The sequence below is a fragment of the Acidovorax sp. GW821-FHT10E04 genome, from assembly GCF_059415185.1.
Genome location: NZ_JBWKMT010000004.1, coordinates 565,900 through 623,239, shown reverse-complemented (window position 1 = coordinate 623,239; position 57,340 = coordinate 565,900). Strand labels below are relative to the sequence as shown.

The 57,340-nt window shown below is 69.5% G+C and carries 48 protein-coding genes (2 of these 48 running past the window's edge); 16 read left to right on the top strand and 32 right to left on the bottom strand.

Features of this window, described 5'->3' with window-relative positions; all coding sequences use genetic code 11:
• The 12 genes from hisS to surE form a co-directional block, all read right to left on the bottom strand.
• Positions 1-73: the start of a histidine--tRNA ligase gene (gene hisS / locus AC07OC_RS16210; RefSeq protein WP_218340303.1), read on the bottom strand. Its footprint begins 1,193 nt before the window's first position; only the first 73 of its 1,266 coding nucleotides appear in the window; its start codon is at positions 71-73; its stop codon lies off the left edge, out of view.
• 153 nt (positions 74-226) lie between these two features.
• Complete coding sequence (ispG, locus tag AC07OC_RS16205; protein ID WP_218340302.1) at positions 227-1,486, bottom strand: flavodoxin-dependent (E)-4-hydroxy-3-methylbut-2-enyl-diphosphate synthase; 1,260 nt, start codon at positions 1,484-1,486, stop codon at positions 227-229.
• A gap of 20 nt (positions 1,487-1,506) precedes the next feature.
• Complete coding sequence (locus AC07OC_RS16200) at positions 1,507-2,391, bottom strand: helix-turn-helix domain-containing protein (protein WP_255593097.1); 885 nt, start codon at positions 2,389-2,391, stop codon at positions 1,507-1,509.
• Positions 2,392-2,410: 19 nt separating this feature from the next.
• Positions 2,411-3,244, bottom strand: coding sequence for a type IV pilus biogenesis/stability protein PilW (gene pilW, locus AC07OC_RS16195; RefSeq protein WP_218295357.1), 834 nt, complete (start codon positions 3,242-3,244; stop codon positions 2,411-2,413).
• A 36-nt stretch (positions 3,245-3,280) separates the two neighbouring features.
• Positions 3,281-4,405, bottom strand: coding sequence for a dual-specificity RNA methyltransferase RlmN (gene rlmN, locus AC07OC_RS16190; protein WP_218340260.1), 1,125 nt, complete (start codon positions 4,403-4,405; stop codon positions 3,281-3,283).
• Between the two features lie 87 nt (positions 4,406-4,492).
• Positions 4,493-4,918, bottom strand: a complete 426-nt coding sequence (gene ndk / locus AC07OC_RS16185) for a nucleoside-diphosphate kinase (protein WP_008905954.1) — start codon at positions 4,916-4,918, stop codon at positions 4,493-4,495.
• Positions 4,919-5,010: 92 nt separating this feature from the next.
• Positions 5,011-6,612, bottom strand: coding sequence for a pseudouridine synthase (locus AC07OC_RS16180; RefSeq protein ID WP_218340259.1), 1,602 nt, complete (start codon positions 6,610-6,612; stop codon positions 5,011-5,013).
• Positions 6,612-7,364 (bottom strand): SMC-Scp complex subunit ScpB, encoded by a 753-nt coding sequence (gene scpB, locus AC07OC_RS16175; protein ID WP_218295360.1) that lies wholly within the window; start codon positions 7,362-7,364, stop codon positions 6,612-6,614. The genes AC07OC_RS16180 and scpB overlap by 1 nt, the downstream gene beginning before the upstream one ends.
• A gap of 147 nt (positions 7,365-7,511) precedes the next feature.
• Entirely contained in the window at positions 7,512-8,519 is a 1,008-nt protein-coding gene (locus AC07OC_RS16170) for an RluA family pseudouridine synthase (protein WP_255591159.1), read from the bottom strand.
• A 38-nt stretch (positions 8,520-8,557) separates the two neighbouring features.
• The gene (locus AC07OC_RS16165; protein ID WP_218295361.1) at positions 8,558-9,478 is read right to left on the bottom strand and encodes a peptidoglycan DD-metalloendopeptidase family protein; all 921 of its coding nucleotides are present in this window, start codon (positions 9,476-9,478) and stop codon (positions 8,558-8,560) included.
• Positions 9,479-9,490: 12 nt separating this feature from the next.
• Positions 9,491-10,258: a protein-L-isoaspartate(D-aspartate) O-methyltransferase gene (locus AC07OC_RS16160; RefSeq protein WP_218340258.1), complete on the bottom strand. Its 768-nt coding sequence runs from the start codon at positions 10,256-10,258 to the stop codon at positions 9,491-9,493.
• Positions 10,258-11,046, bottom strand: coding sequence for a 5'/3'-nucleotidase SurE (gene surE / locus AC07OC_RS16155; RefSeq protein WP_218295363.1), 789 nt, complete (start codon positions 11,044-11,046; stop codon positions 10,258-10,260). Before surE ends, AC07OC_RS16160 begins: the two co-directional genes overlap by 1 nt.
• A 146-nt stretch (positions 11,047-11,192) precedes the next feature.
• Here surE and AC07OC_RS16150 point away from each other — a divergent pair, with 146 nt between their 5' ends.
• The 4 genes from AC07OC_RS16150 to AC07OC_RS16135 all read left to right on the top strand — a co-directional run bounded on the left by AC07OC_RS16150 (position 11,193) and on the right by AC07OC_RS16135 (position 17,554).
• Complete coding sequence (locus tag AC07OC_RS16150; protein WP_218295364.1) at positions 11,193-12,167, top strand: NADPH:quinone oxidoreductase family protein; 975 nt, start codon at positions 11,193-11,195, stop codon at positions 12,165-12,167.
• A gap of 106 nt (positions 12,168-12,273) precedes the next feature.
• The gene (locus tag AC07OC_RS16145) at positions 12,274-13,821 is read left to right on the top strand and encodes a GGDEF domain-containing protein (RefSeq protein WP_218295365.1); all 1,548 of its coding nucleotides are present in this window, start codon (positions 12,274-12,276) and stop codon (positions 13,819-13,821) included.
• 204 nt (positions 13,822-14,025) lie between these two features.
• Entirely contained in the window at positions 14,026-15,558 is a 1,533-nt protein-coding gene (locus tag AC07OC_RS16140) for an alkaline phosphatase D family protein (RefSeq protein WP_218295366.1), read from the top strand.
• Between the two features lie 157 nt (positions 15,559-15,715).
• Complete coding sequence (locus AC07OC_RS16135; RefSeq protein ID WP_218295367.1) at positions 15,716-17,554, top strand: gamma-glutamyltransferase family protein; 1,839 nt, start codon at positions 15,716-15,718, stop codon at positions 17,552-17,554.
• A gap of 9 nt (positions 17,555-17,563) precedes the next feature.
• On the opposite strand, the gene AC07OC_RS16130 is transcribed toward AC07OC_RS16135, so the two are convergent.
• The 8 genes from AC07OC_RS16130 to AC07OC_RS16095 all read right to left on the bottom strand — a co-directional run bounded on the left by AC07OC_RS16130 (position 17,564) and on the right by AC07OC_RS16095 (position 30,344).
• Positions 17,564-21,616, bottom strand: coding sequence for an IPTL-CTERM sorting domain-containing protein (locus tag AC07OC_RS16130; protein WP_218295368.1), 4,053 nt, complete (start codon positions 21,614-21,616; stop codon positions 17,564-17,566).
• Positions 21,617-21,887: 271 nt separating this feature from the next.
• Positions 21,888-22,457: an Ig domain-containing protein gene (locus AC07OC_RS16125; protein ID WP_218295369.1), complete on the bottom strand. Its 570-nt coding sequence runs from the start codon at positions 22,455-22,457 to the stop codon at positions 21,888-21,890.
• Positions 22,458-22,474: 17 nt separating this feature from the next.
• Positions 22,475-23,089, bottom strand: coding sequence for a phage tail protein (locus AC07OC_RS16120; protein WP_494601732.1), 615 nt, complete (start codon positions 23,087-23,089; stop codon positions 22,475-22,477).
• An 8-nt stretch (positions 23,090-23,097) separates the two neighbouring features.
• Entirely contained in the window at positions 23,098-23,700 is a 603-nt protein-coding gene (locus AC07OC_RS16115) for a phage tail protein (RefSeq protein ID WP_255591122.1), read from the bottom strand.
• Positions 23,701-23,722: 22 nt separating this feature from the next.
• Positions 23,723-24,847, bottom strand: a complete 1,125-nt coding sequence (locus AC07OC_RS16110) for a DUF8740 domain-containing protein (protein ID WP_494601731.1) — start codon at positions 24,845-24,847, stop codon at positions 23,723-23,725.
• Between the two features lie 154 nt (positions 24,848-25,001).
• Positions 25,002-28,847: an ATP-binding protein gene (locus AC07OC_RS16105; RefSeq protein ID WP_494601729.1), complete on the bottom strand. Its 3,846-nt coding sequence runs from the start codon at positions 28,845-28,847 to the stop codon at positions 25,002-25,004.
• 142 nt (positions 28,848-28,989) lie between these two features.
• The gene (locus tag AC07OC_RS16100; RefSeq protein WP_255591121.1) at positions 28,990-29,427 is read right to left on the bottom strand and encodes a cupin domain-containing protein; all 438 of its coding nucleotides are present in this window, start codon (positions 29,425-29,427) and stop codon (positions 28,990-28,992) included.
• Positions 29,428-29,588: 161 nt separating this feature from the next.
• Positions 29,589-30,344 (bottom strand): sulfite exporter TauE/SafE family protein, encoded by a 756-nt coding sequence (locus AC07OC_RS16095; RefSeq protein ID WP_494601727.1) that lies wholly within the window; start codon positions 30,342-30,344, stop codon positions 29,589-29,591.
• 184 nt (positions 30,345-30,528) lie between these two features.
• On the opposite strand from AC07OC_RS16095, the gene AC07OC_RS16090 reads away from it, so the two are divergent.
• Positions 30,529-31,506 carry a LysR substrate-binding domain-containing protein gene (locus AC07OC_RS16090; protein WP_494601725.1) on the top strand — a complete coding sequence of 326 codons (978 nt, stop codon included), beginning with the start codon at positions 30,529-30,531 and terminating at the stop codon, positions 31,504-31,506.
• A gap of 27 nt (positions 31,507-31,533) precedes the next feature.
• Here AC07OC_RS16090 and AC07OC_RS16085 read toward each other — a convergent pair whose 3' ends face one another.
• A complete protein-coding gene (locus AC07OC_RS16085) occupies positions 31,534-32,175 on the bottom strand; it encodes a pyridoxamine 5'-phosphate oxidase family protein (protein WP_218295375.1) in 642 nt (213 codons plus the stop codon).
• A gap of 92 nt (positions 32,176-32,267) precedes the next feature.
• Between AC07OC_RS16085 and AC07OC_RS16080 the strand changes: the two genes are divergently transcribed.
• Positions 32,268-33,197, top strand: coding sequence for a LysR substrate-binding domain-containing protein (locus tag AC07OC_RS16080; protein ID WP_494601723.1), 930 nt, complete (start codon positions 32,268-32,270; stop codon positions 33,195-33,197).
• Between the two features lie 21 nt (positions 33,198-33,218).
• On the opposite strand, the gene AC07OC_RS16075 is transcribed toward AC07OC_RS16080, so the two are convergent.
• The gene (locus AC07OC_RS16075) at positions 33,219-33,785 is read right to left on the bottom strand and encodes a carboxymuconolactone decarboxylase family protein (RefSeq protein WP_494595165.1); all 567 of its coding nucleotides are present in this window, start codon (positions 33,783-33,785) and stop codon (positions 33,219-33,221) included.
• A gap of 150 nt (positions 33,786-33,935) precedes the next feature.
• On the opposite strand from AC07OC_RS16075, the gene AC07OC_RS16070 reads away from it, so the two are divergent.
• The 3 genes from AC07OC_RS16070 to AC07OC_RS16060 all read left to right on the top strand — a co-directional run bounded on the left by AC07OC_RS16070 (position 33,936) and on the right by AC07OC_RS16060 (position 35,793).
• Positions 33,936-34,823, top strand: a complete 888-nt coding sequence (locus tag AC07OC_RS16070; protein ID WP_494595167.1) for a helix-turn-helix transcriptional regulator — start codon at positions 33,936-33,938, stop codon at positions 34,821-34,823.
• A gap of 212 nt (positions 34,824-35,035) precedes the next feature.
• Complete coding sequence (locus AC07OC_RS16065) at positions 35,036-35,533, top strand: hypothetical protein (RefSeq protein WP_494601722.1); 498 nt, start codon at positions 35,036-35,038, stop codon at positions 35,531-35,533.
• Positions 35,530-35,793, top strand: a complete 264-nt coding sequence (locus tag AC07OC_RS16060) for a hypothetical protein (protein WP_218295380.1) — start codon at positions 35,530-35,532, stop codon at positions 35,791-35,793. The genes AC07OC_RS16065 and AC07OC_RS16060 overlap by 4 nt, the downstream gene beginning before the upstream one ends.
• A gap of 9 nt (positions 35,794-35,802) precedes the next feature.
• Here the strand turns inward: AC07OC_RS16060 and AC07OC_RS16055 are convergent, their stop codons facing one another.
• Genes AC07OC_RS16055 through AC07OC_RS16045 form a run of 3 tightly spaced genes read right to left on the bottom strand, consistent with a single transcriptional unit; the run spans position 35,803 to position 40,261 of the window.
• Positions 35,803-37,461, bottom strand: coding sequence for an acyl-CoA synthetase (locus AC07OC_RS16055; RefSeq protein WP_494601720.1), 1,659 nt, complete (start codon positions 37,459-37,461; stop codon positions 35,803-35,805).
• A 49-nt stretch (positions 37,462-37,510) separates the two neighbouring features.
• A complete protein-coding gene (locus AC07OC_RS16050; RefSeq protein ID WP_255591120.1) occupies positions 37,511-39,181 on the bottom strand; it encodes a diguanylate cyclase domain-containing protein in 1,671 nt (556 codons plus the stop codon).
• A 3-nt stretch (positions 39,182-39,184) separates the two neighbouring features.
• Complete coding sequence (locus AC07OC_RS16045) at positions 39,185-40,261, bottom strand: ABC transporter substrate-binding protein (RefSeq protein WP_255591119.1); 1,077 nt, start codon at positions 40,259-40,261, stop codon at positions 39,185-39,187.
• An 87-nt stretch (positions 40,262-40,348) separates the two neighbouring features.
• Here AC07OC_RS16045 and dnaG point away from each other — a divergent pair, with 87 nt between their 5' ends.
• The 4 genes from dnaG to AC07OC_RS16025 all read left to right on the top strand — a co-directional run bounded on the left by dnaG (position 40,349) and on the right by AC07OC_RS16025 (position 48,152).
• Entirely contained in the window at positions 40,349-42,418 is a 2,070-nt protein-coding gene (gene dnaG / locus AC07OC_RS16040) for a DNA primase (RefSeq protein WP_494601717.1), read from the top strand.
• 259 nt (positions 42,419-42,677) lie between these two features.
• The gene (gene rpoD, locus AC07OC_RS16035) at positions 42,678-45,047 is read left to right on the top strand and encodes an RNA polymerase sigma factor RpoD (protein WP_218295384.1); all 2,370 of its coding nucleotides are present in this window, start codon (positions 42,678-42,680) and stop codon (positions 45,045-45,047) included.
• A 260-nt stretch (positions 45,048-45,307) separates the two neighbouring features.
• Entirely contained in the window at positions 45,308-46,345 is a 1,038-nt protein-coding gene (locus tag AC07OC_RS16030; protein ID WP_218295385.1) for a Bug family tripartite tricarboxylate transporter substrate binding protein, read from the top strand.
• A 226-nt stretch (positions 46,346-46,571) separates the two neighbouring features.
• Positions 46,572-48,152, top strand: a complete 1,581-nt coding sequence (locus AC07OC_RS16025) for a methyl-accepting chemotaxis protein (RefSeq protein ID WP_218340242.1) — start codon at positions 46,572-46,574, stop codon at positions 48,150-48,152.
• A gap of 207 nt (positions 48,153-48,359) precedes the next feature.
• On the opposite strand, the gene AC07OC_RS16020 is transcribed toward AC07OC_RS16025, so the two are convergent.
• The 3 genes from AC07OC_RS16020 to AC07OC_RS16010 form a co-directional block, all read right to left on the bottom strand.
• Positions 48,360-49,376, bottom strand: coding sequence for a tripartite tricarboxylate transporter substrate binding protein (locus tag AC07OC_RS16020; protein ID WP_218340241.1), 1,017 nt, complete (start codon positions 49,374-49,376; stop codon positions 48,360-48,362).
• Positions 49,377-49,427: 51 nt separating this feature from the next.
• Positions 49,428-50,672, bottom strand: a complete 1,245-nt coding sequence (locus AC07OC_RS16015; RefSeq protein WP_218340240.1) for a CaiB/BaiF CoA transferase family protein — start codon at positions 50,670-50,672, stop codon at positions 49,428-49,430.
• 62 nt (positions 50,673-50,734) lie between these two features.
• Complete coding sequence (locus tag AC07OC_RS16010) at positions 50,735-51,676, bottom strand: hydroxymethylglutaryl-CoA lyase (RefSeq protein WP_218340300.1); 942 nt, start codon at positions 51,674-51,676, stop codon at positions 50,735-50,737.
• A 174-nt stretch (positions 51,677-51,850) separates the two neighbouring features.
• On the opposite strand from AC07OC_RS16010, the gene AC07OC_RS16005 reads away from it, so the two are divergent.
• The 3 genes from AC07OC_RS16005 (at position 51,851) to AC07OC_RS15995 (ending at position 53,759) form a co-directional block, all read left to right on the top strand.
• Positions 51,851-52,756, top strand: a complete 906-nt coding sequence (locus AC07OC_RS16005) for a LysR family transcriptional regulator (protein WP_218340239.1) — start codon at positions 51,851-51,853, stop codon at positions 52,754-52,756.
• Between the two features lie 202 nt (positions 52,757-52,958).
• Positions 52,959-53,267 carry a winged helix-turn-helix transcriptional regulator gene (locus AC07OC_RS16000; protein ID WP_218295389.1) on the top strand — a complete coding sequence of 103 codons (309 nt, stop codon included), beginning with the start codon at positions 52,959-52,961 and terminating at the stop codon, positions 53,265-53,267.
• 132 nt (positions 53,268-53,399) lie between these two features.
• The gene (locus tag AC07OC_RS15995) at positions 53,400-53,759 is read left to right on the top strand and encodes an FKBP-type peptidyl-prolyl cis-trans isomerase (protein ID WP_218295390.1); all 360 of its coding nucleotides are present in this window, start codon (positions 53,400-53,402) and stop codon (positions 53,757-53,759) included.
• 166 nt (positions 53,760-53,925) lie between these two features.
• On the opposite strand, the gene AC07OC_RS15990 is transcribed toward AC07OC_RS15995, so the two are convergent.
• From AC07OC_RS15990 to ppsA, 4 genes are all read right to left on the bottom strand, one after another.
• Entirely contained in the window at positions 53,926-54,435 is a 510-nt protein-coding gene (locus tag AC07OC_RS15990; protein ID WP_218295391.1) for a hypothetical protein, read from the bottom strand.
• 189 nt (positions 54,436-54,624) lie between these two features.
• Positions 54,625-56,715 carry a VC_2705 family sodium/solute symporter gene (locus AC07OC_RS15985; RefSeq protein WP_218295392.1) on the bottom strand — a complete coding sequence of 697 codons (2,091 nt, stop codon included), beginning with the start codon at positions 56,713-56,715 and terminating at the stop codon, positions 54,625-54,627.
• A 2-nt stretch (positions 56,716-56,717) separates the two neighbouring features.
• Positions 56,718-57,041, bottom strand: coding sequence for a DUF4212 domain-containing protein (locus AC07OC_RS15980; RefSeq protein ID WP_218340299.1), 324 nt, complete (start codon positions 57,039-57,041; stop codon positions 56,718-56,720).
• Between the two features lie 195 nt (positions 57,042-57,236).
• On the bottom strand, positions 57,237-57,340 hold the end of the coding sequence (gene ppsA / locus AC07OC_RS15975; RefSeq protein WP_218340238.1) for a phosphoenolpyruvate synthase. The gene runs 2,287 nt beyond the window's last position; the window shows 104 of its 2,391 coding nt (coding positions 2,288-2,391); the start codon falls outside the window, past its right edge — the gene reads right to left on this strand; the stop codon is at positions 57,237-57,239.

Genomic DNA, 57,340 nt, shown 5'->3' with positions numbered 1-57,340 from the left:
GCGCCATCAGGCCCCGGACCTTGGCCTCCAGCCACTCCCAGCGGGCAGATTCCGGAGGCAGGATGTCATTCATGCCTTTCACGGCCACCAGCTTTTCCGGCTTGGGCGAGGTGGCGCTTTTTTCGTTACTCACAGCTGTTCTTTTCTTATCCAATTATTTTGAGAGAGCTTCCTTGCGGCCCCACTGCGGAGGCCAAGCAAGGGCTGTCGGCGCGGATGCAGCGGGTCAGGCGGCGGGAACCGCGGCACCGAAACGCTTTTCAATGTACTGCTCGACGATCTGATGGAACTCATTGGCAATGTTCTCGCCGCGCAGAGTCAGGGCCTTTTCGCCATCAATGAACACAGGGGCCGCAGGCGCCTCACCCGTACCGGGCAGGCTGATGCCGATGTCTGCGTGCTTGCTTTCGCCAGGACCGTTGACGATGCACCCCATCACGGCGACGCGCAGATTCTCGACGCCGGGATAACGAACCCGCCATACGGGCATCTGGGCACGCAGAAAATCGTCGATCTGCTTGGCCAGGTCCTGAAAGGTCGTGCTTGTGGTGCGGCCACAGCCCGGGCATGCCGTGACGCTGGGGACAAACATACGCAGACCCAACGCCTGCAATATCTCGGAGGCGACCACCACCTCCTGCGTGCGCGCCTCCCCGGGCTGGGGCGTCAGGGACACGCGAATGGTATCGCCGATGCCTTCTTGCAGCAGAACCGACAGCGCGGCTGCCGACGCCACCGTGCCCTTGGTTCCCATGCCCGCCTCCGTCAGCCCCAGATGCAGCGCATAGTCGCAGCGGCGTGCGAGCTCACGATAGACGGAAATCAGATCCTGCACTCCACTGACCTTGCACGACAGGATGATCTGATTGCCATCCAGCCCCATCTGCTCGGCCCGGCGGGCGGACTCGATGGCCGACGTGATGAGCGCCTCATACATGACCTGGCGCGCCTCCCAGGGCGAGGCCCGGCGGCTGTTGGCGTCCATCAGGTCCACCAGCAGATCCTGATCGAGACTGCCCCAATTCACCCCGATGCGCACCGCCTTGTTCCACCGCATGGCGGCATCGATCATCTGGCCAAACTGCCGGTCCCTCTTGTCACCCTTGCCGACATTGCCCGGATTGATGCGGTACTTGGACAGCGCCTGTGCGCAATCGGGAAAATCCGTGAGCAGCCGGTGCCCGTTGTAGTGAAAGTCCCCCACGAGCGGCACACTTTCCCCCATCCGGTCCAGCTGTTCCCGGATATAGGGCACCGCCGCCGCGGCCTCGGGGGTATTCACGGTAATCCGCACGAACTCCGAACCCGCCTGCGCCAGCTCCTTGACCTGTATGGCCGTGCCGATGGCATCCACCGTATCGGTATTTGTCATGGATTGCACGCGCACGGGCGCATCGCCGCCCACCGTCACGACACGGGATCCCCACACGATCCTGGCTTGGCGTGAGCGCCGAGGCAAAGGGGATGCAATCGCAATGGGCCCCATATCACCAGATACCTGTTCCACTATTTCACCTCGAAGCGAGCAACGTTTTCACGCGACACAGTCGTCAGGTCGAAAGGCTTTCCGCGCACGAAGACCTCCGTCACGTCCGCGCGTCCGATGACAACCGCCAAAGGCATCGACCCGGCGACCGACACCGACTCGCCCGCGACCAGATTGCGCTGCAGCGCTACCGCGCCTGCGGAGTCCCGCACCTGCACCCAGGATTCACTGCGCGCGCGCAGCACCAGCGCACCTGCGGGGGGTGCGGCTGCGCTGGCGGCCGCCACCGGGGCCGATGCAACACCATTGGCAGCCGCGGGCGCGGCTGCATCGGGGCGCCCCGCCGCAACTGGCGCGGGGCTCTCCGGCTTGCGCTCGGCAACGCCGGTCGGGGCACTCGATACTTCTGTGGGTGCGGGGCTGGCCTGAGGTTCCGCGATGACCGAAGGAGCGGCCGTCACCGGGGCAGGTGCCTGCGCTGTGCCCGTCGTGCTCGTCGCCCCGTCCTGCTGGCGGGGAAAGAAAACAAGGACGAGAGCTCCCACCAGCAGCGCCAGCACCACCAAGGTGACGGACCGCGAAGTGGATCCCGAAAAGGACCCCGAGGACGAAGACGACTTGCCAGAACCGCCCTTCACGGGAGCATTGAGACCGGCGCTGTCCGTGGCCAGACGCGGACTCTTGCTTTGCGGCAACAGCGACAGGACGGGCGCAGGATCGAGCTTGAGTGTCCTGCAGATGCTGGATGCCAGCGCCCGCACAAACACCGTATCAGGCAGCGCCTCGTAGTTGTCGGCCTCCAGCGCCTCCAGCTTGCTGACCGGCACCTTCAGCGCCACGGCCAAGGCGGCAATATGCATGCCGGATGCCTGCCGCGCTTCCCTGAGCAATCCACCCGCCGTCATTCCACCACTCTCCAGAACCTCACTCATTGAAAGCCCCACGCTCGTATGCCCCCAGTTCCCGCGAATCCGGGAAACGCTTGCGCAACTGTTCCGCCAGCTGCTTCATGGCCACGGAGTCACCCAGGCCACGCTCCACCTTGATTCCGAGCCACAGCGACTCGGAGTTGGCAAACTGGCTGTTGTTCAGCCGCCGGATATAGAACTGGGCGCGGGTCAGCTCGTTGCGCCGCAACAAAAGCGCAGCCAGGTGGTAGCCCACCACGGGGTTGGCGGCATCCAGTTCATAGGCCTTGAGCAGTGACTGCTCGGCTTCGGCGAACTGACCGGCCCCCGACTGGCAAAGCCCGCGTGCCATGAGTGTCTTGCTGCGCGCGGTGTAGGAAGGATTGGCCAGCGCCCGCCCGAATTGCTGGTCCGCTTCTGCGTACTTTTGCTGCTGGCAGAGCAACCAGCCGTAGTTGTGCAACAGGTTGGGATCGTTCCCCCTGAGCGCCAGCGCCCTGCGAAAACTGTCGTCCGCCTGCGCAAAATCGTTCAGCCGCATGTAGATGAGGCCGCGCAGGTTGAAGGCGTCGGAATACGTGGGATCGGCCGCCAGCGCCTGCTTGACTTCATCAAGCGCCACGGCGGTCTGGCCGTTCTCGAAATAGTTGGATGCAAGCTCCAGGCGGATGCGGGCACGGCGCCGCGTTTCAGGCTCATCGGACGGAGTGACCAATCCCGCATTGGTATCCACGGTGGACATGCTGTTGTTGGTCGCACACCCCTGCAGTACGGACATGCATGCGAGCACGCCACATGCCGTGAGTGTCCAGCGGCCAAGTTGCTGCCAGCTTCCAACCAATCCCACCATGTAGAGCCTCCTTGAAGTATGCCGATTGCTTGCTGATCAAGTCACCGGTTTGAGCACGATTGTCCGCTGCTTTGCCATGCGCTCGGCGGCCCGTGTGCGATCCTTGACATCTCCCGCGAGCTGGCCACAGGCCGCGTCGATATCATCTCCCCGGGTCTTGCGCACCGTTGTGACAATACCTGCATCGCTCAGGACCTTCGCAAATGCAACCACCTGATTTTGCGCAGATCGCAACAGCCCCGATGCGGGAAATGGATTGAAGGGAATGAGATTGAATTTGCAGCGCACCCCTGCGCCGCGGGCGGGCTTGACCAGTTCGATCAGCTGCTGCGCATGCTCCAGCTGGTCATTGACGCCATCGAGCATGCAGTATTCAAAAGTGATGAAATCACGCGGTGCGTGCGCCAGATAGCGGTTGCAGGCCTCCAGCAGCTCTTCGATCGGATACTTGCGATTGAGCGGTACCAGATTGTCCCGCAGCGGATCGTTGGGCGCATGCAAAGACACGGCCAGGGCCACCGGGCAATCCTGCGAGAGGCGGTCCATCATGGGGACCACGCCCGACGTGGATACCGTCACCCGCCGCCGCGACAGACCATACCCATGGTCATCGAGCATGACACGCAAGGCGGGCACGAGCGCCGAGTAGTTCTGCAGCGGCTCGCCCATCCCCATCATCACGACGTTCGAGATCACCCGATCTTCGGACTTGAGGCGTTTGCGCAAGGAATGCTCTGCAAACCACAACTGCGCGACGATCTCGCCCGTGGTCAGATTCCTGCTGAAACCCTGATGCCCCGTGGAGCAAAAGCGGCACCCCACGGCACAGCCGGCCTGGGAGGAAATACACAGCGTTCCGCGGTCATCCTCAGGAATGAAGACGGCTTCCACCGCATTGCCATCCCCCACGTCGAACAGCCACTTCACCGTGCCGTCCGAGGAAACATGCTCTGAGATGACCGGCAAGGCCTCGACGCGGGCGCAACCCCTGAGCTTGTCGCGCAGGGCCTTGGCCAGATCGCTCATGGCGTCAAAGTCACTGGCGCCGCGCTGGTGGATCCAGCGAAACAGCTGGGTGGCGCGAAACCGCTTTTCGCCCAGTTGCTGGCAGAAAGCAGCCAGGCCGTCGAGGTCAAATTCCAGCAGGTTGGTGGTGGTCATCGCGCCCTCCCAGTGACGGGCCGAGCGCGGTCGTCCCCATGGCGCAGGTGTCCCACGATTGCGGGAACAGGCATGGGGAGCACCATATCAGCGCGAGTAGATGTTCAGGCCGGGGAAGAAGAAGGCCACTTCTGCCTGGGCGGTTTCAGCTGCGTCGGAACCATGCACTGCATTGGCATCGATGCTGTCAGCGAAGTCGGCGCGGATGGTGCCGGCTTCTGCCTTCTTGGGGTCCGTGGCGCCCATGAGTTCGCGGTTCTTCAGAATCGCGTTTTCACCTTCCAGGGCCTGGATCATCACGGGGCCGGAGATCATGAAGTCCACCAGGTCCTTGAAGAAAGGACGCTCCTTGTGCACGGCGTAGAACTGCTCGGCTTCCAGGCGCGACAGGTGGGCCATGCGTGCAGCCACGACCTTGAGGCCGGCAGCTTCAAAGCGTGCATAGATCTGACCGATGACATTCTTCGCCACTGCGTCGGGCTTGATGATGGAGAGGGTGCGTTCGATTGCCATGTTGATTTCCTGAATGGATGATGTTGCTGTAATTCGTTTGCCCACTGGACAAAGCCCTCGATTCTAACCGGGCAGACCGGCGCAGCGTGCGCTCAGCGCCCGCTGCCCCCGCGGCGAGGGCCGCCTCCGCCGGGGCGCCGCTTGTCCTGGCGGTGCCGCGAGAGGCTGTCCATGCCGATATAGCCCACCGAGGTCTTCATCGGATCCGGCTGTGCCGCCCCGCGCTGGCGATCACCGCCGCCGGCATTGTTGCCGCGGGCCTGACCTTGTTGTCCATTGTCACGGCGGGATTTCTGGCCGCGGGGGCCGCCCGGCGCCCCCTGCGACATGTCGCGGCGCGGGCCGTCGCCCACGCGGGGCCCGTTGCGCCCCCGGTTGCGCTTGTTGCCGCCGCGCCCGCCCGCACCCGGCCCCTCTTCCAACCGGCCTTCGGCCGGAGCCTCCGGCCGTCCGGCACCGGCGGCCTGGACCAGGGCGCGGATGTCACTCTCATCGAGTTCCAGCCAGGCGCCGCGCTTGAGCCCGCGCGGCAGCACCATGGCGCCGTACCGGATACGGATCAGCCGGCTGACCGCATGTCCCACAGACTCCAGCATCCGGCGCACCTCGCGGTTGCGCCCTTCGGAAATGGTGACCCGGTACCAGCAGTTGGAGCCTTCGCCACCGCCATCCTCGATCGATCCAAAGGATGCCATGCCATCGTCCAGGCGCACGCCATCCAGCAGCTTCTGCTTTTCTTCGTTGCTCAAGGCGCCCAGCACCCGCACGGCGTACTCGCGCTCCAAGCCAAAACGCGGGTGCATGAGCTTGTTGGCAAGTTCGCCGGAACTGGTGAACAGCAGCAGGCCTTCGGTGTTCAGATCCAGGCGCCCGACAGACTGCCACTTGCCCTGCATGAGCCGGGGCAGCTTGCGAAAGACGGTGGGCCGGTTCTGGGGGTCGTCATGGGTCACCACTTCGCCCACCGGCTTGTGGTACGCGATCACGCGCGCGGGCGGCGGGTCGATCCGGTAGCGGATGGGCTTGCCGTTGACCTTGACCTGGTCTCCGAACTGGATGCGCTGTCCGATATGGGCAGGCTCGTTGTTCACGGAGATGCGCCCTTCCAGGATGAGCTGCTCCATCTCCAGCCGCGACCCCAGCCCCGCCTGGGCCAGCACCTTGTGAAGCTTGGGCGTTTCCACCTGGGGCAGCAATACGCGCTTGGAGGGAACGGCGTCGGCCGACGCATCATCCTCATCGAAGCGGCCCGACACCACATCCTCGAACTGATAGCCATCCACCGCCGGCGCCGCCTTGCGCCTGTCGCGCCCGGCACCTTCGGGGCGTTGGGGCGGCCTGCCGCCGGGCTGGCCCTGGTTCCTGCGGCCGCCCTGCCCTGGCTGGCCCACAGACTCAGAGCCTTCCGCATGCGCCGCCGCAGCCTCGGCCTCGGGCCCTGCAACCACCTGCGACGAGGAGAGCGCCTCGGGCGACAACTCCGCAGCTGTCACGGGCTCCACCTCAGAAACGGCCTCGGGGGCCGCCGAAGCGATGGCGTCGCCAGCAGCACTTTGCTCCTCGGCAACCACAGCCACCGGCACCGCCTTCTTGCGCGGGGCGCGCTTGGCAGCAGGTTTCTTCGGCGCCGCAGCCGCCTGCGCAGGCGCAGCCTCCGGCAGATCAGCCGGCATTTCGGGGGTCGAATCGTTCATCAAGTATTTCCCTGGATACCACCCGGGGTATCGGCATCGTCGTCGCGGAGATCCGTCTCCGCATTCTGAAAAAAGTCTTCCACGGGCAGCACCGCATCCGGCGCCGCGCCCGGTTCTGGCGGCTGTTGGCCCGGGCCGGGCTCCGATGGCGCAGCGACCAGCTCCGCTGCCGGTTCGGGCTCCGGCTCTATCACCCCTTGGGCGGCAGCGGCCATGGCCTCCAGGACATTGGCATTGCCGGTGGGGTCATCCAGCACCGGCAACTGGTCCAGCGACTGCAGCCCCATGTCATCCAGAAACTGCCGCGTGGTCGCAAACAGCGCCGGACGCCCCACCGTTTCCCGGTGGCCGATGACCTCGACCCAGCCCCTGTCTTCCAGCTGCTTGACGATCAGGCTGTTGACCGTCACCCCCCGGATGTCCTCGATATCACCCCGCGTCACAGGCTGGCGATACGCAATGATCGCCAAGGTTTCCATGGTGGCCCTCGAATAGCGCGGCGGCTTTTCGGGGTGCAGCCGGTCGAGGTACTCGCGCATCTCGGGCCGGCTCTGGAAACGCCAGCCCGTGGCCACCTGAACCAGCTCCACGCCACGCTGCGTCCATTCCAGCTGCAGCTCCTGCAGCAATACCTTGAGCGTGTCCGACCCCAGCGCGTCATGGAACAGCACCCGCAGCTCGCGCAAAGGCACAGGCTGCTGCGCGCAGATCAACGCAGTTTCGAGGACCCTTTTGGCATCCACCGTGTTCATGGTTCAGCGATTCCTGGAAAAGTGCCACGCGTTGCAACGGGTGTCACATCAACAGCAGGGGGCAATCAATGGCGCGCTGTGCAAGGGTGCTGGCGCGACGCAAGAGCCCGGCGGGATTCCGTCTTCGGGCTGGGGCCAGTCTGGCCGTCAGGGCGCATTGTAGCCCAGCCCCCATGACGAGAGGGCCTGGCAGATGTCCTGCGGCACCGGCGCCCGGAATTCCAGCGCCTCGCCGGTCACAGGGTGCGAGAAGGCCAGGCGGTAGGCATGCAGCGCCTGCCGCTGCAGGCTGCCGACCGGCGCGCCGCCATACAGGCCATCCCCCACCAACGGATGCCGCAAGGACGCCATGTGCACGCGGATCTGGTGCGTGCGGCCCGTATGCAGGGTGCATTGCACCCAGCAGCCCTCGTCCGCGCCAGCGAGCCACCGGATGTCGGTGCGCGCAAGCTTGCCCGCATGGGTCGCCAGGTCGACGACCGCCATGCGAAGGCGGTTGCGCGGATCCCGGCCAATGGGCGCTTCCACCGTGCGGATCTTGGGACCCGACCATGCGCCGTGGGCCATGGCCACGTACTGCCGCTGCACCTTGCGCTCGGCAATCAATGCGACCAGCGCGTCCATGGTGGCGCGGTCGCGGGCAATGACCATCAGCCCGCTGGTGTCCTTGTCGAGCCGGTGCACGATGCCCGCGCGCGGCACGGTCAGCGCCTTTTCGTCGCGGGCGAGCAGGCCGTTGAGCAAGGTGCCGCTCCAGTTCCCCGGCGCGGGGTGCACCACCAGGCCGGCGGGCTTGTTCACCACCAGCAGATGTGGATCCTCGAACACCACGTCGATGGACATGGACTCAGGCCGGAAGGCCTGGCTCTGCAGCGTGGGCCGCATTTCCAGCACCACCTGATCGCCCGCCTTCACGCGCGCTGCCGCCTTGGGAAGCGGCTTGCCATTGAGGCTTACCAGCCCCTGCGCCAGCAGTTGCTGCAGGTAGCTGCGGGAAAACTCGGGCACCAGATCGACCAGCGCCCGGTCCAGCCGCACGCCATGCTGTCCGGCCCCGATGTGCATGGAGCGAAGCTCGCTCCCGGACTCGTCCGCCAGCCCTTCCGACTCGTCGGCCAGCAGCTCATCCGCTGCCCCGGCCGATTCCCGCGCCATGCCCGTTGCGCCCATTGGCGGCGAAGCCACGGCGGAAATCAACGTGCAGGCAGGTAGCGCGACGGGTCGACGGGCTTGCCTTGCCGGCGGATTTCAAAGTGCAGCTTGACGCGGTCGGCGTCGGTGCTGCCCATCTCGGCAATTTTCTGCCCCTTGCGCACGGACTGGTCCTCCTTGACGAGCAGGGTCTGGTTGTGCGCGTACGCCGTCAGAAAGGTGTTGTTGTGCTTGAGGATGACCAGGTTGCCGTATCCGCGCAGCCCCGCGCCCGCATACACCACGCGGCCGTCGGCGGCGGCCAGGACGGGGTCTCCCGCCTTGCCAGCAATGTCGTATCCCTTGTTGCGCGCCTCGTCGAACCCGGCGATCAGCGAGCCCGGAGCGGGCCAGATGAATGCCATGTCGTCTTCCGCGGCGCCCGACGACGGTGTCGGCGTTGCCGGCGCGACGGCCACCACGGGGCCGGAGGCCGCCGAGGTGGCGGGCTTGGCCGCGCTGGCCGGGGGCACGGCCGCACTGGCGGGATTGGCGGGCGTCACCGTCGAGGAGGTCACCGGGCGGGTGACCACGCCGCTGTCGGCGGCCACGGCCTGCGAGGCGGGCGCGGGCGGCGCCACGCGCAGCACCTGGCCCACTTCGATCAGATTCGCGTTCTCGAGGTTGTTCCAGCGCGCAATGTCTTTCCAGCTCTGGCCCGACTCCAGGCCGATGCGAATGAGGGTATCTCCCGGCTTGACCGTGTAGTAGCCTGGTTTTCCGGCATTTTCCGCGCCGGGCAGCGGCTTGAGGGGTGTCCCCACCACCACGCCGGGCTGGGCCGCTGGCGGAGGCGCGGAGGACGAGGAGGATGTGCCCCGGTCTTCCACAGGAGCCTTGTTCAGCCGGGTGCCGCAACCGGTGAGCGCAAGCCCCGCCAGCGCCACGGTAAACCCAACCACAAGACCACGCGATACGAACATAAGCATTTCCCTTCAGGCAATCCCCGATTTTAGGGGGACAAAATGTACGGGCTCGAGCACGTTTTGTTTCAATCCGTGCGGGGTTTTGTCGATCACCAGCAACATCTGCTGCCCGCCTGCCACCGCCATGGGCGCCACCAGCCGCCCTCCGACCGCCAGCTGGTCGCACCACGCCTGCGGCACGGCATCCCCGCCCGCGGCGGCGATGATGGCCGCGTAAGGCGCGCCCTTGGCGTAGCCCAGCATGCCGTCCCCGAACAGCAAGTGGACATTGGCCAGGCGAAACGGGCGCAGGTTGTGGCGCGCCTTGTCGTGCAGGCCCCGCAGGCGCTCCAGGGTATAGACCTCGCGCGCCAGGTGGCTCAGCACGGCCGCCTGGTAGCCGCAGCCCGTGCCGATCTCCAGCACACGTCCCAATCCGCCCGGGCGCGCGCCTTCGGCGCCCAGCAGCAGCTCGCACATGCGGGCCACGACGTTCGGCTTGGAAATGGTCTGCCCAAGGCCAATCGGCAGGCTGGTGTCCTCATACGCCTGGTTGACCAGCGCGCTGTCGACAAAACGATGGCGCTCCACGGTGCCCATGGCGTGCAGCACCGCCGGCGACGTGATGCCTCCGGCCGCCAGCTTGTGCACCATGCGCGCGCGCACCGCCGCCGAATCCAGCCCCACCCCCACCGGCGCCGCCGCCGGCTGGCGCGCGGGCGGAGCGACCGGGGCGGGCCTGGCGGGAGAAGGTCCAGATCCTGGCAACCTGGCAGGGAATCCGGGGCGGCGCTGCATCACGGTCCCGGCGCCCCGGCCACGCCTGCCACAAGGCGGGACGCGGTCTGTGCCCAGTAGCCCAGGTTGTCGTGGTCCGTCAGGTCCACCTTCAGCGGAGTGATCGACACGTGGCCTTGCGCCGTGGCATGAAAATCCGTGCCTTCCGCATCGTCCTTGGCGGCCCCCGCGCTGCCGATCCAGTACATCGCCTCGCCCCGGGGGCTTTCCTGCACGATCACCCGCTCGGCCGCGTGGCGGCGCCCCAGCCGGCACAGCTTGAGGGGCTGCAGCGCCTCCAGCGGCATGTTGGGAATGTTCACATTCAGCAGCCATGGGGTCTCTGTCACGAGACGCTGGGCCCGCATCTGCGCGACGATCTCGCGCGCCTTGGCCGCGGCCGCCTCGATCTCGCCCCAGCCCTTGTCCACCTGCGAGAAGGCAATGGCGGGGATGCCGAACAGATACCCCTCCATCGCCGCGCCCACGGTGCCGGAATAGATGGTGTCGTCGCCCATGTTGGCGCCGTTGTTGATGCCCGACACCACCAGGTCGGGCCGGTAGCCCAGCAGGCCGGTGAGGGCGATGTGCACACAGTCGGCGGGCGTGCCGTTCACGTAGCGGAAGCCGTTGTGCGCCTGGTGCACGTACAGCGGCGAATGCAGGGTGAGCGCATTGGACTTGGCGCTGTTGTTGTGCTCTGGCGCGACCACCTCGACCTCCACCCCGTCGAGGGTCTTGAGCGCATCGTGCAGCGCCACGATGCCGGGAGCCTGGTAGCCGTCGTCGTTGGAAATCAGAATTTTCATGGTTGCAGAAGGGGTTGCAACGGATTGTAGGTGGCGTGCCCCGGGCCCTGCCCTGCGCAACGCAGGCGCAAGCCGTCGCTCGTGGGACATCGCGCCCCGGCAGGCCCCGCCTATCATGCGTCCCACATTGACAGGAGACTTTTCCCATGCACGCTTGGCTTTGCACCAACCCCGTCGGCGTCGACGCCCTGGCCTGGACCGAACTGCCCACGCCCACGCCCAAGGCGGGCGAGGTGCTCATCGAGATCAAGGCAGCCAGCCTGAACTTCCCCGACCTGCTCATCGTGCAGAACAAATACCAGATGAAGCCGCCACTGCCCTTCGTGCCCGGCTCTGAATACGCGGGCGTCGTGGCCGCCGTGGGCGACGGCGTGACGCATCTGAAAGTGGGCCAGAACGTGGCCTGCCTGTCGGGCACGGGCGGCTTCGGCACCCACACGATCGCGCCCGCGGCGCTGTGCATGCCCCTGCCCGACGGCTTCTCGCACGTGGATGCTGCAGCCTTCATCATGATCTACGCCACGTCGTACCACGCGCTGGTGGACCGCGCCCAGCTCAAGGCCGGCGAAACGGTGCTGGTGCTCGGCGCCGCCGGCGGCGTGGGCACCTCGGCCATCCAGATCGCCAAGGCCATGGGCGCACGCGTGATCGCTGCCGCCTCCACCGACGAGAAATGCACGCTGTGCACCTCCATCGGGGCGGACGCCACCATCAACTACAGCAAGGACAACCTGCGCGAATCCATCAAGGCGCTCACCGACGGCAAGGGCCCGGACGTGATCTACGACCCGGTGGGCGGCGATTTCGCCGAGCCCGCGTTCCGCTCCATCGCCTGGCGCGGCCGCTACCTGGTGGTGGGGTTTGCCTCCGGCCCCATCCCGGCCCTGCCCTTCAACCTCGCGCTGCTCAAGGGTGCCTCCATCGTGGGCGTGTTCTGGGGCGACTTCGCCAAGCGCGAACCCAAGGCCAATGCCGCCATGATGGGCGAGCTGGCGCAGTGGTATGCCCAGGGCAAGATCAAGCCCGTGATCGACCGCACCATGCCCATGGCCGAGCTGCCCGCCGCCTATGCGCACATGGGTTCGCGGGGCGTGATGGGCAAGCTGGTGATGGTGAACTGAGCCTGTGGCCCGCCGGGCGCGCCGCCCGGCTTCATCCAGGCCCCGGGAATCCGGCCGCTGTGTCACACTCGCGCATCCTGCTTCTCCCTGACACTGGTGTCCGCACATGGCCGACCGACCACCTTCCGAAATCGCGCGCGAGACGCTCAAGCAGCTGGCCACCCGGCGCCTTCCCCCGACGCCCGACAACTATCTGGCGCTGTATGACGAGATCGCAGGAGTCCGCAGCCCGCAGCCATTTCCCGAAGGCCCCCTGCAGCACATCCTGAGGGTGCTGCCGGGGCAGACGCCCGCACAGAAGCGCCTGCTGGGCCAATTCGAACGCGCCGTCAACAACAAAGACTGGACTTCGCTACAAAGTGTGCTGGTGGGCTACGCCAACCTGGGCCTGAACCCCGCCACGGCGGCATCGGCGCCGGTGGAGCCGGCCCCCGGGGCCGCGGCCACTGCCTCGCCAGGCATCCTGCCGGACGAGTTTGCGCAGATGCTGGCGCGCCTCATCGACAACACGCTGCCCGCGCTTGGTGAAGACGATGCCCGCGTGATCGACATGGCGCAGCAGCTCATCACCTTCCTGAAGGAGCCCGCGCCCCCCATCTCCACGGTGCAGCTCATGCTGGGCAACTTCACCTACAGGCTGTCGTTCGCCACCGAGGAGCAGGCCTCCATCCGCGCCAGCCTGCTGGAGCTGCTGCACATGGTGTTCGAGAACATCGCCGTGCTCAGCCTGGAAGACCGCTGGCTGCACGGCCAGGCCGAGGCGCTCATGGCCGCGTCCACGCCGCCGCTCACGCTGCGCCGGCTGGACGACGTGCAGCGCCGGCTCAAGGACGTGATCTTCAAGCAGGCCGAGGCCAAGGCCCGCACGGTCGAGGCCCAGGAGCAGATGAAGGACATGCTGGCCACGTTCATCGAACGGCTGGCCCGGATCACGGCGTCCAGCACCACCTACCAGGGCACGATGGCACGGTGCGCCGACCTGATCGGCAAGGCCAACACGCTGGAGGAGATCGCCCCCGTGCTGCACGAGGTGATGACCGCCACCCGCGCGATGGCGCTGGACAGCCGCGTCACGCACGACGAGCTCCATGAGCTGCGCGAGCGCACCGAAGCCAAGCGCGCCGAAGTGGCCAAGCTGCAGGAAGAGCTCGACCGCGCCAGCCAGCAGGCCCGGCACGACCCGCTCACCGGCTCGCTCAACCGCAAGGGCCTGGACGAGGCCATCGAGCGCGAAATCGCGCGTGCGCGCCGCCTGGGGTCTCCGCTGTGCCTCTCGCTGCTCGACGTGGACAACTTCAAGACCATCAACGACCGACTGGGGCATTCCGGCGGCGATGCGGCGCTGGTGCACCTGGCGCAGGTCACGCGCGAGGTCATGCGCCCCCAGGATCTGCTGGCACGCTACGGCGGCGAGGAATTCGTGCTGGTGCTGCCGGACACCCCCGTGGAAAGCGGCGTGGCCGCCATGACGCGGCTGCAGCGGGAGCTCACGACACGCTTCTTCCTGCAGGGCTCCGAGAAGGTGCTCATCACCTTCAGCGCCGGGGTCGCCCAGCTGCACGACAGCGAAGACAGCGCGGACACCATCCGCCGCGCCGACCAGGCCATGTACCTGGCCAAGCGCTCGGGCAAGAACCGCGTGATGGCGGCATGAAAGGAAGCCCCCCTGTGTCGCCTTCGGCGCCTTCCCCCGGACGGGGACGCCGCCAGCGCACGCAAGCGAAGCGCCGCATCCGCAGCTTGGCGGCCCTTGCGCGGCGGCCGCTGGCCTGGGCTGCGCCAGTTTTGAGCGCAGCGCACTAAGGCGCACCCTGCAGTGCCCCCAGAGCAAAGACGGTCCTTTCTGCGGCGCGCAGCCATGGCTGCCGCTGCCACCAGCCTGCCCCATTGGGCTTGGAGCAACCCGCCGTCGCTGCACGCCAATCCGTTCGCGCTGGGCGTGGCCAGTGGAGACCCGGCGCCCGACGGCGTGGTGCTGTGGACGCGGCTGGTGATGGCCGATGCGGCGCAGGTGCAGGCCGCCCACACCGTGCGGTGGGAGGTGGCGCACGATGCGCGCTTTGCGAAGATCGTGCAAAAGGGCGAGGCGCCTGCCCTGCCGCAGCTCGGCCACAGCGTGCATGTGGAGCTGCGCGGCCTAGCCCCGGACCGTTGGTACCACTACCGCTTCATGCTGGGCGATGCGGTGAGCACGGTGGGCCGCACGCGCACGGCCCCCGCACCGGGCGACCTGCCTGGCGCGTTGCGCGTGGGATTTGCCTCCTGCCAGCGCTGGGAGCACGGCCACTACGCCGCATGGCGCCACCTGGCGGCCGACCAGCCCGACCTGGTGCTGTTCCTGGGCGACTACATCTACGAGTACGCCACGCCCAGGAACACGGCCGACCTGGCGCGCACCCACAGCCTCCAGCTGGCCACCACGCTGGCCGACTACCGAGACCGGTACGCGCTGCACAAGAGCGACCCGGCCCTGCAGGCCGCCCACGCCGCCTGCCCCTGGGCCGTGACCTGGGACGACCACGAGGTGCAGAACGACTACGCCGCCGGAGCGGGCCGGGGTGACGCCACCGGCTTTGCGGCGATGCGTGGCGCCGCATGGCAGGCCTTCTACGAGAACATGCCGCTGCGCGCGGCCAGCCTGAACCGGCCCTTCCCCGACACCCGGTGGGACGCACTGCAGGTCTACCGCCGGCTGCGCTGGGGCCGGCTGGCCCACATCCACCTGCTGGACGGCCGCCAGTACCGCACCTGGCAGGCCTGCCGCACACCGGAATCCGCCAGCGCAGGCGCAGTGCGCGGCGGCCAGTGCGCCGACCTGGGCGACCCCGCCCGCAGCTTTCTGGGCGCGGCGCAGGAGCAGTGGCTCGACGCCGGCCTGGCCAGCGACGCGGCCACCCGCGACACCACGCGCTGGAGCGTGGTCGCGCAGCAGACGCTGTTCTCGCCGCGCCACTACCCCTCGGGCATGGTGTCCACCGACAGCTGGGACGGTTACCCCGCAGGCCGCGCACGCCTGCTGCAATCGGTGGCCCGCCACGCGCCCCGCAACACCGTACTGCTGGGCGGCGACATCCACCAGAACTACGTGTGCCGCGTGCACGCCGACGCGGACCGCCCCGGCTCGCCCGTCATCGCCAGCGAGTTCTGCGGCACCTCCATCAGCTCGCGCTCGGGCACCACGCAGGACAAGGTGGACGCCGTGGCGCGGCACAACCCCCACGTGCTGCTGGCCCGCTGCGACCTGCGCGGCTACGGCCTGGCGGACATCACGCCCGAGCGCTGGACCACCACCCTGCGCGCGGTGGACGACCCGATGCGCGCGGACAGCGGCGCCAGCACCCTGGCCCGGTTCGTGGTTCAGGACGGCCGCGCGGGGCCCGTGCCGGCGTGAATGCTCATTTTTTGATAGCTTTCAGCGCTTATCCAGAAAGCGAAAGGGCCGCAAAAGACCTCAGACCGTGCGCCTGTAGCGCAATGTAACGCCAAGCCCCCGCGCAGGCTGGGCACCGTACGATGGCCGCTTCTTGCTTGCCACGAAGGAGAAGCCCATGTCCCCCATCGTCTCGCCGGCCCCGGCATCCCCCCGCAGCTTGCGCCCTGGCCTGATCACCTGCGCCGCGCTCGCCGCACTGCTGGCCGGCTGCGCCAGCGCCCCCTCGCCGTTCGCCTACACCGTGCCGGCCCAGCCCGAAGGCTCCTCGGGCTACACCGAAAAACCCGGCTGGGCCACCGAGAAATTCGCCGTGGCCGCCGCCAACCCGCTGGCCACCGACGCGGGCTACCAGATCCTCAAGGCCGGGGGCTCGGCCGTGGACGCGGCCATCGCGGTGCAGATGGTGCTGACCCTGGTCGAGCCGCAGTCCAGCGGCATCGGCGGCGGCGCCTTCCTGCTGCACAGCAGCGGCAAGGTGGTGGAGGCCTATGACGGGCGCGAGACCGCGCCCGCCGCCGCCGACGAAAAACTCTTCCTCGGCGCCGACGGCAAACCCGTGCCGTTTTACGACGGCGTGGTGGGCGGCCGCTCGGTCGGCGTGCCCGGCACCGTGCGCATGCTGGAGCTGGCACACAAGCAGCACGGCAAACTGCCCTGGGCCACACTGTTCCAGCCCGCCATCACCCTGGCCGAGGGCGGCTTCAAAATCAGCGCACGGCTTAACACCCTGGTGGCGGCGGACCCGCACCTCAAAAAGGACCCGGTGGCCGCCGCCTACTTCTACAAAGCCGATGGCGATGCCCGCGATGTGGGCGTGAACCTGCGCAACCCCGAACTGGCCGCGGTGCTGCGCCGCATCGCCGCCGAAGGCAGCAAGGCCCTGCACGAGGGCGAGATCGCCCAGGCCATCGTCGACAAGGTGCAAAAGCACCCCACCAACCCCGGCAAGCTCAGCCTGGCCGACCTGGCCGGCTACCAGCCCAAAAAGCGCGAGGCGCTGTGCCACGACTACCAGGTCGCCAGCAAGGACTTCCGCGTCTGCGGCTTTCCGCCGCCCAGCTCGGGCGCCATCGCCATCGGGCAGATCCTGGGCATCCTCAAGAACACCGACGCGGCCGCCAAGCCGCTGCAGGACGGTATCCCCTCGGCCGACTGGCTGCACCTGTACACCGAGGCCGCGCGCCTGGCCTTTGCCGACCGCGCGCAGTACGTGGCAGACCCGGACTTCGTGCAGCCTCCCGCCGGCAGTTGGAGCAGCCTGCTCGCCCCCGCCTACCTGGCCGAACGCGCCAAGCTCATCGGCGCACAGAGCATGAAGGTCGCGCAGCCCGGCAACCCCGGCGCGGTGAAGGCCAGCTACGCGCCCATGCCCGACCAGCCCGAGTACGGCACCAGCCACATCAGCATCGTCGACGCGTTCGGCAACGCGGTGGCCATGACCACCACCATCGAAGACCAGTTCGGCGCGCGGCAAATGGTCAAGGGCTTTTTGCTCAACAACGAGCTCACCGACTTCAGCTTCGCGCCCGCCGATGCCCAGGGCCAGCCCATCGCCAACCGCGTGCAGCCCGGCAAGCGCCCGCGCTCGTCCATGGCGCCCACGCTGGTGTTCGACAAGGCCACCGGCGAGTTGCTGATGAGCGGCGGCAGCCCCGGCGGCGCGGCCATCATCCACTACACGGCCAAGACGCTGTACGGCGTCTTCCACTGGGGCCTGATGCCCCAGCAGGCCATCAACCTGCCCAACTTCGGCTCCATGAACGGGCCCACGCTGCTGGAGGAAAAGCGCTTCCCGCCCGCCACGGTGGAGGCCCTGCGCGCACGCGGCGCCGAGGTGCGCGAGATGAACATGACCAGCGGCCTGCAGGCCATCACCCTGGGCAACGCCCACGGCAAGAAGCTCTGGATGGGCGGCGCCGACCCGCGGCGCGAGGGCGTGGTGATGGGGGACTGAGCCCCGCGCTCACCGTGCCGCCCGCCGCCGGCCGGCCCCCGCCAGGGCCGCCACACCGGCCGCCAGCAGCAGCAGGGCCCAGGGCGACAGCGTGGGCACGGCCGTCGCGCCGGACACCATGGGCACGCCGGGGCCTCCCGCATCCTGCACCGCACCGTTGGGCCCCAGGGCAAAGTCATCGTCGCCCAGGCCCCCATCAGTGATGCTGAACCGCACCGTGTTTCCGCTGATGGTGGCGGGCAGCTCGTACCAGTGCGCAGCCGCGTTGCCGGGCGTGGGGCCCCACTTCCAATAGCGCGTGCCGGGCGGCAGCGGCGCGGGATAGGTGATGGTGAAGTGCAGCGTGGCCCCTGCCGCGCACCCGGCGGTGGCGAAATCGAACAGCCCGTGCGGAAAGGCCACGCCCGTGGGCGCCGCCGGCGCCACGCTGGCGGCGGGAACGAACCTGCTGGCGGCAAAGCCGCAGCCGGCCCCGCCGCCCGAAAAACCCGCCGTGACGGCGCCGCCCGGCCCCTCGCCCGTGAACTGGGTGGCGGCGGCCGGACGCACCACGCGCACCACGTACGACAGCGTGGCACCGCTCTGCGCCGTGACCAGCACCGTGACCGGGTTGTCGCCCACGGCCAGCGCGATGGGCGCCGACGCGCTGCCGCGCGCCACCAGCGCGCCGTTGACCCGCACGCTGGCCGTGGGCTCGGCCGCCAGGGGCGTCAGCGTGATGGACGCCACCGCGTGGTCCACGCTCGCCGTGTACTGCAGGGTGCCGGCATCGAACGCCGGGCCCAGGCTGCCCGCGGACAGCGTGAGCGCGCCCAGCAGGGCATTCGCGCTGGGCACGGGGCGCGTGGCGGAGAAGGTGTAGGTGGCCGTGCCGCCATCGCGCGCCAGCACGCTCACCGTGACGACCGCGCTGCCGCCGGCGGGCACCGCGACGGGCGCCGATGCGCTGCCGCTGGCCACCGGCACGCCGTTGACGCGCACCTCGGCGGTGCCGAAGGCCAGCCAGGGCGTGAGCGTGAAGTCCGGGCCGCCCACGGGCAACTGCACGGCATAGGCGGTGACGGCGCCCGAGAACGCCGGGCTCAGCGTGCCGCTGGACGGCACCACCTGGGCCAGGTCGGGCGCGGTGTTGCGCAGCACCCTCAGCCCCTCCCCCCGGTTCGACAGCGCGTTCATCACCAGGTCGGGCTTGCCGTCGCCGTCGAGGTCGGCCATCGCCATGCGCGAGGGCAGCCACGGAACGTAATGCAGCTGCGGCGCCGCCAGGCTGCCATCGCCCTGCCCCGCCAGGATGGCGACATTGAAGGCGCCGCCGTTGCCGTTGAGCACGGCGACGTCGGGATGTCCGTCGCCGTTGAAATCGCCCACCACCACGTCCTGCGGCACCTCCTGGCCGATCATGGGCCCCAGGCCGCTGGCGAAGCGCACGGGGTTCTCGAAGCTGCCGTCCGGGCGGCCCCGCAGCACGAACACCGTGCTCACGCCGTTCACCGACACGGCGACGACGAGGTCATCGCGCCCGTCGCCGTCGAGGTCGCCCACGCGCGGAACCGCCCCGCCCATGGGCACGCCCAGCGTCCCGTCGAAAGGCGCGCCGAAACCGCCCAGGGGCAGGCCCGGCAGCAGTTGCAGCGCACCGTCGCCGCTGGCCAGCACCAGGTCGATCCGCCCATCGCCATTGAAATCCCCGCCGACGACGTACCGCACCCAGCCCAGGCTCCCCACCGGCTGCGCGTCCGCGAAGCGGCCGCCGCCCAGGCCGCGCTGCACGGCAGCGCCGTTCGCGCCGGGCGACACGAGATCGGGGCGGCCATCGCCGTCCACGTCCAGCGCCGCGACGCCCGCGGCCGCCGCGGGCGGCCAGGCCAGCGGGGGCGACAGCGCACTGAAGCGCCCATCGCCCAGGCCCGAGGCCAGCTGGGCGTGGCTGCCATCCACCGCCATCGCGTCCAGCCAGCCGTCGCCCTGGAAGTCGCCCAGTGCCAGCAGGAAACCGTCGCCCAACCCCACCGGCGACCACTGCGCGGCGGCGAAGGTGCCATCGCCCCGGCCCGCGAGAAGCGCGATGTCCCGCCGGACCAGGCTCACCGCGGCGATGTCCACATGCCCATCGCCATCCACGTCGCCCACCGCGAGCGTCACGGCCTGCGTGCCCTCCAGCGGCAACGACAGCGGCGCGGCGAAGGCCGTCGGGTTGTGCGCGAGCGGCACCGCCTGCGGCGCCTGGCGCGTGATGGAAACCAGGTAGGTGCGCTGCACCATGCCGTCGCTGGACATGACCTGCACCGGCACGGTGTTGGGCCCCGGCGCCAGCGCCACGGTGGCGGCATGGCCGCTGCGCAGCATCTGCCCGCCGACGCGGGCCGTGGCCTCGGCATCGGGCAGCGCCAGCCCCACCCGCACGGAGGCCATCACGAAAGGCACGCTGGCGCTGTAGGCCAGCACGTCCGGGTCGAACGCGGGGCTGAGGCTGCCGCCCGACAGCGTCAGCCCGGCCAGCGCCGCGTCGGTGCGTCCGCGCAGCACGTCCAGCGTGTAGCTGCCGGTCTGCAGGCCGTCGGTGCTGGTGACCTGGATGGTGATGGCGTTGTGGCCGGGCTGCAGGGGAATCGGCGCCGAGGCCTCTCCCGGCACCACCGGACCACCATGGACGAGGATGGTGGCCGTCGCATCCTCCGCCGTGGGCGTGACCGTGAGCGTGGAGGCATCGCTGGCGGCCCGCACGGTGTAGGCGGCGATTGCGGGATGGAACGACGGCCAGGGCGTGCCGCTGGACAGCGCCAGCCCCAGCAGCCTGGCGCTGTTCACGAGGCTGGCACGCACCACGCGCAGCGTGTACGTGCGCTGCGTGGCGCCGTCCTGCGCCGTGGCCCGAACGGCGATGGTGTTGGTGCCGGGCGCGAGCGGCACGCTCACGCCGCCCCCGGCCGCCACGGGCGCGCCGTTGACCGTGACCGACGCCCCGGCGAAGGCGGGGGTGGGCGTGACGGTCACCGCGCTGACGGTGCCGGCCACCGATGCGGTGTAGAGCATCACGTCCGGATCGAACGCCGGGCTCGGCGTGCCCGCCGACAGGGCCAGCGCCGCCAGCCGGGCGTTGGTGTCGGGCGCGGCGCGGGCCACGGTCACGGTGTAGGTCCTGGTGGCCAAGCCGTCCTCCGACTGCACGCCGACGGCGATCGCCGTGGCGGCCCCCGCCTGCAGCGCCACGGAATGCGGCACGCCCGCCGCCAAGGACGCCCCGTTGACGGTGAGGGTGGCGGTGGATGCAGCTGGCGACGCCGTGAGCGACACCGCCGTGGTGGCATAGGGCACCGTGGCGCTGTAGCCCGTCACGGCGCTGTCGAAGGCCGGACTGAGCGCGGCGCCGGACAGGGCGAGGCTGTCCAGGTCGGCGCTGGCGCTGGCCAGCCGCGTGATGGCCAGATCGAAGGTGCGGGTGGTGCCGTCCTGAGCCACGGACTGCACCGTCACCGTGTTCGCGCCCAGGGCCAGCGGGATGGCCGGCGATGCGCTGCCGCTGGCCACCGGCTGGCCGTTGACCGTGAGGCCGGGGCAGTCCGCCGCCGTGGCGACCACCGCCACGGACCGGTCGCGCACGGTGGCGCTGTAGCTGTGCGTGGCCGGATCGAACGGCGGGGAGAGCGTGCCCGCCGACAGCGCCAGGGCGGCCAGCTCGGCGTTGGCGCCCGGCCCCTCGCGCTCGATCTGCAGCGTGTAGAAGGCCCTGGCGGTGTAGTCGAACGACAGGGGCCGCTCCACCGCCAGCTCCACCGTGTTGGCGCCAAACGCCAGGGGGACGGACAGCGCGCCCTCCGTCTCGCCGCCGAACAGGTGGAGCGTCTGCCCCAGGGCCCGCACGGTATAGGGCTGGTAGTTGGGCTGCCAGGCCCGCACCGCGATGCTCTGCGGCGCGCAATGGCCAATGCGGATGCCCGGCACCGCCACCCGCAGCGGGTCGTCGGTAAGATCCCCCAGCGGGTAAACCGCGGCGACACCGCCCACCGCGATGGAGGCCAACTGCGCGTAATTGGTGAAGCCGGGTTCCGGGTCATCGGCCACCGCCCCTCCACAGGCACACGCCAGCAGACAACCCAGCACCCACCGGCGCATCCGCAACCCCGCCTTCCAACCGCCCATATCCCCTCCCCCTTCAGCCGCTGCACGGCACCGTGTTGGGCCGCGATTGTTCGCAGGCAGCGTTGACGCAGCGTTGAACGCCCGCCGCCCTGGCGGGTGCACGCGGGAGCGCAGGCACCGGTCCGTGCATGTTTTGCTATATTTTTAATAGCTTCCAGCGCTTTGCGGTAAAGCGCTGCAGCCCAAAATGGTATCAATCCTTGCGCTGACGGCGGCGTGCGGTGGCCGCGCCCCCGGCCATCAGCAGCGCCAGCAACGTGCCCGCCCACGGGCCGCCCAGCGGTACGGCGACCGGGGTCGCGGGCCCGCCTGGACCGGGCGCGGCGGCCACCGAGAACACATAGGTCACCGTGGCCGTCTGCGCCGCGGCGTCCGTGACCTGCACCGAAAAGCCGTAGTGGCCCGCCGCCGTGGGGGCGCCCGACAGCAGGCCTCCCGCGGACAGGGACATGCCCGCCGGCAGGCTGCTTCCGGCCGCCAGGGCGTAGGTGTAGGGCGGCGTGCCCCCCGTGGCCGACAGGCTCTGGCTGTAGGCCATGCCCGCCACGCCCCCGGGCAGGCTGCCCCCCGTGAGCACCGGCGTGCTGGCCAGAGGAATGACGGCGCCGCTGTGCAGCACCACGCCGCCGCCCGACGACAGGCCCGCCACGGCCTGCCCCGCGATGGCGCCGGCCTGGGCCGCTGCGGGCGGCGCCCCCAGGGCGCCAGCCAGCAGGGCGAGCGCAGCAGCCGCGCGGCCCGAGGAGAGAAGAAAGGATGGCATGCCGCGCTCCCTGCCCGCTAGTTCCGCGTGGGGTACGTGCCCCCCACGCAGATGATGTAGTTCAGCGCCAGCGACGGCGGCAGCCTCTCGAACGGCTGGGTGGAGCCCGCGCTCCCCACCGACGTGGGCGCCAGCCGGGTGTCGGGCGCGACCGCCGCGAAGGCGCCCGCCTCCGGCACCGCGGCCAGCGCCATGCCGGCAGCGGGCGTGGCGCTGGTGGCCGCGCCGCCCGCCGCCGCCACCGCCACCGCGTGGCTGTGGGGCGGCAGGTTCCAGTGCTGAAGCCACATCTGCTCGTCGCCCCGGCGCGTGCCTTCGACGACGTCGGTGGCCAGCCCCAGTCCCTGGCCCGTGCCCACCGGGATCCGGCTGCCCAGATGGGGCAGGTTGAAGTGGGTCATGCCGTCGCCGCCCCAGGTGGTGCCCAGCACCGAGAAAAGCGCGTTGTGGTCGGTGATGCTCAGGGCCTGGCCGTTGGCGAGCATCCAGCCCACCGGCGCGTAGTCGCCCGCGAACAGCCGCACATCGCCCAGCAGGCAGTTGCCGGCCACCTGCGCGCCGGTGCCGGCGCATGCCAGCAGGCCCGTGCCGGCCAGCAGGAGCTGGCCCAGCCGTGTTCGCCGTGTTTGCATGGCGGTGCTCACGGCCGGACGGGGAAGTCACCCGCGGTGCAGATGATGTAGTTCATGCCCAGGCTCGGCGGCAGGATCAGGAACGCCTGTCCGTTGCCGGCGGACGCCACGCTGGTGGCGGCCAGCTGCACCGACGGCGACGCGGCGGCATACAGCCCCGCGTTCTGCGCCACGGCCAACACCTTGTCGCTGCCGGGGGTGCCCGTGGTGGCCGGGGCATTGCTGGCCACGTTCAGGGCGTGGATGTGCAGGGGCATCTGGCCGGTGGTCAGCGTGTGCGTCTCAGCGCCCCACTGGTCCCCCAGCGCGCGGTAGGTCAGTCCGAACCCTTGCCCCTCGCCGACCGCCACGCGCCCGCGCAGGTCCGGCAGGGCGAAGGTGGAGGATCCGTTGCCGCCGTAGGTGGTGCCCAGGATGCTGAACAGCGCTGCCGTCTGGGCGTTGAGGGCCAGCATCTGCCCCTGCGCCAGGGCCCAGTTGCGGGGCGCAAAGTTGCCGGCGAACAGGCGCAGCTCACCCATCATGCATTCCTGCTGCGCCATCACGGGCGATGCGCCGGCGGCCAGGGCGGCCGCCAGGGCCAGGGAAGCAAAAGCGTGGTTCTTCTTCATGGCATGTCGTTCTCTTGATGCATCACTGCGCGGCGATGAAGCACACCGGCTGCGCCGTCTCGGCGCTGTCGAGCCAGCCCAGCGCCAGCGTGACCGCGCCGGCCGCCTTGGCCACCGGGTGCACGGCGCGCGCGCGGCCCGTGGGCGCGGCCCGCGCGTCCAGCACCAGCGTGTAGCCGGCGCTGGCGAAGGCGGTGGTGAAGGTGATCTGGTGCTGGCCGGTGCCGCCGTCGTAGGCCACGGTGTAGCCCGTGCCGCTACCGGCCTGCCCCACGCTGAAGCAGCCGTGCACCAGGTTGCCGGCGCCGCCGCCGGCCGGGCCGGCGGGGCCCTGCGGCCCGGCGGGCCCCTGCGGACCCTGGGCGCCGTTGCAGACGTAGGCGGTGGCGGAGATCTCGCCCGCGTCCAGCACGCCGTTGCTGTTCGCATCGCTGCCACCCTGCACCCGCGTGCCGCCGGTGGCGCAGTTGGCGCCAACAGCCTCGGCGGCGGTGGCGATGAGCGCCCGCGCGCCCGCCGCGCCGGTGGGACCGGCCGGGCCGATGGGGCCGATGGGGCCGATGGGGCCGATGGGGCCGATGGGGCCGATGGGCCCGGCCGCGCCCGCCGGCCCCTGCGGGCCGGTGGCCGCGCCGCAGGCCCAGCCAGTGGCCGTCTGCAGCAGCGTCTCGCCCACGGCGCACACCTGGCCGATCTTGGCGGCGGTGACCGCGCCGTCGGCGACGGTCTTCGCGCTCAGGGCATAGGGCGCGCTGGACAGGGGCATGCGCGGCGCCAGCTCGGCGGCGCCGTTCACGCTCACGCCCAGGTAATACGGCTGGTCGAACGGCAAGGCCAGCGGGGCGATGCTGCCCAGCTGCACGCTGAAGACGCCGGTCGCCAGTGCCACCGCCGGATGGGTCTCCTCCCACAGCGCCGAGCCGCCCGTGGCCGCATCGTAGAGTCGGAACTGCAATTGCACGGGCCCCGCCAGCGGCCCGCCACCAGGCTGGGTGAGCTGCCCCTGGTAGCTGACGGAGGCGGGCACCGCCGCATGGCTGCCTTGCGCCGCCAGCCCCCAGCCCAGCGCCAGGGCCATGGCAGCGGCACGCACGGTGCCACGCCATGGGTACGCCGCCTCGGCCTTCTTCGCTGCATTCACGACCATCCCGCCTCCTCCCTGTTACGCCGCGCCGCGGCACCTTGGACAAGGGGCGGATTGTGGAAAGCAGGGCGTTGACAGAGCGTTGAATGCCGCGATCGCGGCCCTGGACCGGGCCCGCGACAAAATGCCAGGGGGGCAGGCCGCCGCGATGCTTCCGTCAGGGGCGCATGGCCGCGGCCACCGCGGTGCACTGCGCCAGGCATTCCCGTGCCTCGTGCAGATCCGGGTTGCCAGGCAGGTCCGAGACGCGAGCCAATGCGGGTTCGAGCAGCGCCGCCGCTTCGCCACAGGCCCCCTGCGCCGCCAGCAGGCGTGCGATGCGCGTGGCGCTGCGCAGCGCAAACAGGGCCGCGCCGCAGGCCTCGGACCGCGCCAGCGCGTCGCGGTACAGCCGCAGCGCCGGCGCGGTGTCGGACGGCCGCAGCTGCAGCAGGGCATCGCCCCGCAGGCGCAGGAGTTCTGCGACGAAATGCGTGTCGTGGTGCGCGGCCGCCTTGTGCAGCGCCTCGTCGATGGCGGGCAGCGCCTCGGCGCCACGGCCCAGGTGCAGCAGCGCATCGATGAGGAACGCCATGAAGGTGATCTCGATCACGCGGAACACCTGCCGCGCGCCCTCCAGGCCCTCGCGGACGGGGGCCAGCGCGCGGGCATCGCCCTGCACCGCCTGCGCCCAGCCCAGCACAGCCGCGGCGGCGGCCTGCCACAGCAGCAGCCGGTGGTGCTGCGCGTAGGCCAGCAGTTCGGCGCTGAGGGCGGCGGCGTGCTCCGGATCGCGCAGGTGGCGGTAGAGCACGGCAGCGCAGCTGAACGCAAAGCCGAAGCTGTGCGCGTGGCCCAGCGCGCGTGCCAGGGCCACGTTGTCATCGGCCAGCGCCCGCGCGCGCGGCAGGTCGCCCTCGATCCAGTGCACCCAGGCCAGCAGGGCGCGCGCGGCGATGCCGATGTCCTCGCCGAACCGCGCGATCGATTCGGCACTGCCCACCCGCGTGCTCCAGCCGATGGCCGCCTCCAGGTGCCCCCGCGAGCGCGCGAACTCGCCCAGCCACAGAGTGTTGTTGCCGTAGGCGTACTCCACGGCCATGCGCCGCGCCGGGTCGGCGCTGCCCTCGGCCATGCGGGCCAGGCGGTCGGCGTATTCCAGCGGATGCTCGTCCTCGCTGTGGCGCCCCACCATCCACAGCCCCCACATGAGCGGGAACAGGTCCATGCCCGGCGGCGCGCTGGCGGCGAGCGCCCAGGCGCGGTGAAAGCAATCCCTGGCCGCGTCGGAGCCATAGCCCTGCGCGCCCACCAGGGCCGTGCCCAGGCCGACCTGCAGCAGCAGCTCGTCGCGCGCGCGGCCCGGGTCGTCCTCGGGCAGCGCCTGCACGGCGGCCAGGCCCGCATAGAAGTCGTGGATGGCCTCCCCCAGCACCGAGCGCGATGCGGCCTGGGTGCCGGCCACCCACCAGGCATGCGCAGCGGCGGGATGGATGGATTCGGACAGGTGGTGGGCAAGGATTGCGGGATAGGCCCGCACACGCTCGGAAAAATCGGTGCGCAGCGCCTCGGCCAGCCGGGCGTGCAGCCGCCGCCGCTCGGCCTGGGCCAGCGATTCGTAGGCGGCCTGGCGGATGAGCGCATGGCGGAAATACAGCGGCCCGCCGAGCCGCCGCCGCACCAACCCCGCGTGCTGCAGTACCTCCAGGCCGCCGCCCACATCGTCCTGCGGCCCGGCGATGGCGCGCAGCAGGTCCTCTCCGAAGTCGCGGCCGATGCAGGCCGCGTACTGTGCGATGCGCTTGGCCGGGCCCATTCCATCCAGGCGCGCGGCCAATGCGTCCCACAGCGTGGCCGGCACCTCGCTGTGGCCTGCGCCCCCCGCCAGAGCGGCACGGGCCAGTTCCTCGGCGTACAGGGGCACCCCGTCGGCGCGGCCCACGATGGACGCCATCTGGGAATCCCCCAGCCGCGTGCCGCCCTCCAGCTGCGTCACCAGGGCGCGGATGGACTGGTACGACAGCGGCGCCAGTTCCAGTTGCACCGCCAGCCTGGCGGCCAGCGGCCCATGCGGCTGCGCCCGCGTGGTGCACAGCAGAAGCAAGGGGGCATCGCGGTCTGGCGCCAGCATGCGCTCGAGCAGCTCCGATGTGGCCTGGTCGGCCCAGTGCAGGTCCTCCACGACGAGAAGCAGCGGCCGGCCATCGCTGCCGGGGCCGAACAGCCGCGCCAGCAGGTGCTGCTCGCGTTCCTTGCGCTGGGCCGGGTACAGGGGCTGCGCAGCGGCGGCAATGCCGGGGTCCATGGGCAAGCCCAGCAGGTGCAGCAGCACGGGCAGCTCCGCCAGGGCGGCCTCCGTCCCCAGCTCTTGCAGAACCTGGACGGCGGCCTGGACAGCGCCCTGGTGCGCATCGGCGGGCGTGCCGTGGTCCAGCCCCATCTGGCGATGCAGCTGCTCGACAAAGGGAAAATAGGGGATGTGGGCCGACTCGGCCTGGCAGGCCACTTCGGCGACCCGGCCGCCACAGGCCCGGACCTGCTGGGCCAGGGCCGCCGCCAGGCGGGACTTGCCCTTGCCCGCATCGGCCCGCAGCAGCACGCCCACCTGCCGCCCCCGCTGCACGTCGCCCCACGCGGCCAGCAGCCTGTCCAGCTCCTGGCGCCGCCCGACCAGGGGAGAGGCGGGGCGCTCCTCCGCATCCCCGCGGCGCATGTCCTGCCTTCGGGCCAGCAGCACCGCCGCGCCCTCCTGGGCAGAGCCCCATTGGAAATGCGTCTCCAGGATGCCGCGCAACGCGGCGCTGGCCAAGACGCCCCCCGCCGGCGCGGCCTGCGCCATGCGGCGCGCCGTCCTGGTGAGCGTGCCCGCCGCATCGGGCGGGCCTTGGGATTCGGCCACAAAGGCCCAGCCCGCGTGCAGGCCCACGCGCGGCACGAGGTCCGCCGCGCAGCCCGCGGCACGCCACGTCTGCACCAGGGCGAGAGCGGCCTGCGCGGCATCGCGCGGCGCATGCTCGCGCGCGCTGGGGTAGCCGAAGAAGGCGAGCAGCTCGCCCCCCTGCGCCGCGACCACATGGCCTGCGTACCCGCGAACAAGCCCGCTGCCCTGCTCCAGCAGCCCCGCCAGCGCGGCGGCGGCGTCCTCGGGGTCCATGCCGTCGCGCGGCTCGAAATCGCAGGCCAGCACGGCAAGGCGGCGGCGTTCCGGCAGCGCCAGGCCCTCGGGCCGCGGGGAGTGCGGTGCTGCGGCGGCGCCGATGCGTTCGACCAGCGCCACGGTCTGTGGCTCGGGCTCGGCCCCCAGCTCCTGCGCGATGGCGCGGCGGTACGCGGCATAGTGCGTCAGCGCCGCGGACGGGCTGCGGCGCGCGAGCAGCCGCAGATAGCTGCGCTGCAAGGGCTCGCGCCACGGGTCCACCTCGATGGCGCGCTGCGCATACTGCAGCGCCTTCGCGCCGTGGCCCTGCAGCTCGTGGTGCGCCACCAGCCGCTCCAGCATGTCCAGCGCCTGGCGGTGCAGCCCTTCGCGCCGCGCGGCCAGCCATGCCTCGAACTCGGGCGCGTCGGGCAGGTACAGCCCCGCCAGCAGGGCCCCCCGGTAGTGCGCCACGCGCTGCTCGAGCAAAGCCGGCGCATCCACGGGCACGCCGGCGCCCGCGAGGAAATCGGCCACGTCCAGGCGGCAGCCGGCGCCGGCGCGCAGGCGCAGCGTTTTCTGGGACGCTTCGATCAGCGGCGGGGATCCCGTCGCCGTCGCCTGCGCCTCGCCCAGCGCACGGCGCAGGTCGAAGAGGCAGCCCCGCAGGTTGGCGCGGGCCCGCTCGGCATCCACCTGCGGCCACAACAGGTCGGCCAAGTGCTCGCGGCGGTGCTCGCCAGGCTCCAGGGCCAGGTAGGCCAGCAGTGCGCGGACCTTGTCATAGGGGAACGCGGTCACGGCCTCCTGTCCGCGCGAGATGTCGAATCCGCCCAGAAAGCGCATGGCCAGCTCGCGCGAAAGAGGCCCGTTCACGAAGGTAGTCAAGGTGCGAAGAGAGGAGCAACGGGGGACGGGAAGGAATGGTGCGCTGGCGGGCACCGCGGCATTCTATGTGCCGCCCGCGCGCAGCCCGGCCGGCCCCCGCCGCCCAGCCCCTGTCACTGCGCGGGGCCGCGCCACGGCGCCCTCACTGCTCGGCGATCACATCCACGAACACCAGCGGCTCGGTGCCGGTGTTGACCAGACCATGGGATTCGCCCTTGCGCACGATGGTCACATCGCCCGGCTTCACGGGCACCTCGCGGCCGTCCTTGTCGCGGAAGGTGCCACGGCCCGAGACGATGATGTAGGTGTCTTCATTGGTCGTGTGCTTGTGGTAGCCGATGGAGTCGCCCGGCTGCAGCGTGAGCCAGCTGATCTCCTTGATGGCCTGGTCCCTGGACGCCTTGTCGCGCGTGAACGCATACTCGCCGATCAGCGTGCCCTTGCCACCGCCGGCGGCCTCCTTGCTGGCCTTGATCAGTTCTTCCTTGGCGTACACCTCGGCCAGGGCCGGCGCGGCCAGCAGGGCCAGAGCCAGGGCGGCGCCCGCAGCCCGTGCAAGCGATTTGTTGTGTGTTGTCATAAGTCTCCTCGGTGGATGGATGCCACAGCCGCGCCGGTCAGTCATCCCGGCACACGCCGCGGCGGCCGCGCCCGCATGGGCAAGGCGCGTGCCGAAGGGCATGTTAGAGCCTTGGGCGCCGTTGCGCTGCCGGGCCGTCAGGGTTCTGAAGGCGTGCGCCCTCACCCCAGCCGCGCCAGCACCCTGGGCACACTCGCCACCAGCATGGCCACACCCGACAGCGTGAGCAGCCCGAGCACGATCTGGCGGAAACGCAGGTCGCTGATGCCGTGGTACAGCCGCGCGCCCAGCAGCGTGGGCACCAGCATCGCCGGCACCACGATGGCCAGCAGGGGCAGCGCCTCCCGGGTGACCAGGCCGGTGGCCAGGTAGGTGATGAAGGTCACCAGCAGCATCGCCAGGTTGAAGTTCTGGATGATGGCGCGCTGCATGTCCTTGTCCATGCCGCGCAGGGTGCACCACAGCGTGGGCAGCACGCCGGTGAAGCCGCCCAGCCCACCCATCACGCCGCCCGCCATGCCCACCACCGCATCGGCCACGCGCCCGCCGCGTGTGATGCGGGGCAACTGCTTGGCCATGAGCATCGCCGGGCACCACAGCGCCAGCAGCGTGCCCAGGATGACCTTGAACGCGTCCATGTCCAGCCGGGGCAATACGGCCACCCCGATGGGGATGCCCACCAGGCCGCCCAGCACAAAGGGCAGCAGGCGCACCCGGTCAAAACCCCGGCGCACCGTGGCCGCCGCCACCAGCTGGCCCGTGAGCGCGCCGCACACGGTCAGCACGGCCGCCAGGCGCGGCTCCAGCGTCCAGGCCCAGAACGACATGGCCACCATGCCAAAGCCAAAGCCCGACAGGCCCTGCACGAAGCCCGCCGCCACGGCCCCCAGGGCCACCACCCACAGCACTGAATCCATTGCCTTGTCCCCCTTCTGGTTGTCCGCGTGCCCAAGGAGACTGGCGGTGCCTCTGCGCTCCCGCCAGCTCCACCCACCTGCCTGTTCGCTCCCTCGCTCGCTTCGCATTGTGGAGACTTCCCATAAGCAAAGCATCAGCAATTAATATCAAGCCATACAGTTTTCTGAATACCCCAAAAACCCGATGCCCACGCCCCCGCCCCTGGATCCGGAGGCCGTCCAGGCCCGCCTTGCCTCGCGCCTGAAGGTGCGGCATCTGGTGCTGCTGCAGCAGATCGAGGCGCATGGCACGCTCACCCGCGTGGCGCACCACATGGCCACGAGCCAGCCCGCCATCACGCACGCGCTGGCCGAACTGGAGGCGATCTTCGGCGCGCCGCTGTTCGAGCGCTCCCCGCGCGGCATGGTGCCCACCGCGCTCGGCGCCGTGGCGCTGGCCCGTGCGCGCACCCTGCTGCAGGACCTGGGCCACTGGGCCCGCGACATGGAAGCGGCCAGCGCGGGCCGCGCCGCGCACCTGCAGGTCGGCGTGATCCCTTTCGTGCCGGGCCGCCTGCTGGCCGCGGCCATCGGGCAGACCCGGCCGCGCGGGCTGCGCGCCACGGTGAGCATCCACGAAGGCACCAGCGACCACCTGCTGCAGCGCCTGCGCGGGCACGAACTGGACTGCGTGATCGGCCGCGCATCCGCCGTGCTCGACATGGACGGGCTGGTGCACGAGGTGCTGTACCACCAGGAGCCGCGCCTCATCGCCCACCGCCGCCTGTCGGCGCGCCTGGCCCGCAAGCCCCTGGCCTGGGCCGAGCTGGCGGGCCTGGACTGGGTGCTGGGCGCGCGGCAGACGCCCATGCGCGAGCAGATCACCGACTTCTTCCTGCGCGCGGGCGTGGTGCCGCCGCAGCCTTATGTGGAAAGCCTCTCGTCCAAGGTCATCGGCGAGCTGGTGGCGGCCAGCGAGCGGGCTGTCTCCATCGTGCCGGCCGACATCGCGCAGGAGCTGGTGCGCATCGCCGGCGTGGCCATCGTGCCGCACCGCTTTGGCTGGACGCTGCCGCCCATCACGCTGTTCCAGCGCCTGCGGGACGCGCAGCATGCCGAGGTGGCGCAGTTCGCGCAGGCGCTGCGCGAGGCGGCGGCGGCCTTCACGGCCGAGCAGGCCTGAGGGTTCGCGTCCGTCCGGCCGATCCTCTCAATACAGCGTCGCCTGCTGCCGCGCCGGCAGTTCCTGGTCGTACGCCGCGCCATCGAATGCGCCGTGCGTGAGGGACGCAAGGATGGCGCCGGGCGTGGGCACCGGTCGCGGGGTGCCGGGCGGCACGGCATCCCACAGGCGCGAGCGCTGGAGGGCACGCGCGCACTGGAAGAACACGGTCTCCACGTCGACCACGACCACGCACTTGGGCGGCTGGCCGTTGACCACGAAACGCGCGAGCAGATCGGGCGCCACACTGATGCGGGCACGGCCGTTCACGCGCAGGGTTTCGCCCACGCCGGGGATGAGGAACAGCAGCGCCACGCGCGGGTCGGCCAGGATGTTGCGCAGGCTGTCGGCGCGGTTGTTGCCCCGGCGCTCGGGCAGCAGCAGGGTGGTGTCGTCCTGCAGTTGCACGAAGCCCGGCGGATCGCCGCGCGGCGATGCATCGAGCCCCCCGGGGCCGGTGGTGGCCAGCACCGCGAAGGGCGAGGCCTCGATCATGGCGCGGTAGGCGGGGTGGACGCGGGGCACCTCCTTGTGCACGGAGGCATCGCTGAGCGGCCCGAGCAGCGCCTCCAGGCGCGCCAGGGTGTCGATGGCATGGGGGTCGGGCTGCGCCGGGGCGGTGGCTGTCATGGCGGGTGGTTCAAAAAAAGGTGGAGGGGATCAGGGCCAGAGGCGATGGTGCGCACGACGGCGGCCGCTGACAAACGACATCGCCGCCCGGCATGCGTGACAAAATCGCACACATGCCGCCCGCCACGCCACAGCGCCTGCCCCCGCTCCATGCGGTGCGCGCCTTCGCGGCGGCAGCGCGCCACCTGAGCTTCACGCGCGCGGCCATGGAACTGCATGTCACCCACAGCGCCATCAGCCGCCAGGTCCGCGCGCTGGAAGACCACCTGGGCGTGGCCCTGTTCGAGCGGCGCGTGCGGCAGGTGCTGCTCACGCCGCAGGGCCAGCAGTTCTTTGCGCAGGTGGAGCCCGCCCTGGCGCAGATCGGCGCCGCAGCCCAGGCCCTGGCGACACCCGGGGCCCCGCGCACCGTGACCATCAACGTGCGCCCCTCGTTCGCCGTACGCTGGGTCATCCCGCGCCTGCCGGGCTTCGTCGCGCAGTGCCCGGACATCGAGCCCAACGTGGTGACCAGCACGGTCACGCCCGACCACGCCACCGCTCCGTTCGACGTGGCCATCCGCCGGGGACTGGCGGGCTGGCCGGCCGCGATCACGCCGCAGCCTTTTTTGCACGACCAGGCCCTGGTGGTGGGCACACCCGCGCTGTGGGCGGCCCAGCCGGTGCGCACGCCGCCCGACCTGGCGGCGCACGTGTTGCTGTGGTCGCGTTCGCGCCCCGGCGACTGGGACGACTGGAAGCGCCAGGTGGGCGCCCCGCGCCTGCAACCGGCGAGCCAGCTGCAGTTCGACCACCTGCATTTCGTGCTGCAGGCCGCGCTGGACGGGCTGGGCTTCGCGCTCGCTCCCGCCTCGCTGGTGGCGCAGGACCTGGCGGCGGGCCGCCTGGCCTGCCCGCAGCCGGGGCTGGCCCTGCCGCTCACGCGCCACTACTACGGCCTGGCGCCCCAGGCATCGCCGCAGGCCCAGCGCTTCGCGGCGTGGCTGGAGCAGGAACTGCAGGCGGCCCGCACAGTGGCGTGAGGGGCATGCAGCCCCCTCGGCTCAGCGCGCGGGGCGCAGCTTCACGCCGGGGAAGTCCACGGGCACGGCCAGCGCCACGTTCACGTAGTTGGTGAACAGGTTGAGCGCCACATGGGCCACGATCTCCACGATGTGCCCGTCGCTCCAGCCCTGCTCGCGCAGCGCCTGCACATCGGCGGCATCCACCTGGCCGCGTTCGTCGACCAGCTTGAGCGCGAAGCGCAGCACCGCGGCGGTGCGCGGGTCGGCGGATGCACCCGACTGCGCGGCGGCCAGCTCGTCGCCGCTCACGCCCGCCTTGCGGCCCAGCGCCGTGTGGGCGGCCAGGCAGTAGTCGCAGGCATTGCGGTTGGCCACGGCCACGGCGATCTGCTCGCCCAGCGCGGCGCCGATCTGGCCGCCGCCCAGCGCACCGAAGGCGCCCCACATGCTTTGCAGCGCGGCCGGCGAGTTGGCCACCGCGCGGAACATGTTGGGTGTGGCGCCGAAAGCGCCGTGGATCTGGTCGAGCAGCGCGCGCGCCGGGCCGCTGGCAGTGGAGCGGTCGACAAGGGGAATGCGGGCGGCGGAGGAGGCAATGGTGGACATGGTGTCTTCCTTGGAAATGGCATGGAGGTTGAAAGCCGGTGCGTTGGCCGCATCGGGTGCATGAACACAGCACCCCTGCAGTGTCTGGCGACATCGAATACCATTGGGCATCAATAGTCCATCATTCATACCAATACATCCAAAACAACCATGAGCCCCACGGAAAGCAGCCTCACGCCACTGTCCGTGCCGCTGGACCGCCTGTCCTCGCTGCTGGAACGGTTCAGGGTGCGGGCGCGCCTGTTCCACACCGGCCCGCTGTGCGGCGTCACCCATTTCGCGGCGGCGCCCGGGCGCGGGTTTCTGCATGTGCTGCGGCGCGGCGAGATGGTGGTCGCCCACCAGCCCCTGGCGGGGCCACCGGAGCGCCTGGAGGTGCGCGAGCCCAGCCTGCTGTTCTACGCGCGGCCGCTGGAGCATTTCTTTCACAACGCGCCCATGGAGGGCTCGGACTTCACCTGCGCTGCACTGGACTTCGATGGCGGCGCCAGCCACCCGCTGGCGCGCGCCCTGCCCCCGCTGGTGCTGCTGCCGCTGGCCCGCGTCGAGGGCCTGCAGCAGGCGCTGGATTTGCTGTTCGCCGAGACCGACCGCCTGCGCTGCGGCCACCGCGTGCTGGCCGACCGGCTCTTTGAAGTCGTGCTGCTGCAGTTGCTGCGCTGGCTGCTCGACCACCCCGAGGAGGCGCGGATGCCCCCGGGCCTGCTGACCGGCCTGGCCGACCCGCGCCTGGCGCGCACGCTCACGGCCCTGCACGATGCGCCCGGCGAGGCCTGGAGCCTGGAGCAGATGGCCGCGCAGGCCGGCATGTCGCGCAGCGCCTTCGCGGCACGCTTCAAGGCCGTGGTGGGGGAAACGCCCGCGGACTACCTGGCGCACTGGCGCCTCACCCTCGCGCAGGCCCACTTGCGCGGCGGGCGGTCCGTGAAATCGATCGCCCATGGGCTGGGGTATGCCAACCCGTCCGCGCTGTCGCGGGTGTTTGCGCAGAAGCTGGGCATGTCGCCACGCGCCTGGCTGGAAGGCCTCGCGGCATAGCCGTTCCTCCCCGTGGCCCACCTAGCCCGGCTCGACGCAGGGCCCGCGGGACGCCACAATGCCCTGCGCCCACCGCCATGCCCCAGCCGCCTTCCCGCAGGGCGGATTTTTGGGTAAAAACAGGCGCAAGCGCTTTTATCCATTGCGCAAGTAGCTATTTTATTGATAGCAAACACCCGTGAACTGCCCAGCCCCCGGAAAGGACTCACGCCATGAACACAGCGCTCACCCAACTGGCTACCGGCTGCGACTTGGCCAGCGACGCCCAGACTCCGCTGCGCCTGGCGTTTGGCTTGGCCTGTGTGCAGCGCGTGCGCCACCTGCTGGAAGACCCGGAGGCCATCGCGGGCCTGGACACGCTGGCAGCGTTCACGGCGGGCACGGTGGATGCAGCCACGCTGGCGAACGCCGCCGCCCGGCTGAAGGAAGTGGCCTCGCACCACCGGGGCTCGCAGTCGCTGGACGGATCGGCCCATGCCGCCGTGTCGGCCACCTACGCCGTGGCCAACGCGCTCGCGGGCCGGGCACTGGAGGCCGCCAGCTACGCGGCCTATGCCACGGTGTACGCGTACGGCGGGTATGCGGTGCAAGACCTCTCGGCCTTCGAGCCGGAGCACCAGTGGCAGGTGCTGGCATTGCAGCGGCTGCTGGACGATGCTCCGTCCGAACGGTCGGCACAGCCCGCCGCCGCCAGCCAGCCCGGCGCATGAGCCGTCAGCAGATTCCCGCCGCGCTGGCCGCCCCGCTGCGCATGATCCTGGAGGCCGAGCTGGCACGGGGCAACGTCATCGACGAAGTGGCGGACTGGCCGCCCCAATGCGAGCTGCTTGTGATCCTGCGCCGCCCGTTCGCGACGGCCTACCCCACCGGGCCCGGCGTGGCGTTCACCGCCATCGAAGACCGGCACTACTGGAAGTCCGAATACAACCTCGATGGCGGCCGGCAGACGCTGGCGTGCGGTTTTGGCTGAGCCGTGTGATCAGACGTTGATGGCCGCCGCCGACCCGGCCAGCTTGCGCAGCTCGAACTTCTGGATCTTGCCCGTGCTGGTCTTGGGCAGATCGCCAAACACCACGGCGCGCGGCACCTTGAAGCCCGCGAGGTGCTTCTTGCAGTGGGCCACGATGTCCTCGGGCGTGGTGGTGGCCCCCGCCTTGAGTTCCACAAACGCGCACGGGGTTTCGCCCCACTTGGCATCGGGCTTGGCCACCACGGCGGCGGCCAGCACGTCGGGGTGGCGGTAGAGCACGTCTTCAACCTCGATGGACGAGATGTTCTCGCCGCCCGAGATGATGATGTCCTTGCTGCGGTCCTTGATCTTGATGTAGCCGTCGGGGTACTGCACGGCCAGGTCGCCGCTGTGGAACCATCCGCCCGCAAAGGCCTCGTCGGTGGCCTTGGGGTTCTTCAGGTAGCCCTTCATGGCGATGTTGCCCTTGAACATGATCTCGCCCATGGTTTCGCCGTCCTGCGGCACGGGCAGCATGGTCTCCGGGTCCAGCACGCGCACGTCGCGCTCCAGGTGGTAGCGCACGCCCTGGCGGGCGTTGAGGCGGGCGCGCTCTCCGATGTCGAGCTGGTCCCACGCCTCGTGCTTGGCGCATACGGTGGCGGGGCCGTACACCTCGGTCAGGCCGTACACATGGGTCAGGTCGAACCCCATCTTCTCCATGCCCTCGATCATCGAGGCCGGGGGCGCTGCGCCCGCCACCATGGCCTTGACGCCCCCTTGTGCGAGGTTCTGCACGCCCGCCTTCATCGCATCCGGCGCATTGACGAGCAGGCCGTGCACGATGGGCGCGCCGCAGTAGTGCGTCACGCCGTGGGTGCGGATGGCGTCGAAGATGGCCTGCGCGTCCACGCGGCGCAGGCACACGTTCACGCCCGCGCGGGCCGCCACCGTCCAGGGAAAGCACCAGCCATTGCAATGGAACATGGGCAGCGTCCACAGGTAGACCGCGTGCTTGGGCATGTCCCACTCCAGCACGTTGCTGATGGCATTGCTGGCCGCGCCCCGGTGGTGGTAGACCACGCCCTTGGGGTTGCCCGTGGTGCCGGACGTGTAGTTGAGGGCAATGGCGTCCCACTCGTCGGCGGGCAGGCTCCAGGCGAAAGCCGGATCGCCCGTGGCGACAAAGGCTTCGTAGTCCGTGCCGCCCAGGCTCTGCGCGGCGGGGCCGTAGAGCGCGTCCTGTACCTCGATCACGCGGATGGGCGTGGTGCCCGTGCGCAGGGCCAGCGCCTTGGCCATGGTGCCGGTGAACTCGGGGTCCACGATCACCGCCCTGGCCTCGCCGTGGTCGAGCATGAAGGCAATGGCCTCCGGGTCCAGCCGGGTGTTGAGCGCATTGAGCACCGCGCCCGCCATGGGCACGCCAAAGTGGGCCTCCACCATGGGCGGGGTGTTGGGCAGCATCACGGCCACCGTGTCGTTCTTGCCGATGCCTGCCTGCGCCAGGGCGCTGGCCAGCTGGCGGCAGCGGGCATAGGTCTGGCTCCAGGTCTGGCGCAAGTCGCCGTGCACGATGGCCAGGCGGTCGGGGTAGACCTCGGCCGTGCGTTCGATGAACGACAGGGGTGACAGGGATGCGAAGTTGGCTTCGGTGCGGGGCAGGTTCTGGTCGAAGATGGAGGTCATGGCTCGCGAAGGTGGGTGAACGGGTCACAGGCTACCGCCCCAGGCTGACTCAAACCCTTCGGCGGCGGCTCTGCTTGACACGGTACATCGCCGCGTCGGCGCTGGCCAGCAGCGTGTGCGCGTCCTGGGCGTCGCGCGGGAACAGGCTCACGCCGATGCTGGCGCGCAGGGCCAGCGGCTGGCCGTCGATCTGCAGCGGGCTCTCGAAAGCGAGCTCCAGCTTGGCGGCGATCTGCAGCGCCGCATCTTCGCAATCCACGTTCTCGCACAGCACGATGAACTCGTCGCCCGCGAGCCGGGCCACGGTGTCGGCCTGGCGCACGGCGCCCACGACGGTGCGGGCCACGGCCTGCAGCACCCGGTCGCCCGCGGCATGGCCCCGCGCGTCGTTGACGGCCTTGAAATCGTCCAGATCCACAAACAGCAGCGCGCAGTCCCGCCCGCTGCGGCGCGACAGCTCCAGCGCCTGCGCCAGGCGCTGCTCGAACATGCGGCGGTTGGGCAGGCCCGTGAGCGCGTCGTGGTGCGCCAGGTGGGCCATGGCGTCGCGGCTGGCGTTGAGCTCCGTCATCTGGCGGCTGATCTGCTGCTCCATGTCCTGGAAACTGCGCGCCAGCTCACCCACCTCATCCTCGCGCTGCACGGGCAGCACGCCATGCGGGCGGCCCTGCGGAAAGGCCTGCGTGGCGCGCACCATGGCCTTCAGGGGCTGGGTGACCACGCGCGACACCCAGGCCGCCAGCAACACGCCCACGGCGCTCAGCACCAGCAGGATCTTGAAGATGCTGCGCCCCAGGCTCACCACCTCGCCCTGCACGGCGGCAAGGGGCTGGGAGAGCCCCACCACCATGGACCGCCCCTCCTGCGGCCGCCCGAAGGGCATGCGCACGAACGAGAAGACACGCGCCTCGTCATCGCCAGGGCCCTGCTGGCTGAGCACGGCCTGTTCCTCGCGGCCCTCGATCAGGGCCGCCACCGGGCCGAAGGCATCCTGGATCAAGATGCGCTGGCCGCGGTCGAAGCCGAAGGTCTGGGTGGCGTCCGGGTGCACCAGGAAATCGCCCCAGCGGTTGCTGAGAAAGAAGCTGTAGGAGGCGGGCAGCGCAGCATTGAAATTGCGCAGGAACTGGTGCGCCGCCACGCGCACCACGACCACGCCCCGCACCTGCCCCCCACGCACCACGGGCGAGGCCATGCTGAACACAGGCAGGGCCTCGGCATCGGGAGCCCCCTCGTGGTTGATGCCGAACTCGGACACATAGACCTCGCCAGGCCCCAGCGCCAGCGTTTCGAAGACGAAGGGGAAATGGGCCTTCTCCTGCAGCTCCCCCTCGCTCGCGCGTAGCCAGGCGTCCCCCGTGCGGTCGATGCGCACCAGCTCCAGGCCGTAGTCCTGCGCACCGATGAAACGGATCTGCTGGTAGCTCGGGTGCGCCACCAGGCTGGCCCTGAACATGTCGGCCAGCACGTTCCTGTCCTGCTCGATGGCGGCCACGCTGGCCAGGAAGGCGGTGTCGCGCGCCACCGTGCCAAAGCCCGCCTGCATGTGGCGCGACAGCACCTGGGTGGTGGCCAGCAGCGCCTGCTCGGCCCGCCCCTGCAGGCGCGTGCGGCTGGAGTCGAAGGTGTAGTAGCCCGCCAGGACGGCGGCAAACACGCTGAAGGACGCCAGCAGGATTCCCAGCCGCAGCGCAATGCCCCATTTCATGCGGGTTTTCATGCGTCAGAACCGGGAGGGCCGGTCTCCCGACAGGATGCGCTGCCACAGTTGCGCGCGGCGTGCTTCGTCCTCGACGGGCTCCAGCCAGACGATGGCCCCGGCGGGGGCGTCGTCCGAGAGCGCGGGCGGCTCGTCGAGCGTATTGGCCAGGCCCTGGCGCCGGGTCAGCTCGCGGCTCACCGTGGGGTCGAGCATGTAGTTGATCCACTCGGCGGCCAATGCGGGCTGGGTCGAGCGCCGGGTGATGGCCCAGCAGTCGAGCCAGGCGAGCGCCCCCTCGCGCGGCACCACGTAGCCCACGTCCAGCCCGGCATCGCGCAGCTGCTTGAGCTGCTGCTGGCCGTAGTTGGCGTGCATGACGGCAATGCGGTGCTTGCGAAACAGCTCCAGCGACTCCTCGGGCAGGCTGTAGAACGAACGCACGTTGCGCCGCAGGGCCACCAGATCCCTGGCCAGGGGGCCGAACTGGGCCGCATGCAGGTGAAACGGCGGCAGGCCGCGGTACATGGCCGCCAGGGAGAACCCGTGGCTGCTGCCGTCGAATGCCAGCACACGCCCCCGCCAGCGCGGGTCCCACAGCACCGCGATGGAACTGGGGGGCACGGCCATCTGCTGGCGGTCATAGATCAGCCCCATCTCGGAATAGGTGTAAGGCATCGCGAACACATCCGTTCCCTGCGCGATGCCCGCAATCGCATGCAATTGCCGAAAGCGCGGAAGCTGGCGCTCGGCATTGGGAATGTTGTGCACAGGCAACGGTGCAAGCAGCCGGCGTGCCACCAGGCGCGCGATTTCGGCGGTATTGGCGGCCACAAGGTCGAAACCGGGCCCTTGGGGAGAGGCCAGCTGGGTGCGCAGCACGTCGTCGGAGGCGACGGTGGTGACCTCCACCTTGACCCCATGGCGCTTCTCGAAAACGGCCACGATGTCGGGGTCGGCATACCCCGGCCAGGACAGCACGCGCAGCACCGGCGCGGCCCTCGCGGGCGCGGGCCACAGGAGCGCGGGCACCAGCGGCAGCAGCACGGCCACATCCCGGCGCCGCAGCCCCCGCTGCGCCGAAGTGCTGGACGCGTCCATTGCCCGCCACCATGCCGTGACCGCCATGCCGAAAGCCCCGCTTCTGCAATATCTGGTAACAAACAGTTTACGCGGACAATACGCGGCGTGACGATCCCTCAGTCTTTCATTCAGGAACTGCTTGCCCGCGTCGATGTGGTCGACATCGTGGGCCGCTATGTGCAGCTCAAGAAAGGCGGTGCGAATTTCATGGGGCTGTGCCCCTTTCACGGCGAAAAATCCCCCTCGTTCAGCGTGAGCCCCGCCAAGCAGTTCTATCACTGCTTTGGCTGCGGCAAGAACGGCAATGCCATCAGCTTCCTCATGGAGCACGCGGGCATGGGCTTCGTCGAGGCCGTTCAGGACCTGGCCCAGCAGGTGGGCCTCTCGGTGCCGGACGACGACATCTCCCCCCAGGAGAAGGAACGCGCCGCCGCCGCCCGCCAGAAGCAGGCCACGCTGACCGACGTGCTGGAGAAGGCTGCCGACGCCTACCGCCGCCACCTGCGGGAATCCCAGCGCGCCATTGGCTACTTCAAGGGGCGCGGCGTCTCGGGGACGGTGGCCAAGCGGTATGGCCTTGGCTACGCCCCCGAAGGCTGGCGCAGCCTGGCCAGCGTCTTCGCGCAGTACGACGACCCGTTGCTGGAGGAAAGCGGCCTGGTCATCGTCAACGACGAGGACGGCGGCAAGCGCTACGACCGGTTCCGCGACCGGGTCATGTTCCCCATCCGCAACGTCAAGGGCGAATGCATCGGCTTTGGGGGCCGCGTGCTGGGCGACGACAAGCCCAAGTACCTCAATTCGCCCGAAACCCCCGTGTTCCACAAGGGCCGCGAACTGTACGGCCTGTTCGAGGCGCGCACGGCCATCCGCGAGCAGGGCTATGCCCTGGTCACCGAGGGCTACATGGACGTGGTAGCGCTGGCGCAGCTCGGGTTTCCGAACGCGGTGGCCACGCTGGGCACCGCCTGCACACCCGAACACGTGCACAAGCTGCTGCGCTTCACCGAATCGGTGGTGTTCAGCTTCGATGGAGACAACGCCGGCCGGCGCGCCGCGCGCAAGGCGCTCGATGGCGCCCTGACCCACGCCACGGACACGCGCAGCATCAAGTTCCTGTTCCTGCCGGCCGAGCACGACCCGGACAGCTTCATCCGCGCCCACGGCACGGACGCTTTTGCCAAGCACGTGAGTGAGGCCGTGCCGCTCAGCCGCTTCCTGGTCGAATCGGCCAGCGACGGCTGCGACCTGGCCACCGCCGAGGGCCGCGCCCACATGGCCAGCAACGCAAGGCCGCTCTGGACGGCCCTGCCCGACGGCGTGCTCAAGCGCCAGGTGCTGGGCGAGCTGGCGGACCTCACCCAGCTCAAGGCACAGGACCTGGCGGACCTGTGGGGCCAGGCCACGGCGCGCGAGGCACCGCGGTCCTCCCACTCCGGTCACGGCGGCCATACCGGCGCAGGTAGTGCACCGGCCCGACAGGCGCCTGCGGCCTACGACCACGAACCACCCTCCTGGGACGCCCCGCCCGACGGGGGGTCGTGGCCGCCCCAAGGCGAGCCGGGCAGTGGATACGACGGCGGATACCAAGGCGGCTACGGCGGCGGAAGTGCTGGCCAGGGCAGCAGCTATGGCAACAAGCCCCCGTTCCGCAAGGGCGGCGACTGGAAGGGCAACTGGAAGAAAAAGGACAAGGACTCTCCCTGGCCGCCCCAGCCCCGCCTGCCGCGCACACCCACCGCCAGCCGCACGGACCACGCCGCCCGCCTGCTGCTGTCGCACATGGCCTTCCTGGAAGAGCTGACCCACGACGACCACGCCACCCTGTGTGCGCTGCAGCCTCCCCACGGCCCGCTTTTTGGCTGGCTGGAGGCGCAGTTTCACGAACACGGCCCCCTGGCCTGGGCCGTGCTGCGCGAGAGCCTGCGCGATCACGAGTGCGAAGCTCTGGCCGTGAAGGTGATGACGGGCTCGCACGCCCAGACCGAAGGCGACCTGCAGGAGCTGCGCACGGAACTGCGGGACCTGCTCAGCCGCATGCAGATCGAAGACATCGAGGAGCAGCAAAAACTGCTGATGCTGCAAGCCGCCACGGACCCGACCGCCCTGGAGCGCTACCGTGCACTGGAACAAAAACGCAGGGTTTTGCTGGGAGTGGCTGTCAAAGCCGCTTGAAATCCCGCCAGGCGGTATAATGTAGGGTTAGTTAGCGGCAAGAGCGACAGCAGCACCTCCGAACCGGGCCACCGTGACAAACGCGCACAACCAGCCCAACCATCGCAAGGACTGCACACCAAATGATCGCCCAGACATCTTGCCCCTGAGGGCCTCCCCTCAAAGCGCGAAGACATTTTCAGCTTCGCGTTGCCACCCGCGCCGGGATCTGTGGCGCTTGCGTTTTCTTTGTGTCCGTTTTTGATTCTGAGGTTCTCCCATGCCCGCTCAAAAGTCCGCGAAGCCGCCCAAGTCTGCTCCAGGCACCGCCGCGAAGGCCGTTTCCACCCCTGCTGCCAAGGCTCCCGCGAAGGCCGCGGCCAAAAAAGCTGCACCCGCACCCGCCCCAGCAGCCAAGAAAGTTAAAACCGTGCCCGTGAAAAGTTCTGCCGAGCTGACAAAAGCCGCCGATGAATTGCTGAAGAAAAAGCCTGTCCGCGCCAAGGCTGCCGCATCCGACGAGGAAGACACCCCGAAGAAGCGCCCGGGACGCCCCGCCAAGGCCGCGGGTGCCGCCGAATCCAAGGCGCCCGCCAAGCGGGGCCGCAAGCCCAAGGCTGCGGCCGGCGGCGATGAGAGCGGCGACGATACCGACCTGTCCGACATCGAAGCGGACCTGGAAGGTGAAGTCGAGGAAACCACCGAAGCCGCGGCCACGGTCGAGAAGGTCAAGCCGCTGCGCATGAAGATCAGCAAGGCGAAGGAACGCGCCTTGATGAAGGAATTCGGCCTGGACGAGACCGTCCTGTCCGAGGAAGACCTGGCCAAGCGCCGCTCGCGCCTGAAAACCCTGATCAAGCTGGGCAAGACCCGCGGCTACCTCACGCACGTCGAAATCTCCGACCACTTGCCCGACAAGCTGGTGGATGCCGAAACCCTCGAAGCCGTCATCACCACGCTGAACGACCTGGGCGTGGCCGTATACGAGCAGACGCCCGATGCCGAGGCGCTGATCATCACCGACAACGCTCCCACGGGCGCCAGCGAAGAAGAAGCCGAGGAAGCCGCCGAAGCCGCCCTGTCCACCGTGGACTCGGAATTCGGCCGCACCACCGACCCCGTGCGCATGTACATGCGCGAAATGGGCACGGTGGAGTTGCTCACGCGCGAAGGCGAAATCGAGATCGCCAAGCGCATCGAAGGCGGCCTGATGGCCATGATGGAGGCGATCAGCGCATCGCCCGCCACCATCGCCGAGATCCTCAACATGGGTGAGGAAATCCGCGAAGGCAAGGTCGTCATCTCCACCATCGTGGACGGCTTCTCCAACCCCAACGAGGCCGACGACTATGTGGCCGAGGAAGACTTCGACGAATTCGACGAAGCCGACGACGACGACGGCAAGGGCGGCTCCAAGGCGCTGACCAAGAAGCTCGAAGAGCTCAAGAAGCAGGCACTGGAGCGCTTTGACAAGCTGCGCGAGCTGTTTGAAAAAGTGCACAAGGTGTACGACAAGGAAGGCTACGGCACTCCTGCGTACGTGAAGGCCCAGCAGGCCCTGTCGGCCGAGCTGATGACCATCCGCTTCACCGCCAAGACCATCGAGAAGCTGTGCGACATGGTGCGCGGCCAGGTGGACGACGTGCGCAAGAAGGAGCGCGAGCTGCGCCGCATCATCGTGGACAAGTGCGGCATGCCGCAGGAAACCTTCATCAAGGACTTCCCGCCCAACCTGCTGAACCTGAAGTGGGTGGAAAAGCAGGCCGCCGCCGGCAAGCCCTGGAGCACGGTGATGGCGCGCAACATTCCGCCCGTGCAGGAACTGCAGCAAAAGCTGATGGACCTGCAATCGCGCGTGGTGGTGCCGCTGACGGAACTCAAGGACATCAACAAACGCATGAACGAGGGCGAAGCCACCTCGCGTGATGCCAAGAAGGAAATGATCGAGGCCAACCTGCGCCTTGTGATCTCCATCGCAAAGAAGTACACGAACCGCGGCCTGCAGTTCCTGGACCTGATCCAGGAAGGCAACATCGGCCTGATGAAGGCCGTGGACAAGTTCGAATACCGCCGCGGCTACAAGTTCTCGACCTACGCCACGTGGTGGATCCGCCAGGCCATCACGCGCTCGATCGCCGACCAGGCGCGCACCATCCGCATCCCGGTGCACATGATCGAGACCATCAACAAGATGAACCGAATCTCGCGCCAGCATCTGCAGGAGTTCGGCTTCGAGCCCGATGCATCCATCCTGGCCGCGAAGATGGAGATCCCGGAAGACAAGATCCGCAAGATCATGAAGATCGCCAAGGAGCCGATCTCCATGGAAACGCCGATCGGCGACGACGACGACAGCCACCTGGGCGACTTCATCGAGGACGGTGCCAACACCGCCCCCATCGAAGCCGCCATGCAGGCCGGCCTGCGCGACGTGGTCAAGGACATCCTCGATGGCCTCACCCCCCGCGAAGCCAAGGTGCTGCGCATGCGCTTCGGCATCGAGATGACCAGCGACCACACGCTGGAAGAAGTGGGCAAGCAGTTCGACGTGACCCGCGAACGCATCCGCCAGATCGAGGCCAAGGCACTGCGCAAGCTCAAGCACCCCAGCCGCTCGGACAAGCTGCGCAGCTTCATCGATTCGCTGTAACCACCCCGGCAGCCGGCTGCCCTGGCTGCACCCCAAGGCCCTGCCCTGCATCGCGGTGCGGGGCTTTTTCGTTTCTGCGGGGCGGCCCCGCGTTTACCCCGATGCTCCCGACAGCAAAATGACAGCTTGTAACGCGACTATTACATACTGCTGATGGAGACTGTCATGCAGTTCGGCACTCTCCGGCTGCAGGGCCTGGCATCCCAGTGCACGCTGCACGTGCCCGTTCAACGACCTGCCACCTTTTTGCGAGACACCGCATGACATCCTTCAACCGCCGCCAGATCCTCACCCAGGCTGCCGCAGCCAGCGCCGTGGGCGCGCTCGGCGCATCGCTTGCAGCGCCTGCCTGGGCGCAGGCCGCCGGTGCAACTGCCGCCGGCGCGCGCGGCGCGCCCGCCAAGGCCTCCAGGCTGGCGCCCACGCTGCGCATCGTGATCCCAGCCAACCCCGGCGGTGGCTGGGACCAGACGGGCCGGGCGCTGGGTGCGGCCCTTGCCGCCGTCGGTGCGGCAGACCAGATCGAATACGAAAACGTCGGCGGCAAGGGCGGGACCATCGGCCTGGCCAAGTACGCGGAGAAGTACGGCAACGACGCCAACACCCTGCTGATGGGCGGCATGGTGATGGTGGGCGCCGTGGCCCTGCAGAAACCCGCCGTGGACCTGACCCACATCCAGCCGCTCGCACGGCTCACCAGCGACTACCTGGTGGCGGCGGTGGCGGCCAAATCCCCCATCAAGAACGCCAAGGACCTGGCCGAAGCCATGCGCGCGGACCTGCGCGCCGTGCCGGTGGCCGGAGGCTCCGCGGGGGGCGTGGACCACATCTTTGCCGGGGTGCTGGCCCGCGCGTCCAAAGCCAGCCCGGAAGGCCTGGTCTACAAACCCTTCGCTGGCGGCTCCGAAGTGGTGGACGCCGTCGTGTCCGGCGGTGCGGCGATGGGCCTTTCCGGCTACAGCGAATTCAGCGACGCCATCGCGGCGGGCAAGCTGCGCGCCATCGGGGTATCGTCCCGCCGCAGCGCCTTTGGCCTGCCGGCCTTCCGTGAGCAGGGACTGGACGCGACCATGGCCAATTGGCGGGGCGTGTTCACCGGCAAAGGCGTGCCGCCCGCACGCGTGGCCGAGATGCTGGCCGCGGTCGAGGCGGCCACCGCCCACGAGTCCTGGCTGCGCACGCTCAAGAACAATCGCTGGGAACCCTCTTGGCTGACGGGCAAGGATTTGGCAGAGTTCATGGAGCTGGACCTCACCACGGCGCGGGTCATGGTGTACCTGCTCAAGCTGAAAGCCTAGACACCCCCCGGGTCGCTTCGCGCCCCGGCGCAGCGGCCAGGAGCGGCCGCCCTTCGGGGCCGTGCGGGCCGGCGCCGGCAAACCGCTTGGAGTGGCGACGCCCGGCCCCGCAAGCGGGTGCGCCGCCCGCGCGGCGGGGGCGGCCCTTGCATGGCGGCCTCGGGCCATGGCCATGCCAGTTGCCACCGCAGCCAGTTCATCTGAAAAGCATTGCCAGGAGCCGCTGATGAAAATGTCCAACCACTCCATCGGCGCACGCATGGCCACCGCGCTGGGCCTGGTGCTCGCCCTTCTGCTGGGGGCCGCGCTGTTCGGAATCGCGGCCCTGTACCGCAGCCTGGGCACCTACGAGACCACGGTGCAGGAGCGCGTGGCCCAGGAACGCGCGGTAAGCCGCATGGAAAACGAGTTCAAGACCCAGGTGCAGGAGTGGAAGAACACCCTGCTGCGGGGCGAGGACTCGCGCAAGCGCGAGCTGCACTGGGCGGCGTTCCAGGCCAGCGAAAAGCGCGTGGCCGATGCGGCGAAGGCGCTGGAGCCCCAGCTGACCGATGCGCAGGAAAAGGCGGCGCTGCAGAAGTTCACGCAGGCCCACGCGCAGATGGCGCAGGGCTACCGCAAGGGCTTTGAAGTGTTCCAGTCGCTCGGTTTTGTGCCCTCCGCGGGCGATGCCGACGTGGCCGACATCGACCAGGGCCCCGCCAGGCTGCTCACCGCACTGAGCGAGCAGGTGGCCGCCAGCAGCGCGGCCATTGCCGAACAGGCGGCGCTGAACGCGCGGCGGGCGCTCGCCAGCAGCCTGGTGGCGCTGGCGCTGGTCACGGCCCTGGGCGGCTGCGCGGGCTGGCTGCTCACGCGCTCGGTGGTGCGCCCGCTGCGGGTGGCCGTCTCCGTCGCCAACAAGGTGGCTGCGGGCGACCTGACCACGACCATCCGGGTCGATGGCAAGGACGAACCCGCGCGGTTGCTTGAGGCCCTGCGCACCATGCAGGAGAACCTGGAAAACGTGGTGTCGGGCGTGCGCAGCAACGCCGAGGGCGTGGCCAGCGCCAGCGCAGAGATCGCCCAGGGGAACGTGGACCTGAGCATGCGCACCGAGGAGCAGGCGTCGTCGCTGGACGAAACCACCTCGTCCATGCAGCAGCTGCAGGCGACCGTGCAGCAGAACGCCTCCAACGCACAGCGCGCGAGCGAGCTGGCCCGCAATGGCGCATCGGTGGCCCAGCGCGGAGGCGACGTGGTGACACAGATGGTGACGGTGGTCCAGGGCATCCAGGACAGCTCGCGCCGCATTGCCGACATCATCGGCGTCATCGACAGCATCGCGTTTCAGACCAACATCCTGGCGCTCAACGCCGCCGTGGAAGCCGCACGCGCCGGCGAGCAGGGGCGCGGCTTTGCCGTGGTGGCCAGCGAGGTGCGCAACCTGGCCACCCGCAGCGCGAGCGCCGCGCGCGAGATCAAGGAGCTGATCCAGACCAGCGTGGAGCGCGTGCAGGCCGGCTCCGACCTGGCCCGCAACGCGGGCAGCACCATGACGGAGGTGGTCTCCTCCATCCAGGGCGTGAGCGCGCTGATGAACGAAATCAGCCAGGCCAGCACCGCGCAGACCAGCGACATGCTGCGCGTCACGCAGGCCATCGTGCGCATGGACGAAACCACGCAGCAGAACGCGGCCCTGGTGGAAGAAAGCGCGGCGGCGGCCGGCAGCCTGAGCGGCCAGGCGCGCCAGCTGGTGGAGGCCGTGGAGGTGTTCCGCCTGCGCGGCAGCCACCGTGCCTTGGCATTGCCACCTGCGGCGCATTGAATACCGCACAGGGACGTACTGGCGTCGAACAAGCGCCTATTGCTATATTTTGTATAGCAATAGGCCCTTTTCCAATAAGCGCCGGACACCTGTTTCCATGGATTTCCTGGACCACGGCGGAGGATCTCCGTTGTCCAGCGGCCTGCGCATTGCCCCTGCAACCGGGGCCGCGCAGGCGCGCAGCGCCTCGGAGGGAGGGCTCCCCAACTAATCTATCTTGAGCCCGGACTGCTTCACCAGCCTCGCCATGCGCGCCACCTCGGTGCGGAAGAACGCAGCCGTGGCATCCGGAGTTGTGGCCTGCAGCAGGTAGCCCTGGGCGAGCAGCGCGTCGCGCACCTCGGGCATCCCCAGGGTGGCGCGCACGGCCTGGTAGACCCGTTCGGCCTCCGCCTTGGGCAGGCCCGCGGGCCCCACCATGCCGACCCATCCATCCAGCGCGTACTGCGGCAGGCCCTGTTCCGCGATGGTGGGCAGATCCGGCAACAGCGGCGAACGGGTGGTAGACGACAGGCCGATGGCCTTGAGCGTGCCCGCCTTCACATGCGGCGCCGCCACGGCCACCGCGATGAACGCCAGCTGGATCTGCCCGCCCAGCACGTCGGCCGTGAGCGGCCCCATGCCACGGTAGGGGATGTGCTTGATGTCGACCTGCGCTTCGTGCACGAACATCTCGGCCGCGAGGTGCAGGATGGTCCCGTTGCCCGACGAACCGTAGTTCAGGGTCCCGGGCTGGGCCTTGGCCAGGGCGATGAGTTCGCGCACGTTCCGGGCGGCCACCGAGGGGTGCGCCACCAGCACGAACGGCGTCGCACCGATCACGGTGATGGGCGTCACGTCGTCGACGGCATCGTACGGAATGCTCTTGAAGACGCTGGGGTTCACCACGTGGTTGTTGGACACCATGCCCAGTGCCGAGCCGTCCCTGGGCGCCTTGACGATCATCGAGGTGCCGGTGATGCCCCCCGCTCCGGGGAAGTTCTCGATCACCACGGCGCGCCCGAGCGACTTGCCCAGGCCGGGCCCGAAGGCGCGCGCCAGGCCGTCCACGCCCGAACCGGCGCTCACGGGCAGGATCAGGCGCAGCGGGCGCTCCGACGCCGCCTGGGCCCACGCGTGCAAAGGCGCTGCCAGGCCGGCGGCCAACGCGGCCAGCGCCGTGCGCCGGCGCAGCGCCGGTGGCGGGCAGGCGGGGTGGTGGTGGATGAAAGGATGGTGGTGCATGGCGGTTGTCTCCGTGTTGTGATCTCATCCATCGCCCTGCGGGCGCATTGCTCAAGCCACGGCGTGCCTGTCCTGCAGCGCCTGGATCTGCGCGGGGGTGTAGCCCAGTTCCTGCATGAGCGCGCCGGTGTGCTGGCCCAGCACGGGCGGCTGCAGCCGCACGCCCAGGCGCTGGCCGTCCATGCGCAGCGGGCACAGCGTGGTGCGGGCGGTCTGCCCCGCCCGCTCGCCATCGGGCAGGGTGATGTCGGCCAGGCCGCCCGTGGCGTTGAGGTGCGGGTCGTCAAAGAGCTGCTCGGGCCGCGAAATGGGTGCGAACGGCAGGCCGTGTTTTTCAAAGATGGACGCCAGCTCGGCGGCGCTGTAAGTGGCCAGGCGCTGGCGCAGGTCGGGCATCAGCGTGGCACGGGCGCGCACCCGGTCGTTGTTCGTGGCCAGTTGCGGGTGGGCCTTGAGGTCGGCGAACCCCATGGCGTCGCAAAAGGTGATCCATTGCGCATCGCTGACGGCGGCCAGGAAAATCTGCTCGCCATCCTTCACGCTGAACACGTCGTACAGCGCCCAGGACGAGATGCGGTCCGGCATGGGCGCGGCCGGCTGGCCGGTGACGGCGTACTGCATCATGTGCTGGCCGACCAGGAAGACGTTGTTCTCGAACAGCGCCGAATCCACCTCCTGCCCCCGCCCGGTGATGCCGCGCTGCATCAGGGCCGCCATGGCACCGATGGCGCCGAACATGCCGCCCATGATGTCGTTCACGCTGGTGCCCGCGCGCAGCGGGTCGCCGGGCCGGCCGGTCATGTAGGCCAGGCCGCCCATCATCTGCACCACCTCGTCGAGCGCCGTGCGGTGCTCATACGGGCCCGGCAAGAAACCGGTGTGGTTCACGTAGATCAGGCGCGGGTTGAGCTGGCTCAGGGCCGCGTGGTCCAGCCCGTATTTCGCCATCACGCCCGGCTTGAAGTTCTGCGCCACCACGTCGGCCGAGGCGGCCAGCTTGCGCGCGACCTCCAGGCCCTCGGGGCTGCGCAGGTCCAGCGCGATGCTCTTCTTGTTGCGGTTGAACATGGGGAAGAAGCCCGCGCCGGCGCCCAGCAGGTGGCGCGTGCGGTCGCCGTCCACGGGCTCGACCTTGATGACCTCGGCCCCGAGGTCCGCCAGCACCATGCCGCAGGTGGGGCCCATGACCATGTGGGTGAACTCCACCACGCGCAGGCCCTGCAGGGGCAGTGCACGGGGGGCAGAGGTGCCGGGTGGCGCGAGCGGGGCGGAAGAAGAATCGGTGTGGGATGTCATGGGGCGACGATACGGGATGGAAGGGCGCGCGGCGGTGGCTCAATGTTGAGCTCGTGGCGAGCTCAGTGGGTGGCGTCCAGGGAGACGGTCCCTGCGCCGGTGCGCGGTACCCCGGCCTGCCAGAGCGTGCCGTGCAGGGTCTCCCCGGCCAGCCAGCCCGCCACACGCTCGCGCAGCGCCAGCAGCGCGTCCACGGCGATGCCGGTTGCGACGCCCATGCGTTCCAGCATGAACACAAGGTCTTCGGTGGTGACATTGCCGCTGGCGCCCGGGGCGTGCGGGCAGCCGCCGATGCCGGCCAGGCAGGCATCAAAGCGGGTGATGCCGGTCTGCCAGGCCGCGTAGACGTTGGCCAGGCCCATGCCGCGCGTGTCGTGAAAGTGCGCGCAGGCCAGCCGGTCTCCCACCAGCGCGCGGGCCTTCTCGAACAGGCGGGCCACCGAGGCCGGGTCGGCATAGCCCACGGTGTCGGCCAGGCTCACATGGTCGGCCCCGGCATCCAGCAGGGCCTGCATCAGGCGCAGCACCTCGCTCTCGGCCACCTCGCCCTGCAGGGTGCAGCCAAACGCCGTACCCACGCCGCCCTCGATCAGGCAGCGGCTGCCGCTGGCGTCGCGCAGCGCGCGGATGCGCGCCACCTCGGCCACCACGTCGTCGGGTGTCTTGCGCAGGTTGGCCAGGCTGTGGGCATGGCTGGCGGACAGGGGCACCACCATCAGGTCGGCGCCGCATTCAAGCGCACGTTCGGCGCCTTTGTAGTTGGGCACCAGCACCGAGGCGACCAGGCCCGGCAGGGTCTTGGCATGGGCCAGCACCTCGGCGGTGTCGGCCAGCTGGGGCAGCAGGCGGGCGGGCACGAAGGAGCCGACCTCGATCTCGCGCTGGCCCGCGGCATAGGCCGCGTCGAGCCAGTCGATCTTGTGCGCGGTGGACACCATGGTGGCGATGCTCTGCAGGCCGTCGCGCAGGCCCACTTCGCGCACCACGGCCCGCGCGGGCGCCATGCCGGGCGCGGGACGGGTCGCGGGGAAAAAAGAAAGGGTGTTCACGGCATTGTCTCCAGCTCGTTGGTGTTCCGTGGGAGATTCTAGAAATTCCCAACAGAATCAGAAAATACATCTCGGAAGCCATATGATTCCCAAAAGGAACATCACAGTCTTTCAAGCGGAGGCAATTGCATGCGCGATCTCGACCTGCAGACCCTGCGCCTGTTTGCCGCCGTGTGCGAGCAGCGCAGCATCGCGCGCGTGGCCGAGCAGGAGTCCATCGTGGGTTCGGCCATCAGCAAGCGGCTGGCCCAGCTGGAGGACACGGTGGGCACCGCCCTGCTGGTGCGCAAGCGGCGCGGCGTCATTCCGACCCCGGCGGGGGAAACGCTGCTGGAACACGCGCGCACCATGCTCGCCAGCGTGGGCCAGATCGAGCGTGACATGGCCGCCTATGCCACCGGCATCCGGGGCCACGTGCGCATGCTGGTCACGGCCTCGGTCATGGCCGAATCGCTGGCCGACGATGTGGCCGCCTTCCTGCAGGACTCGGCGCACCGCGACATCCAGGTGAGCCTGGAGGAACGCGTGAGCCCGGACGTGGTGCAGGGCATCCGCGACGGCAGCGCGTCCATTGGCATCTGCTGGGACGCGGCGGACCTCTCCGGCCTGGAAACGCGCGGCTACCGCAATGACCACCTCGCCGTGGTGGCACATGCCTCGCACCCCGTGGCCCGGCACGCCAGCGTGCGGTTCGCCGACGTGCTGGACCATGAATTCGTGAGCATGCCCGCGCTGAGCGCCGTGCAGGTGCTGCTGGCGCGCGCAGCGGCCGTGGAGGGAAAAATGCTCGCGCACCGGGTGCTGGTGTCCAACTTCGACGCGGCCCTGCGGGTGGTGCGCGCCAACCTGGCCATCAGCGTCGTGCCGCGCGAGGTCGCCCTGCCCTTTGCCCAGACCGCCCCGGTGCGCGTGATTCCGCTGAGCGATCCCTGGGCCCGGCGGCGCTTCGCCATCTGCTACCGCAGCGCCCAGATGCTGACCCCGGCCGCACAGTTGCTGGTCCACCATCTGGCGGGGCTGGGCCGCCAGGAATGACCGCCTCCAACCGTGGCCCCATCGCAACAGTTTGAGTTGTAACACGTCATTTTTGGGGCGTAGCGCATGCGTGGTGTGCGTTCTGAGCTACTAAACTTGTAGCAAAATGGGTTCCGCGCTATAGTCTCAGCGCATCAGCGGGCCCGGCATTCGCCCACCCGAATGAAAACTTGATCCAACACTTGCGCGAGGAGAAGCGTCCATGAGCTCCAAAGAAAATGCCGCCATCAACCAGTTGTTCGAGCGGCTCGAATGCCGTTACGCACTGCGCGTGCTCTGGGCCCTGAAGGACGGCCACCCCCAGACCTTCCGCCTGCTGCAGGACAGCGTGGGGGGCATCACCCCCAACACGCTCAACACCCGCATCAAGGAACTGCGCGAAGCCGGCTTCGTGGACCATGGCAGCGACGGCTACACCGTCACTCCTTCCGGCGCCGACCTGCTCAAGCGCCTGTCGGACGTGCAGGCCTTCGCCACCCGCTGGGTGGCCGGCCGCGCCAAGAAGGTCTGACCACAGGCCAGCGGTCCCGTCTGTTCCCCGCGAAGGGGCTTCTCGTTAAAATACAGGGCCAAATTAGCTTCTAGCGCATGACATACAAGCGCTAGAAGCTATATTTTTAATAGCAAGCAAGGAATTTCATCCATGGCACTGACCACCACCGCATCCGGACTGCAATACGAAGACACCACCGTGGGCGACGGCGCCGAAGCCACCAAGGGCCAGAACGTTTCGGTGCACTACACCGGCTGGCTCTACAACAACGGCGAGCAAGGCGCCAAGTTCGACTCCAGCCACGACCGCAACGACCCCTTCGAGTTCTCGCTGGGCGGCGGCATGGTCATCAAGGGCTGGGATGAAGGCGTGCAGGGCATGAAGATCGGCGGCAAGCGCACGTTGATCATCCCCGCGGCCCTGGGCTACGGCGCGCGCGGCGCGGGCGGTGTGATCCCTCCGAACGCCACGCTCAAGTTCGATGTGGAACTGCTCAAGGTCGGCCGCTGATCGCGCAGCCTGCGCGGCAGCATCCGACACGACACCAAAGCGGCCTTCTGGCCGCTTTTTTACGCCTGGCCCGCCATCTGTGGCACGGGCGCAGCCCAGGCCAGGCCCGCACGCAAGGATGCCGCGCCGTAGAAAGGAAAGGCACAGAGCGGCTCGGGGTGTCCCGTCAATCAAAAAGCGCCTTGTCCAGCCGCTCGAACTTCGCGTCGCCCACGGCCTCGCGGATCTTCGGTGCCAGCGCCGCCAGGTCCTCGAAACTGCCCGCTCCCTCCACGGCCAGGTTCAGCCGGAACCCGCGCAGCCCCATGGCGGCGGTCAGCTCGGTGGCAATCGGGTAGGCCGCCTGGTAGCGCTCTTTCGGCGTGCGCCCCGATCCCTCCAGCGGCGACGCCACCGTGCCCAGGTCCGTCGCTGGCGCGGGTTCGGCCACGGGGGCTGGCTGGCTGGCGGCCATTGCGGCAGGCAGGGACTGCCCCGCCAGCGGCGCCAGCAGCCCCTGGGCGATCATGGCCTGCACGTCGTCCTGCGTGATTCCCATGGCCGCGGTGGCCGCCAGAATCTCGCCCGTGGAGCGCTTGCCATCAAACAGGATGAAGGCCGAACGCTGGCGCGAACTGAGACTGCCGTGCCGGTCCTTGAGCGCTTCTTGCCCTGCCGGCGTTTTGACGAGAACCATGAGCCTCCTTGAGCTGAACGGTGGCGGGTTGACGCGGGGCACCCACCACCCCACGAGCCCCTGCAGGCCAGATTCTCACGTTTGTGCACCATTGAAAATCGGGGTTTACGCATAACCATGGCAGCGCTGGCCGGAACGCGGTCGCGCCCCTCCTGGCCCCGTGCCGCAACCCGCAATCCCGCGGCGCCGCTACATCTCGGAGCGGATGCGCGGCAAGGCGGGCGCGGGCCGCGTCACCCAGCTCACCACCACGGCGACCACCAGTCCCGTCGGCACGCCGAACACGCCGGCCGAGATGGGCTGGATGCCAAACCAGAGCCCGTCCGCCAGCATCCAGCTGGGCAGCGCGCGCATGGCCGACACATGCGAAAGCATGTAGTACACCGCCACGCCCAGCCCCGCCACCATGCCGGCCACCGCGCCCTGCCGCGTGGTGCCGCGCCAGAAGATGCCCAGCACCATCACCGGCACGAAAGCCGATGCGGCCAGGGAGAACGACGCCGACACCATGGGCAGGATCTCTGACGGCTTGAGCGCCGCGACAAAGGCCGCCGACAAGGCCACCGCCAGCAGCGCGAACTTGCTCAGGATCACACGCTGCTCGGGCGACGCCTCGCGCTGGGTGTCCTGGAAATACAGGTCGCGCACCAGCGCATTGCTGATGGTGAGCAGCAGGCCGTCGGCGGTGGACAGCGCCGCGGCCAGCCCACCCGCCGCCACCAGGCCGGAGACCACATACGGCAGGCCCCCCAGCTCCGGCGTGGCCAGCATGATGAGGTCGGCCCCGAGCCGGATCTCGCCAAACTGCACGATGCCGTCGCTGTTCACGTCCTCCACCGACAGCAGCGAGCTGTCCACGCGTGCCCACTGGGCCATCCAGTTGGGAAGGGCCTCGAAGCTGCTGCCTACCAGGTTCTGCATGACCTCGAACTTCACCAGCACCGCCAGCGCCGGGGCGCTCAGGTACAGCAAGGCGATGAAGAACAGCGACCACGCCACCGAGGCGCGCGCCGCCGACACCGTGGGCGAGGTGTAGTAGCGCGTGAGCAGGTGCGGCAAGCCCGCCGTGCCCACCATCAGGCAGAACATGAGCGCCAGGAAATTGCGGCGCGTCAGCTCGTAGTCGCGCTGCTCCTCGGGGGTACCCTTCGGGTCGCCCACATAGGCCTGGCTGTGCAGGGGCAGGCCACCGAGGGGGCGGGCACGCTCATAGTTCTCGCGCATCTCGCGGGTCCAGCGCTCGCGGGCCGCGGCGGCATCGCGCGGCAGGGCCGCCAGCTCGCGGCTGGCCGTGACGATCAGGCCCACATCGGCGTTCTGGGTGCGCAGCGCGCGGATGCGCTCGCGCCCCTTCTCGCGTTCGCGCTCCAGGGCACCCTCCACGTCGCTCAGGCGGGCCTCGAAATCCTGGGCGCGCCGCAGGTAGGTCTGCACCACCTGGTGTTCCGCCGGCGAATCGAGCAGTTGCGCCTCCAGATCGGCGATCTTGCTGATCTGCTCGCCATAGACCAGCGGCGCCAGCGGGTTGCCAAGCTGCTTGTAGGCCAGCCAGGACACCGGGATCAGGAAGGCCAGCAGCAGCACCACGTACTGCGCCACCTGCGTCCACGTGATGGCGCGCATGCCGCCCAGGAACGAGCACAGCAGCACGCCGCCCAGTCCCAGCATGATGCCGATCTCGAACTGCACGCCGGTCAGGCGCGAAGCGATCAGCCCCACGCCGTAGATCTGCGCCACCACGTAGGTGAACGAGCACAGCACGGCGGCCAGCGCGGCGATCACGCGCGGCCACCGGCCGCCAAAACGCACGTGGAAAAAATCGGGCACGGTGTACAGGCCCATGGCGCGCAGGTGCGGCGCGATCAGCATCGCCACGAGGCAGAAGCCGCCCGTCCAGCCCAGCAGGTAGGCGAGGCCCCCCGCCTGCCCCGGCGTGCCGGAAAAGCCCTGCAGGTAGAGCGCCCCCGACAGGCTGATGAACGACGCGGCGCTCATCCAGTCGGCCGCCGCCGCCATGCCGTTGTACATGGGCGGAATCCGCCGGCCGGCCACGTAGTATTCCTCCGGGTCGGTGGTGCGGCCGTAGACGCCGATGCCCGCGTACACCATCACAGTGAGGAACAGGAAGATGGGGCCGATCCAGTGGCGCGAGAGCCCCTGATGCTCCGCCCAGGTCATCAGCGCCAGGAAGGCCAGCACGCCCGCCACATACAGCGCCAGGATGCGGTGCAGCCGCCACAGGTAGGCCCGGTCTGCGCCGGAGGAATTGTTCTCAGCCATGGTCAGCCAGGAGGAAGGGCCGCGTCTTCCAGGGATGCGGCCGCAATGCGCTCAGCGTCCTGGCGCTCGAACCGGTTCATGGCCCATCCATAGGCCACCACGATGCCGATGAACACCAGCACCGCACCCTGTGCCGCGATCCAGTAGCCCAGGGGCCAGGCGCCGAACACCAGCAACTGCAGGTCCCTGGCGAAGTAGGTGGCGCCAAACGACACCAGCGCCCACAGCAGCAGCAGGCCCGCCTTGAGTTTCAGGTGCCGCACATCGTGCAGATCGGGCGGGAACGGGCCCGCCATTTCCGCCTCGGATGGTGATCGACGGGGCATGGCGGAGTCGTTCACGCAGGCTCTCAGCGATCCACGGCCCTGCGGGCCACGCGTGGCCCGTGCAATGAGGGCAGGTCGAACAACAGCCCCCCCCGCACAAGTGCCGCCCCGCCGCGCCGGGCGCGCACCCCCTTCTGCGCGTGGCGCGCGAGAAGGGGAAAGCGGCACGGCCGCCCGGGGGGTTGCCGCGTCACGTCAGCCTGCCAGTTGCTGCCAGGTGGCGATCACGCTGTCGGGATTGAGCGAGATCGACGAGATGCCCTCGGCGGCCAGCCACTGGGCGAAGTCCGGGTGGTCGC

Coding starts and splice junctions, on each gene's coding strand:
- ispG (WP_218340302.1), bottom strand. CDS start 1,486: ATGGGGCCCATTGCGATTGCATCCCCTTTGCCTCGGCGCTCACGCCAA.
- AC07OC_RS16200 (WP_255593097.1), bottom strand. CDS start 2,391: ATGACGGCGGGTGGATTGCTCAGGGAAGCGCGGCAGGCATCCGGCATG.
- pilW (WP_218295357.1), bottom strand. CDS start 3,244: ATGGTGGGATTGGTTGGAAGCTGGCAGCAACTTGGCCGCTGGACACTC.
- rlmN (WP_218340260.1), bottom strand. CDS start 4,405: ATGACCACCACCAACCTGCTGGAATTTGACCTCGACGGCCTGGCTGCT.
- ndk (WP_008905954.1), bottom strand. CDS start 4,918: ATGGCAATCGAACGCACCCTCTCCATCATCAAGCCCGACGCAGTGGCG.
- AC07OC_RS16180 (WP_218340259.1), bottom strand. CDS start 6,612: ATGAACGATTCGACCCCCGAAATGCCGGCTGATCTGCCGGAGGCTGCG.
- scpB (WP_218295360.1), bottom strand. CDS start 7,364: ATGAACACGGTGGATGCCAAAAGGGTCCTCGAAACTGCGTTGATCTGC.
- AC07OC_RS16170 (WP_255591159.1), bottom strand. CDS start 8,519: ATGGCGCGGGAATCGGCCGGGGCAGCGGATGAGCTGCTGGCCGACGAG.
- AC07OC_RS16165 (WP_218295361.1), bottom strand. CDS start 9,478: ATGTTCGTATCGCGTGGTCTTGTGGTTGGGTTTACCGTGGCGCTGGCG.
- AC07OC_RS16160 (WP_218340258.1), bottom strand. CDS start 10,258: ATGCAGCGCCGCCCCGGATTCCCTGCCAGGTTGCCAGGATCTGGACCT.
- surE (WP_218295363.1), bottom strand. CDS start 11,046: ATGAAAATTCTGATTTCCAACGACGACGGCTACCAGGCTCCCGGCATC.
- AC07OC_RS16150 (WP_218295364.1), top strand. CDS start 11,193: ATGCACGCTTGGCTTTGCACCAACCCCGTCGGCGTCGACGCCCTGGCC.
- AC07OC_RS16145 (WP_218295365.1), top strand. CDS start 12,274: ATGGCCGACCGACCACCTTCCGAAATCGCGCGCGAGACGCTCAAGCAG.
- AC07OC_RS16140 (WP_218295366.1), top strand. CDS start 14,026: ATGGCTGCCGCTGCCACCAGCCTGCCCCATTGGGCTTGGAGCAACCCG.
- AC07OC_RS16135 (WP_218295367.1), top strand. CDS start 15,716: ATGTCCCCCATCGTCTCGCCGGCCCCGGCATCCCCCCGCAGCTTGCGC.
- AC07OC_RS16125 (WP_218295369.1), bottom strand. CDS start 22,457: ATGCCATCCTTTCTTCTCTCCTCGGGCCGCGCGGCTGCTGCGCTCGCC.
- AC07OC_RS16120 (WP_494601732.1), bottom strand. CDS start 23,089: ATGCAAACACGGCGAACACGGCTGGGCCAGCTCCTGCTGGCCGGCACG.
- AC07OC_RS16115 (WP_255591122.1), bottom strand. CDS start 23,700: ATGAAGAAGAACCACGCTTTTGCTTCCCTGGCCCTGGCGGCCGCCCTG.
- AC07OC_RS16110 (WP_494601731.1), bottom strand. CDS start 24,847: ATGGTCGTGAATGCAGCGAAGAAGGCCGAGGCGGCGTACCCATGGCGT.
- AC07OC_RS16100 (WP_255591121.1), bottom strand. CDS start 29,427: ATGACAACACACAACAAATCGCTTGCACGGGCTGCGGGCGCCGCCCTG.
- AC07OC_RS16095 (WP_494601727.1), bottom strand. CDS start 30,344: ATGGATTCAGTGCTGTGGGTGGTGGCCCTGGGGGCCGTGGCGGCGGGC.
- AC07OC_RS16090 (WP_494601725.1), top strand. CDS start 30,529: ATGCCCACGCCCCCGCCCCTGGATCCGGAGGCCGTCCAGGCCCGCCTT.
- AC07OC_RS16085 (WP_218295375.1), bottom strand. CDS start 32,175: ATGACAGCCACCGCCCCGGCGCAGCCCGACCCCCATGCCATCGACACC.
- AC07OC_RS16080 (WP_494601723.1), top strand. CDS start 32,268: ATGCGTGACAAAATCGCACACATGCCGCCCGCCACGCCACAGCGCCTG.
- AC07OC_RS16075 (WP_494595165.1), bottom strand. CDS start 33,785: ATGTCCACCATTGCCTCCTCCGCCGCCCGCATTCCCCTTGTCGACCGC.
- AC07OC_RS16070 (WP_494595167.1), top strand. CDS start 33,936: ATGAGCCCCACGGAAAGCAGCCTCACGCCACTGTCCGTGCCGCTGGAC.
- AC07OC_RS16065 (WP_494601722.1), top strand. CDS start 35,036: ATGAACACAGCGCTCACCCAACTGGCTACCGGCTGCGACTTGGCCAGC.
- AC07OC_RS16060 (WP_218295380.1), top strand. CDS start 35,530: ATGAGCCGTCAGCAGATTCCCGCCGCGCTGGCCGCCCCGCTGCGCATG.
- AC07OC_RS16055 (WP_494601720.1), bottom strand. CDS start 37,461: ATGACCTCCATCTTCGACCAGAACCTGCCCCGCACCGAAGCCAACTTC.
- AC07OC_RS16050 (WP_255591120.1), bottom strand. CDS start 39,181: ATGAAAACCCGCATGAAATGGGGCATTGCGCTGCGGCTGGGAATCCTG.
- AC07OC_RS16045 (WP_255591119.1), bottom strand. CDS start 40,261: ATGGACGCGTCCAGCACTTCGGCGCAGCGGGGGCTGCGGCGCCGGGAT.
- rpoD (WP_218295384.1), top strand. CDS start 42,678: ATGCCCGCTCAAAAGTCCGCGAAGCCGCCCAAGTCTGCTCCAGGCACC.
- AC07OC_RS16030 (WP_218295385.1), top strand. CDS start 45,308: ATGACATCCTTCAACCGCCGCCAGATCCTCACCCAGGCTGCCGCAGCC.
- AC07OC_RS16025 (WP_218340242.1), top strand. CDS start 46,572: ATGAAAATGTCCAACCACTCCATCGGCGCACGCATGGCCACCGCGCTG.
- AC07OC_RS16020 (WP_218340241.1), bottom strand. CDS start 49,376: ATGCACCACCATCCTTTCATCCACCACCACCCCGCCTGCCCGCCACCG.
- AC07OC_RS16015 (WP_218340240.1), bottom strand. CDS start 50,672: ATGACATCCCACACCGATTCTTCTTCCGCCCCGCTCGCGCCACCCGGC.
- AC07OC_RS16010 (WP_218340300.1), bottom strand. CDS start 51,676: ATGGCGCCCGCGCGGGCCGTGGTGCGCGAAGTGGGCCTGCGCGACGGC.
- AC07OC_RS16005 (WP_218340239.1), top strand. CDS start 51,851: ATGCGCGATCTCGACCTGCAGACCCTGCGCCTGTTTGCCGCCGTGTGC.
- AC07OC_RS16000 (WP_218295389.1), top strand. CDS start 52,959: ATGAGCTCCAAAGAAAATGCCGCCATCAACCAGTTGTTCGAGCGGCTC.
- AC07OC_RS15995 (WP_218295390.1), top strand. CDS start 53,400: ATGGCACTGACCACCACCGCATCCGGACTGCAATACGAAGACACCACC.
- AC07OC_RS15990 (WP_218295391.1), bottom strand. CDS start 54,435: ATGGTTCTCGTCAAAACGCCGGCAGGGCAAGAAGCGCTCAAGGACCGG.
- AC07OC_RS15985 (WP_218295392.1), bottom strand. CDS start 56,715: ATGGCTGAGAACAATTCCTCCGGCGCAGACCGGGCCTACCTGTGGCGG.
- AC07OC_RS15980 (WP_218340299.1), bottom strand. CDS start 57,041: ATGCCCCGTCGATCACCATCCGAGGCGGAAATGGCGGGCCCGTTCCCG.